This window comes from Pseudomonas sp. 14P_8.1_Bac3, from assembly GCF_025466085.1.
Classification (GTDB): Bacteria; Pseudomonadota; Gammaproteobacteria; order Pseudomonadales; family Pseudomonadaceae; genus Aquipseudomonas.
In genome coordinates this window covers 1-57,671 of sequence record NZ_JANLOD010000041.1, presented here as the reverse complement: position 1 = coordinate 57,671, position 57,671 = coordinate 1, and the positions used below count along the sequence as shown (strand labels likewise).

The 57,671-nt window shown below is 61.2% G+C and carries 48 protein-coding genes and 2 pseudogenes (1 of these 50 running past the window's edge); 30 read left to right on the top strand and 20 right to left on the bottom strand.

The window, feature by feature from the left end; translation table 11 throughout:
• The 5 genes from ntrC to glnA all read right to left on the bottom strand — a co-directional run.
• On the bottom strand, window positions 1-1,062 hold the 5' portion of the coding sequence (gene ntrC / locus NTD84_RS11640; RefSeq protein WP_262165388.1) for a nitrogen regulation protein NR(I). 375 nt of this gene lie to the left of the window's left edge; 1,062 of the gene's 1,437 nt are visible here — the first part of the coding sequence; its start codon is at window positions 1,060-1,062; the stop codon falls past the left edge of the window.
• Entirely contained in the window at window positions 1,059-2,144 is a 1,086-nt protein-coding gene (glnL, locus tag NTD84_RS11635) for a nitrogen regulation protein NR(II) (RefSeq protein ID WP_262165384.1), read from the bottom strand. Before glnL ends, ntrC begins: the two co-directional genes overlap by 4 nt.
• Window positions 2,145-2,374: 230 nt before the next feature.
• Window positions 2,375-2,995 carry a DUF4124 domain-containing protein gene (locus NTD84_RS11630; protein ID WP_262165381.1) on the bottom strand — a complete coding sequence of 207 codons (621 nt, stop codon included), beginning with the start codon at window positions 2,993-2,995 and terminating at the stop codon, window positions 2,375-2,377.
• The gene (locus tag NTD84_RS11625; RefSeq protein ID WP_262165379.1) at window positions 2,992-3,501 is read right to left on the bottom strand and encodes a DUF4124 domain-containing protein; all 510 of its coding nucleotides are present in this window, start codon (window positions 3,499-3,501) and stop codon (window positions 2,992-2,994) included. The genes NTD84_RS11630 and NTD84_RS11625 overlap by 4 nt, the downstream gene beginning before the upstream one ends.
• 296 nt (window positions 3,502-3,797) lie before the next feature.
• Window positions 3,798-5,204: a glutamate--ammonia ligase gene (gene glnA / locus NTD84_RS11620; RefSeq protein ID WP_262165376.1), complete on the bottom strand. Its 1,407-nt coding sequence runs from the start codon at window positions 5,202-5,204 to the stop codon at window positions 3,798-3,800.
• Window positions 5,205-5,534: 330 nt separating this feature from the next.
• On the opposite strand from glnA, the gene thiI reads away from it, so the two are divergent.
• Together thiI and typA are read left to right on the top strand one after the other, a co-directional pair.
• Window positions 5,535-6,989, top strand: coding sequence for a tRNA uracil 4-sulfurtransferase ThiI (thiI, locus tag NTD84_RS11615; protein WP_262165374.1), 1,455 nt, complete (start codon window positions 5,535-5,537; stop codon window positions 6,987-6,989).
• Window positions 6,990-7,128: 139 nt separating this feature from the next.
• Complete coding sequence (gene typA / locus NTD84_RS11610; RefSeq protein ID WP_262165371.1) at window positions 7,129-8,949, top strand: translational GTPase TypA; 1,821 nt, start codon at window positions 7,129-7,131, stop codon at window positions 8,947-8,949.
• 201 nt (window positions 8,950-9,150) lie between these two features.
• Here typA and NTD84_RS11605 read toward each other — a convergent pair whose 3' ends face one another.
• Window positions 9,151-9,594 carry a YkgJ family cysteine cluster protein gene (locus NTD84_RS11605; protein WP_262165369.1) on the bottom strand — a complete coding sequence of 148 codons (444 nt, stop codon included), beginning with the start codon at window positions 9,592-9,594 and terminating at the stop codon, window positions 9,151-9,153.
• Window positions 9,595-9,850: 256 nt separating this feature from the next.
• Here NTD84_RS11605 and NTD84_RS11600 point away from each other — a divergent pair, with 256 nt between their 5' ends.
• From NTD84_RS11600 to NTD84_RS11580, 5 genes are all read left to right on the top strand, one after another.
• A complete protein-coding gene (locus tag NTD84_RS11600) occupies window positions 9,851-12,301 on the top strand; it encodes a glycogen/starch/alpha-glucan phosphorylase (protein WP_262165366.1) in 2,451 nt (816 codons plus the stop codon).
• Between the two features lie 210 nt (window positions 12,302-12,511).
• A complete protein-coding gene (locus NTD84_RS11595) occupies window positions 12,512-16,120 on the top strand; it encodes a DUF2339 domain-containing protein (RefSeq protein ID WP_262165363.1) in 3,609 nt (1,202 codons plus the stop codon).
• On the top strand, window positions 16,117-17,490 hold the full coding sequence (locus tag NTD84_RS11590) for a DUF3999 domain-containing protein (protein ID WP_262165362.1): 1,374 nt from the start codon (window positions 16,117-16,119) through the stop codon (window positions 17,488-17,490). Before NTD84_RS11595 ends, NTD84_RS11590 begins: the two co-directional genes overlap by 4 nt.
• 299 nt (window positions 17,491-17,789) lie before the next feature.
• A complete protein-coding gene (locus NTD84_RS11585; RefSeq protein WP_262165361.1) occupies window positions 17,790-18,800 on the top strand; it encodes a class 1 fructose-bisphosphatase in 1,011 nt (336 codons plus the stop codon).
• Between the two features lie 2 nt (window positions 18,801-18,802).
• Entirely contained in the window at window positions 18,803-19,405 is a 603-nt protein-coding gene (locus tag NTD84_RS11580; protein ID WP_262165360.1) for a DUF924 family protein, read from the top strand.
• Window positions 19,406-19,538: 133 nt separating this feature from the next.
• On the opposite strand, the gene NTD84_RS30045 is transcribed toward NTD84_RS11580, so the two are convergent.
• Both NTD84_RS30045 and NTD84_RS30040 read right to left on the bottom strand, forming a co-directional pair.
• Window positions 19,539-20,303 (bottom strand): methyl-accepting chemotaxis protein, encoded by a 765-nt coding sequence (locus tag NTD84_RS30045; RefSeq protein ID WP_410017345.1) that lies wholly within the window; start codon window positions 20,301-20,303, stop codon window positions 19,539-19,541.
• Between the two features lie 93 nt (window positions 20,304-20,396).
• A pseudogene (locus NTD84_RS30040) lies at window positions 20,397-21,419 on the bottom strand (cache domain-containing protein); the annotation flags it as partial.
• Window positions 21,420-21,712: 293 nt separating this feature from the next.
• Here NTD84_RS30040 and NTD84_RS11570 point away from each other — a divergent pair.
• Both NTD84_RS11570 and NTD84_RS11565 read left to right on the top strand, forming a co-directional pair.
• Entirely contained in the window at window positions 21,713-21,967 is a 255-nt protein-coding gene (locus tag NTD84_RS11570; protein ID WP_150713610.1) for an outer membrane protein assembly factor BamE, read from the top strand.
• Window positions 21,968-21,998: 31 nt separating this feature from the next.
• A complete protein-coding gene (locus NTD84_RS11565; RefSeq protein WP_262165354.1) occupies window positions 21,999-22,568 on the top strand; it encodes a lipocalin family protein in 570 nt (189 codons plus the stop codon).
• Between the two features lie 120 nt (window positions 22,569-22,688).
• On the opposite strand, the gene NTD84_RS11560 is transcribed toward NTD84_RS11565, so the two are convergent.
• Window positions 22,689-24,053, bottom strand: a complete 1,365-nt coding sequence (locus NTD84_RS11560; protein WP_262165352.1) for a formimidoylglutamate deiminase — start codon at window positions 24,051-24,053, stop codon at window positions 22,689-22,691.
• A 146-nt stretch (window positions 24,054-24,199) separates the two neighbouring features.
• Here NTD84_RS11560 and hutC point away from each other — a divergent pair, with 146 nt between their 5' ends.
• The 20 genes from hutC (at window position 24,200) to NTD84_RS11460 (ending at window position 48,879) form a co-directional block, all read left to right on the top strand.
• The gene (hutC, locus tag NTD84_RS11555; protein WP_174602685.1) at window positions 24,200-24,910 is read left to right on the top strand and encodes a histidine utilization repressor; all 711 of its coding nucleotides are present in this window, start codon (window positions 24,200-24,202) and stop codon (window positions 24,908-24,910) included.
• Window positions 24,911-24,920: 10 nt separating this feature from the next.
• Complete coding sequence (locus NTD84_RS11550) at window positions 24,921-25,490, top strand: HutD family protein (RefSeq protein ID WP_262165350.1); 570 nt, start codon at window positions 24,921-24,923, stop codon at window positions 25,488-25,490.
• A gap of 495 nt (window positions 25,491-25,985) precedes the next feature.
• Window positions 25,986-27,668 carry a urocanate hydratase gene (hutU, locus tag NTD84_RS11545; protein WP_262165348.1) on the top strand — a complete coding sequence of 561 codons (1,683 nt, stop codon included), beginning with the start codon at window positions 25,986-25,988 and terminating at the stop codon, window positions 27,666-27,668.
• Between the two features lie 153 nt (window positions 27,669-27,821).
• Window positions 27,822-29,294 (top strand): purine-cytosine permease family protein, encoded by a 1,473-nt coding sequence (locus tag NTD84_RS11540; RefSeq protein ID WP_262165346.1) that lies wholly within the window; start codon window positions 27,822-27,824, stop codon window positions 29,292-29,294.
• Window positions 29,295-29,363: 69 nt separating this feature from the next.
• Window positions 29,364-30,332, top strand: a complete 969-nt coding sequence (locus NTD84_RS11535) for an ABC transporter substrate-binding protein (RefSeq protein ID WP_262165344.1) — start codon at window positions 29,364-29,366, stop codon at window positions 30,330-30,332.
• 70 nt (window positions 30,333-30,402) lie between these two features.
• Complete coding sequence (locus tag NTD84_RS11530) at window positions 30,403-31,254, top strand: ABC transporter permease (RefSeq protein WP_010464518.1); 852 nt, start codon at window positions 30,403-30,405, stop codon at window positions 31,252-31,254.
• On the top strand, window positions 31,251-32,081 hold the full coding sequence (locus tag NTD84_RS11525) for a glycine betaine/L-proline ABC transporter ATP-binding protein (protein ID WP_262165340.1): 831 nt from the start codon (window positions 31,251-31,253) through the stop codon (window positions 32,079-32,081). Before NTD84_RS11530 ends, NTD84_RS11525 begins: the two co-directional genes overlap by 4 nt.
• Before the next feature lie 169 nt (window positions 32,082-32,250).
• On the top strand, window positions 32,251-33,774 hold the full coding sequence (gene hutH, locus NTD84_RS11520) for a histidine ammonia-lyase (RefSeq protein WP_262165338.1): 1,524 nt from the start codon (window positions 32,251-32,253) through the stop codon (window positions 33,772-33,774).
• Between the two features lie 118 nt (window positions 33,775-33,892).
• Window positions 33,893-35,425: a histidine ammonia-lyase gene (gene hutH, locus NTD84_RS11515; protein ID WP_262165336.1), complete on the top strand. Its 1,533-nt coding sequence runs from the start codon at window positions 33,893-33,895 to the stop codon at window positions 35,423-35,425.
• An 89-nt stretch (window positions 35,426-35,514) separates the two neighbouring features.
• Window positions 35,515-36,720: an imidazolonepropionase gene (gene hutI, locus NTD84_RS11510; RefSeq protein ID WP_262165334.1), complete on the top strand. Its 1,206-nt coding sequence runs from the start codon at window positions 35,515-35,517 to the stop codon at window positions 36,718-36,720.
• A gap of 10 nt (window positions 36,721-36,730) precedes the next feature.
• Window positions 36,731-37,534: an N-formylglutamate deformylase gene (gene hutG, locus NTD84_RS11505; protein ID WP_262165331.1), complete on the top strand. Its 804-nt coding sequence runs from the start codon at window positions 36,731-36,733 to the stop codon at window positions 37,532-37,534.
• A gap of 256 nt (window positions 37,535-37,790) precedes the next feature.
• Window positions 37,791-38,738: a choline ABC transporter substrate-binding protein gene (locus NTD84_RS11500; RefSeq protein WP_262165581.1), complete on the top strand. Its 948-nt coding sequence runs from the start codon at window positions 37,791-37,793 to the stop codon at window positions 38,736-38,738.
• A gap of 155 nt (window positions 38,739-38,893) precedes the next feature.
• Entirely contained in the window at window positions 38,894-39,823 is a 930-nt protein-coding gene (locus NTD84_RS11495; protein WP_262165329.1) for an alpha/beta hydrolase, read from the top strand.
• Between the two features lie 104 nt (window positions 39,824-39,927).
• Window positions 39,928-40,899, top strand: a complete 972-nt coding sequence (pip, locus tag NTD84_RS11490; RefSeq protein WP_262165327.1) for a prolyl aminopeptidase — start codon at window positions 39,928-39,930, stop codon at window positions 40,897-40,899.
• Complete coding sequence (gene dtd / locus NTD84_RS11485; RefSeq protein ID WP_262165325.1) at window positions 40,896-41,333, top strand: D-aminoacyl-tRNA deacylase; 438 nt, start codon at window positions 40,896-40,898, stop codon at window positions 41,331-41,333. Before pip ends, dtd begins: the two co-directional genes overlap by 4 nt.
• A 277-nt stretch (window positions 41,334-41,610) precedes the next feature.
• Complete coding sequence (locus tag NTD84_RS11480; RefSeq protein ID WP_262165323.1) at window positions 41,611-43,425, top strand: glucan biosynthesis protein G; 1,815 nt, start codon at window positions 41,611-41,613, stop codon at window positions 43,423-43,425.
• Complete coding sequence (gene mdoH, locus NTD84_RS11475) at window positions 43,418-45,988, top strand: glucans biosynthesis glucosyltransferase MdoH (RefSeq protein WP_262165321.1); 2,571 nt, start codon at window positions 43,418-43,420, stop codon at window positions 45,986-45,988. Before NTD84_RS11480 ends, mdoH begins: the two co-directional genes overlap by 8 nt.
• A 276-nt stretch (window positions 45,989-46,264) precedes the next feature.
• Complete coding sequence (locus NTD84_RS11470) at window positions 46,265-47,062, top strand: transporter substrate-binding domain-containing protein (protein ID WP_262165319.1); 798 nt, start codon at window positions 46,265-46,267, stop codon at window positions 47,060-47,062.
• Window positions 47,063-47,192: 130 nt separating this feature from the next.
• Entirely contained in the window at window positions 47,193-48,152 is a 960-nt protein-coding gene (locus tag NTD84_RS11465; RefSeq protein WP_262165317.1) for an amino acid ABC transporter permease, read from the top strand.
• Window positions 48,145-48,879, top strand: a complete 735-nt coding sequence (locus tag NTD84_RS11460) for an amino acid ABC transporter ATP-binding protein (protein WP_262165315.1) — start codon at window positions 48,145-48,147, stop codon at window positions 48,877-48,879. The genes NTD84_RS11465 and NTD84_RS11460 overlap by 8 nt, the downstream gene beginning before the upstream one ends.
• A gap of 129 nt (window positions 48,880-49,008) precedes the next feature.
• On the opposite strand, the gene NTD84_RS30035 is transcribed toward NTD84_RS11460, so the two are convergent.
• The 11 genes and pseudogenes from NTD84_RS30035 to ubiE form a co-directional block, all read right to left on the bottom strand.
• Window positions 49,009-49,722, bottom strand: coding sequence for a methyl-accepting chemotaxis protein (locus NTD84_RS30035; protein WP_410017344.1), 714 nt, complete (start codon window positions 49,720-49,722; stop codon window positions 49,009-49,011).
• Between the two features lie 144 nt (window positions 49,723-49,866).
• A pseudogene (locus NTD84_RS30030) lies at window positions 49,867-50,925 on the bottom strand (methyl-accepting chemotaxis protein); the annotation flags it as partial.
• A 177-nt stretch (window positions 50,926-51,102) separates the two neighbouring features.
• On the bottom strand, window positions 51,103-51,810 hold the full coding sequence (locus NTD84_RS11450) for a 16S rRNA (uracil(1498)-N(3))-methyltransferase (protein ID WP_262165312.1): 708 nt from the start codon (window positions 51,808-51,810) through the stop codon (window positions 51,103-51,105).
• A complete protein-coding gene (gene tatC / locus NTD84_RS11445) occupies window positions 51,807-52,601 on the bottom strand; it encodes a twin-arginine translocase subunit TatC (RefSeq protein WP_410017343.1) in 795 nt (264 codons plus the stop codon). Before tatC ends, NTD84_RS11450 begins: the two co-directional genes overlap by 4 nt.
• Window positions 52,598-53,059: a Sec-independent protein translocase protein TatB gene (tatB, locus tag NTD84_RS11440; protein WP_262165311.1), complete on the bottom strand. Its 462-nt coding sequence runs from the start codon at window positions 53,057-53,059 to the stop codon at window positions 52,598-52,600. The genes tatC and tatB overlap by 4 nt, the downstream gene beginning before the upstream one ends.
• Window positions 53,060-53,069: 10 nt before the next feature.
• Window positions 53,070-53,348 carry a twin-arginine translocase TatA/TatE family subunit gene (locus tag NTD84_RS11435; protein ID WP_262165309.1) on the bottom strand — a complete coding sequence of 93 codons (279 nt, stop codon included), beginning with the start codon at window positions 53,346-53,348 and terminating at the stop codon, window positions 53,070-53,072.
• A gap of 56 nt (window positions 53,349-53,404) precedes the next feature.
• Entirely contained in the window at window positions 53,405-53,737 is a 333-nt protein-coding gene (locus tag NTD84_RS11430; RefSeq protein ID WP_262165307.1) for a phosphoribosyl-ATP diphosphatase, read from the bottom strand.
• Entirely contained in the window at window positions 53,730-54,131 is a 402-nt protein-coding gene (gene hisI, locus NTD84_RS11425; protein WP_262165305.1) for a phosphoribosyl-AMP cyclohydrolase, read from the bottom strand. Before hisI ends, NTD84_RS11430 begins: the two co-directional genes overlap by 8 nt.
• An 80-nt stretch (window positions 54,132-54,211) precedes the next feature.
• On the bottom strand, window positions 54,212-55,816 hold the full coding sequence (gene ubiB / locus NTD84_RS11420) for a ubiquinone biosynthesis regulatory protein kinase UbiB (RefSeq protein ID WP_262165303.1): 1,605 nt from the start codon (window positions 55,814-55,816) through the stop codon (window positions 54,212-54,214).
• Complete coding sequence (locus tag NTD84_RS11415; protein WP_262165301.1) at window positions 55,813-56,436, bottom strand: SCP2 domain-containing protein; 624 nt, start codon at window positions 56,434-56,436, stop codon at window positions 55,813-55,815. Before NTD84_RS11415 ends, ubiB begins: the two co-directional genes overlap by 4 nt.
• Window positions 56,436-57,206, bottom strand: coding sequence for a bifunctional demethylmenaquinone methyltransferase/2-methoxy-6-polyprenyl-1,4-benzoquinol methylase UbiE (ubiE, locus tag NTD84_RS11410; protein WP_007989286.1), 771 nt, complete (start codon window positions 57,204-57,206; stop codon window positions 56,436-56,438). The genes NTD84_RS11415 and ubiE overlap by 1 nt, the downstream gene beginning before the upstream one ends.
• A gap of 155 nt (window positions 57,207-57,361) precedes the next feature.
• Between ubiE and NTD84_RS11405 the strand changes: the two genes are divergently transcribed.
• Window positions 57,362-57,637: a polyhydroxyalkanoic acid system family protein gene (locus NTD84_RS11405; RefSeq protein WP_262165300.1), complete on the top strand. Its 276-nt coding sequence runs from the start codon at window positions 57,362-57,364 to the stop codon at window positions 57,635-57,637.
• The last annotated feature ends 34 nt before the right edge of the window (window positions 57,638-57,671 follow it).

Genomic DNA, 57,671 nt, shown 5'->3' with positions numbered 1-57,671 from the left:
CCACGGCAGGTTCTTCAGGTATTCCTCGGTTTCGCTTTTCAGCAGCTTCGGCTCGACCGCCAGTTCTTGCGCGGCGCGGCTGAGGAAATGCTTGGCCAGTGTCGGAATGTCTTCGCGACGGTCCGACAACCGTGGAATATGAATGCGGATCACGTTGAGGCGGTGGAACAGGTCTTCGCGGAATTTCCCGGCGTGCACCAGGGTTTCCAGGTTCTGGTGGGTCGCGGCGATGATGCGTACATCCACCTTCACCGGCACGTGCCCGCCGACACGGTAGAACTCGCCGTCGGCCAGTACGCGCAGCAAACGGGTTTGTGTGTCCGCCGGCATGTCGCCGATTTCATCGAGGAACAGCGTGCCGCCGTCCGCCTGTTCGAAACGCCCGCGACGCAGGTTGGCCGCGCCGGTGAAGGCGCCTTTTTCATGGCCGAACAGCTCGGATTCCATCAGGTCTTTCGGGATTGCCGCCATGTTCAACGCAATGAACGGCGACGCCGCCCGCGGGCTGTGGCGATGCAAGGCGTGGGCGACGAGTTCTTTACCGGTGCCGGATTCACCGTTGATCAGCACGGTAATGTTGGAGTGGCTCAAGCGGCCGATGGCGCGAAACACTTCCTGCATCGCCGGCGCTTCGCCGATGATTTCCGGCGTGCGGGTCAGCGCGACCGGGACTTCCATGCCTTGTTGTTCTTGCGCATGCTGATTGGCGCGCTTGACCAGGGAAACGGCTTCGTCGACATCGAACGGTTTCGGCAGGTACTCGAACGCGCCACCTTGATAGGAGGCGACCGCGCTGTCCAGGTCGGAGTGCGCGGTCATGATGATCACCGGCAACCGTGGGTGTTGTTCGCGAATCCGCGCCAGCAGGTCCAGGCCGCTCGCACCCGGCATGCGGATGTCGGAGATGATCACGTCGGGCTGTTGGCGCGCCAGTCGGCTCATCACGCCATCGGCGCTGTCGAAGCTTTGCGTGGTCATGCCTTCCTGCTGCAAGGCTTTTTCCAGGACCCAACGGATAGAACGGTCGTCATCGACGATCCACACGGTTTCACTACGGCTCATGTCGATGTGGCTCCTTGTTCCAGTGGCAGAAAGATCGAGAAGGTGGTGTGGCCTGGGTGGCTGTCACACTCGATCAGGCCCTGGTGCTGGCTGATGATGTTCTGGGTAATGGCCAGGCCGAGTCCGGTACCGTCCGGGCGTCCGCTGACCATGGGAAAGAAGATGGTTTCCTGAAGTTCCGCAGGGATCCCGGGACCGTTGTCGATGATCTCGATCTTGGTCACCAGGCGATGGCGCACGTGGCCGATGGTGAACTGACGCATGGCGCGGGTGCGCAGGCTGATGCGGCCCAGGCGCAGTTCGTTCTGGCTGCTGATGGCCTGCATCGCGTTGCGCACGATGTTCAGGACGGCCTGGATCATTTGTTCGCGATCAATCAGCACGTCGGGGATGCTCGGATCGTAGTCGCGCACCAAGGTGATGCAGCCCTGGCTTTCCGCTTCGACCAACTGGCAGACACGTTCCAGCACTTCGTGGACATTGCACATGGCCAGCGACGGCAGCTTGTTGGAGCCCAGCATGCGGTCGACCAGATTTCGCAGGCGATCGGCTTCTTCGATGATGACGTTGGTGTAATCGCGCAGGCTTTCTTCCGGCAGTTCCCGGGCCAGCAACTGCGCGGCACCGCGAATCCCGCCGAGGGGGTTCTTGATTTCATGGGCGAGGCCGCGCACCAGCATCTTGCTGGTTTCCTGCTTCGACAGCTGCGCCTCTTCCTTGGTGATCCGCAGCAAGCGATCACGCGGGTGAACTTCCAGCAACAACATAGTCGCGCCGTTGGCGAGGATCGGCGTCACCGCGTAATCGACGGTCAGCGTCTGGCCGGTGAGGGCGGTGAGCATCGCTTCGCGCTTGGTAAACGGATGCGCCTGCTCGACCGCCTGGCGCAGGGAGTTCAGGGCTTCAACGGATTCGGTGAACAACTCACTGATGAACTGCCCGTGGCTGCGCTGGCCGCTGATGGCCAACAGCATTTCCGCCGCCGGGTTCATGTACTCGAGGCGCAGTTCGGCGTCGAGCAGGATGGTGGCGGTGGTCAGGTTGTCGAGTAGCAATCGATGCAGTGCGTCGCTAATGGTCATCAGGACCTCTTTTGGAGCAGGGCGCGCGCATGAATAAAGCGCTGATGCGGGGAAAATGCAAAAACCAAACCAAGGCTCCGAAAAGAAGCGTTTAACGCCTGAAACGGGCGTTTGACGCTCGTTTGCGTGGCGTTCTGCTACCTTCTGCGAGTCATTTCGAACCAAAATGGGTTGCAATGTGAGTTCGGTGCAACCTATTGCACCAATATAGGGCTGAAAGCTGAACGGCGCTAAAAGAAGCGCAGGAAGGGATTTTTTTCTTCTTCGGGTTTGTCTTTGATCGGGCACTCCGGCCGCACCCCGTAGTCGGTCAGCGTGCAGGGGCGGGTCTGGCGTTTTTGCGCGAGGGAGATGCGCAGCATGTGAAACGGCTGATTGGCCGTGCGCTCAACGGTGCGGCCATGTTCATCAAGGATTTCGACAGACAGGTTATGGCTGCCACGGTCAATGTTGCTGAGGGCGAAGACCGGGCTGGGGCCAGGCTCGGCGGTGGGCTGGCCATCCAGCAACAGACGGTAGTGATGGCCCCGTTGCAAGCCAGGCTCGCTGGTGACGCTGACGATCAGTTCGCCGGCGCTGCTGCGGATCGTGGCGTCGGGGTCGGGAACCAGCACCCTGAGCATGTCGTAGTGGAACAGTGGCTTGGTGGCGGGTTTTTGCCCGGTCACCCCCGGCGCTGCGCCGGTCGGGTTGGCGGACATGCGATTGCTCGTCGCCAGGGGCACACGCTTGGCGTTGCGAGAGCCGGGCTGGTCGGTGAAGACCCGATTGCCCTGGGCATCGACGTAGGTGAACACGTCGGCCGGCACCGGCAGCGCGATCAGGCAGGCAAGCAGCAGCCATCCCCTCACGGCGTGTGCACCCGTTGCACGGTGAAGGTCACGCTCGGGCTCTGCTGAACGATGTTTTCCCCGTCGATCACCTCGACCGCCAGACTGTGGGTGCCGCGATCAACGTTGACCAGTTGCAGGATCGGCACGTTGCTCGGCTGACCGTAGGGCTGATCATCCAGCACCAGCCGGAACAAGTGCGAGCCCTGCAAACGCGGTTTGATCAACACGCTGACGGTGAAGGTGCCGTTGTTGGCACGCAGGGCTTCGGTGGTGGGCAGGTTGGTCAGTTCCAGCACCTCGTAGGCGCTCTGGGGTTGCTCACGGCTGGCGGCTTCGGCAGGTGGGGCAGGTGGTGCCTGGCGTTCGACGCTGTTGAGTGGCGGCAGCTCGACCGGCACCGCCTTCACGCCGTCGGGCGGCTGATTGCTGTAAGCGGTGTTGCCCGCGGCGTCGGTGTACTTATAGATCTGCGCGGCGGCGGGAAGCGCGATCAGCAGCAGGATGAACAGAAAACCACGACCCATAAAATCGACCAGAAGCGAAAACGTTGGGTTGCAGCATAGGTCAGTGGCGGCAGTTGGCCCAAGTTGAAAACATCTCGGCACGATTTAGCCCTCTCTCCGACCACCCTGGAGCCAGCTTGCTGGCGATGTATGTAGGGGCGCTGCGTTGATTCAGGCAGCCCGCGTCATCGTTGGCCTCCATCGCGAGCATGCTCGCTCCTACAGGGGAATTTGTCGGCTGTTAAATCGCGGGCACAAAAAAAGCCTCCCGAAGGAGGCTCCTTTTTTGTCACGCCGCTTGCGCTGGCGCTACCGGATCAGCAGCTGTAGTACAGCTCGTATTCCAGTGGGTGTACGAAGGTACGGACCTTGATTTCTTCTTCGCTTTTCAGAGCGATGTAGGCGTCGATGAAATCGTCGCTGAAAACGCCGCCTTTGGTCAGGAACGCACGACCTTTGTCCAGCTCTTCCAGGGCTTCTTTCAGGCTGCCGCACACTTGTGGGATCTCTTTCGCCTCTTCAGGCGGCAGGTCGTACAGGTTTTTGTCAGCTGCATCGCCAGGGTGGATCTTGTTCTGGATGCCGTCCAGGCCAGCCATCAGCAGTGCAGCGAAGCCCAAGTACGGGTTGGCTGCCGGATCCGGGAAGCGGGCTTCGATACGGCGAGCGCGAGGGCTGGACACGTAAGGAATACGGATCGAAGCGGAACGGTTGCGCGCCGAGTAGGCCAGCATCACTGGCGCTTCGAAACCTGGGACCAGACGCTTGTAGGAGTTGGTCGACGGGTTGGTGAAGCCGTTCAGTGCCTTACCGTGCTTGATGATGCCGCCGATGAAGTACAGAGCGGTGTCGGACAGGCCGGCATAGCCTTCGCCAGCGAAGGTGTTCTTGCCATCTTTGGCGATGGACAGGTGAACGTGCATACCCGAACCGTTGTCGCCGTACAGCGGCTTAGGCATGAAGGTCGCGGTGCGGCCGTAGGCATCAGCAACGTTGTGTACGCAGTATTTCAGGGTCTGAACTTCGTCAGCCTTGGCTACCAGGGTGTTGAACTTCACACCGATTTCGTTCTGGCCGGCAGTCGCCACTTCGTGGTGGTGAACTTCGATGACCAGGCCCATTTCTTCCATGGCGTTGCACATGGAGGTACGGATTTCGTGGTCGTGGTCGAATGGAGGAACCGGGAAGTAGCCGCCTTTGATGCCTGGACGGTGGCCACGGTTGCCGCCTTCCACGTCCTGGTCGGACATCCACGAACCTTGTTCGGAGAAAATTTTGAACATGGAGCCGGAGATGTCGGACTTGAACTTCACTTCGTCGAAGATGAAGAATTCTGGTTCCGGACCAACGAACACGGTGTCACCGATACCGGTCGACTTCAGGTATTCCTCGGCGCGCTTGGCGATCGCACGTGGGTCGCGGTCGTAGCCTTGCATGGTCGAAGGCTCGATCACGTCGCAAACCAGGATCAGGGTCGGCTCTTCGGTGAACGGGTCGAGGACGGCAGTGCTGTCGTCCGGCATCAGGATCATGTCGGAGGCTTCGATACCTTTCCAGCCGGCGATGGAGGAGCCGTCGAACATTTTGCCTTCTTCGAAGAAAGCTTCATCCAGCCCGTCGCGAGCCGGCATGGTCACGTGGTGTTGAGTGCCTTTGGTGTCCGTGAAGCGCAGATCAATCCACTTGACGTCATGATCTTTGATGAGTTGAACCGACTTCGACATAGTGTCCTCCGGGTGGCTTCGGGCTTGGTAGTGGATGGCCCTTGAATGTGGGTGATGCCGGCGCGAATACTCTGCCAAGGCAACCTGCCTCACAAGGGAGCAAATTGCATGCCAGTGCCCCAGCATGGGTTTTTTGCCCCAATTTCACGCCTATAAAGGCAAAAAGCGGATTAATGTGGATTATCCCGCCCCTTTATGTGGCGTGCGAAACGTCAAATGACCTGTTTTGGTGCGTGCAAAACCTTCTGCACATTAACTGGTTAAACCTTGAGCAATTTCCGCTATAATCCGCGCCCCCCTTTTTCGGCTGGCCCAGCGCGCGCTGTTTTCATGAAACTAATCGTAAAAGTCTTCCCCGAGATCACCATCAAGAGCCGCCCGGTACGGATGCGTTTCATCCGCCAGCTGGCCAAAAACATCCGCACCGTGCTCCGTGACCTGGACCCGGCGGTGGTGGTGAACGGTGTGTGGGACAATCTCGAGCTGGAAACCCGCGTCAGCGAGCCCAAAGCCCTAAAGGAGATGACCGAGCGCCTGAGCTGCATGCCGGGCATCGCGCATTTCCTGCAGGTCGACGAATACCCGCTGGGCGACTTCGACGACATGGTTGCCAAGTGCAAGCTGCACTTCGGGGATTCGCTGGCGGGGAAAATCTTTTCGGTGCGTTGCAAGCGCGCGGGCAAGCATGAATTCAGCTCGATGGACGTCGAGAAATACGTCGGCAGCCAGCTGCGTCGTCAGTGCGGCGCCGCCGGTATTTCTCTGAAAGAGCCGGAAATCGAAGTCCGCATCGAAATTCGCGACAAACGGTTGTTCGTGATCCACAGCCAGCACAACAGCATCGGCGGTTATCCGCTGGGTGCCCTGGAACAGACGCTTGTGCTGATGTCCGGTGGCTTCGATTCCACCGTTGCCGCGTACCAGATCATGCGCCGCGGCCTTATGAGCCATTTCTGCTTCTTCAATCTGGGCGGACGGGCCCATGAACTGGGCGTCATGGAAGTCGCGCACTTCATCTGGAAGAAGTACGGCAGCTCCCAACGCGTGTTATTTGTCAGTGTGCCGTTCGAGGAAGTACTGGGAGAAATTCTCGGGAAAGTCGATAACAGTCATATGGGTGTAGTTTTGAAGCGTATGATGTTGCGCGCTGCTTCCCGTATTGCCGATCGGCTGGAGATCGAAGCGCTGGTGACCGGCGAGGCGATTTCCCAGGTGTCGAGCCAGACGCTGCCGAACCTGTCCGTGATCGACTGCGTGACCGACAAGCTGGTCTTGCGTCCGCTGATCGCCAGTCACAAGCAGGACATCATCGACCTGGCCAACGAAATCGGCACTGCCGACTTCGCCAAGCACATGCCGGAGTATTGCGGGGTCATCTCGGTGAACCCCAAGACCCACGCCAAGCGTCCGCGCGTGGAGCATGAAGAGAAAGAATTCGACATGGCGGTGCTCGAGCGTGCGCTCGAGAACGCCAAGCTGGTGCCGATCGATCGCGTGATCGACGAATTGGGCCAGGACTTGCAAATCGAAGAAGTCAGCGAAGCACTGGCCGGTCAGATCATCATCGACATTCGTCACCCGGATGCCGCTGAAGACGATCCGATGGAGCTTGCTGGCATTGAGGTACAGACGATGCCGTTTTATGCATTGAACGCTCGTTTCAAGGAACTGGACCCTACTCGCCAGTACCTGTTGTATTGCGACAAAGGCGTGATGAGTCGCCTGCATGCCCACCATTTGCTCAGTGAGGGGCATGCCAATGTGCGCGTTTATCGACCGAGCTAAGTGCCCGGGGCTGTTTGCCTGTGGCCTGCGTCACCGGCCCCCCGACGCCGCCGTCAAGCTGTAACGGCTTTGCCGGACTCTACTGTTAATCGCTGCCAAGACTTGTCAGCACACCGAATCCTCTGATCGAGATACACAAGTGATCGAAAATCTACGCAACATCGCCATCATTGCTCACGTTGACCACGGTAAAACCACCCTGGTAGACAAACTCTTGCGTCAATCCGGCACCCTGGAGCGCAACGAGCTCAACGACGAGCGCGTGATGGACTCCAACGACCAGGAGAAAGAGCGCGGTATTACCATTCTGGCGAAAAACACCGCCATCAACTGGAACGGCTTCCACATCAACATCGTGGACACCCCGGGCCACGCCGACTTCGGCGGTGAAGTTGAACGCGTAATGTCGATGGTTGACTCCGTTCTGCTGCTGGTTGACGCTCAAGACGGCCCTATGCCGCAAACCCGTTTCGTGACCAAGAAGGCGTTCGAAGCCGGCCTGCGTCCGATCGTGTGCATCAACAAGGTTGACCGTCCAGGCGCGCGTCCGGACTGGGTTCTGGACCAGATCTTCGACCTGTTCGACAACCTGGGTGCCACCGAAGAACAGCTGGACTTCCAAGTCGTCTACGCCTCGGCCCTGAACGGTATTGCCGGTCTGGACCACAACGAGATGGCTGAAGACATGACACCGCTGTACCAGGCGATTGTTGACCACGTTCCAGCTCCAAAAGTTGACCGTGACGGTCCGTTCCAGATGCAAATCTCCGCACTGGACTACAACAGCTTCCTGGGTGTTATCGGTGTTGGCCGTATCGCTCGTGGTCGCGTCAAGCCGAACACTCCGGTTGTCGCCATCGGCGCTGACGGCAAGAAGCGTAACGGTCGTATCCTGAAGCTGATGGGTCACCACGGTCTGCACCGTGTAGACGTTGAAGAAGCTGCAGCAGGCGACATCGTGTGCATCAGCGGTATGGACTCGCTGTTCATCTCTGACACGCTGTGCCACCCGGACACCGTTGAAGCGATGAAGCCGTTGACCGTCGACGAGCCAACCGTTTCCATGACCTTCCAGGTGAACGACTCGCCATTCTGCGGTAAAGAAGGCAAGTTCGTGACTTCCCGTAACATCAAGGAACGTCTGGACAAAGAGCTGCTGTACAACGTTGCACTGCGCGTTGAAGAAGGCGACTCGGCTGACAAGTTCAAGGTTTCCGGCCGTGGCGAACTGCACCTCTCGGTACTGATCGAAACCATGCGTCGCGAAGGCTTCGAAATGGCTGTAGGCCGTCCGGAAGTGATCATCCGTCTGGTTGACGGCGTGAAGCACGAACCGTTCGAAAACGTCACCATCGACCTGCCGGAAGAATCCCAGGGCAAGGTGATGGAAGAGATGGGCCTGCGTAAGGGCGACCTGACCAACATGGTCCCGGATGGCAAGGGCCGTGTACGCCTGGAATACAACATCCCTGCTCGCGGTCTGATCGGTTTCCGTAACCAGTTCCTGACCCTGACCAACGGCGCTGGCATTCTGACCTCGATCTTCGACCGTTACGACGTGATGAAGTCGGGCGACATGTCCGGTCGTCAGAACGGCGTTCTGGTTTCGGTTGAAACCGGCAAGGCACTGACCTACTCCCTGGAAACCCTCCAGGCACGTGGCAAGCTGTTCGTCGAACACGGTCAGGAAATCTACAACGGTCAGATCGTTGGTCTGAACAGCCGTGACAACGACCTGGGCGTTAACCCTACCAAGGGCAAGAAGCTCGACAACATGCGTGCTTCGGGTAAAGACGAAACCATCGCTCTGGTCCCACCTGTTCGCTTCACCCTGGAACAGGCCCTGGAATTCATCCAGGACGACGAGCTGTGTGAAGTCACGCCTAAGTCCATCCGTCTTCGCAAGAAGATCCTGGACGAAAGCGAGCGTACCCGCGCTGCCAAGAAAGCCAAGGCATAAGATTTAGCCCGGCTTAACGAAAACGCCCCCGGTCGAAAGGCCGGGGGCGTTTTTGTTTGTCTGCGGTTTATGCGGTGTTTGTGCCGGCCCAATCGCTAGCAGGCTAGCTCCCACACTGGAGCTGTGGTCGACATCAATCCCCTGTGGGAGCTAGCCTGCTAGCGATGGCGGTCTGTCAGTCGCCGTTTATCCTGGCGATTGTTAAAACTTCTCGAGCGTACGACGGCTGCTGCTGGTCTCGCGCTCCACTTCCTTCGGCTTGTAAGCGCAATACCCCGGCCGCGGTCCGATTTTCGGGTGGTTGCGGCAGGTATCCGGGCGCTTTTCATAAATAGTGCACAGACGGCTCTTACGATCCAGGTACAGGCAATCGTTGTTGCTCATGCGCTGAAGGGTGAAGATCTCGGTCTTCTGGCTGTAGCGTTCGACGATCCCTTCCTTCTGCAAGCGCTTGGCGATGTTCTTGGCCGGTTCGCCGCGCTCGAATTCATCGACGATGCCGATGCGGATCAGGTCCTTGATCTTGACCTCGACCGGCAAGGTGCAGCAGCTGGATATGCACGAGCCGCACATCGGCGCAGAATATTTGGCCCAGGTATCGAGGCGATCGATCTCCGCGGCGGCGATCAGGTTGGACTTCATCATCGGTTGTTACCAGCGTGTGCATCAGGGCGCGCGATCATACCGGGACTGGTGGATTTTTGAACAACCTTTCGCCAGATTTTTTCCTGGACGCGGAATAAACACGGTTAATCCGGCACGGCCCCTGCATTCATTCAGGCACGTGACAATGTAATGCCGGACTATCTCGCACTATCAGGAAAAACTGCCGAACCAGAGCCCCCGGCGTCTGTCAGACCGTCTAGGCTCAACAACTCCACGCTCGCTCGAGGTCCTATCGATGACTCAAGAACCACTTGTTCGCGAAGCAGAGGTGGCCGCATTTCGCGACGCCGTCTTGACCAAACTCACCTACGCGGTGGGCAAAGACCCGGATCACGCCTTCGACCACGACTGGTTCGAAGCCATTGCGCTGGCAGCGCGCGATCACATGGTCGAGCACTGGATGGACCACACCCGGCAGATCTACCGCAAAGGTCAGAAGCGGGTTTACTACCTCTCCCTGGAATTTCTCATCGGCCGGCTGCTCTACGACAGCCTGAGCAACCTCGGCCTGCTGGACGTCGCCCGTGAAGCCCTGACCGAACTTGGCGTCGACCTGGAACGCATCCGCCTGCTGGAGCCCGACGCGGCGCTCGGCAATGGTGGCCTCGGTCGTCTGGCGGCGTGCTTCATGGAAAGCATGTCGACCCTCGGCATCGCCGGCCACGGTTACGGCATTCGTTATGAGCACGGCTTGTTCCGCCAGGCCATTGTCGATGGCTGGCAGCAGGAGCAGACCGAACACTGGCTGGATTTCGGCAACCCTTGGGAATTCGAGCGGCCGGAAGTGGTTTACCCGATCGGCTTCGGTGGCAGCGTCGAAACCGTCACCGACGAAAACGGTAAGTCCAAGCAAGTCTGGTCTCCCGCGGAAACCGTGCGGGCCATTGCCTATGACACGCCGGTGGTCGGCTGGCGCGGGGCGAGCGTCAACACGCTGCGCCTGTGGCGCGCCCGGGCCATGGAAGATTTGCACCTGGAGCGCTTCAACGCCGGCGACCACCTGGGCGCTGTCGCCGAAGTGGCCCGGGCGGAAAGTATCTCCCGCGTGCTCTACCCCGCGGACAGCACCGAAGCCGGCCAGGAACTGCGCCTGCGCCAGGAATATTTCTTCGTCGCGGCGTCCCTGCAGGATTTGCTGCGGCGCCATCGCAACATGCACACCTCGGTGCTGACCCTGGGCGATCACGCGGCGATCCAGCTCAATGACACGCACCCGTCGATTGCCGTGGCCGAGTTGATGCGTCAGCTGGTCGACGTCTACGACGTGGCGTGGGATGCCGCGTGGCAGGTCACGGTCGACACACTCTCGTACACCAACCACACGCTGTTGCCCGAAGCGCTGGAAACCTGGCCGGTCGGTTTGATGGAGCGCATGCTGCCGCGGCACATGCAGATCATCTACTTGATCAACGCCCAGCACATCGACTCGCTGCGCGCCAAAGGCATTCACGACTTCGACGTGTTGCGCGCGGTGTCGCTGATCGAGGAAGACAACGGCCGCCGCGTGCGCATGGGCAACCTGGCGTTCCTCGGTTCCCACAGCGTCAACGGCGTGTCGGGGCTGCACACGCAGTTGATGCGCAAGACCGTGTTCTCCGAATTGCACAAGCTCTACCCGGAGCGGATCAACAACAAGACCAACGGCATCACCTTTCGCCGCTGGTTGTATCAGGCCAACTCGGAATTGACCTCGATGCTGGTCGACGCCCTCGGCCCGGACCTGCTGGACAACCCCGAAGAGAAATTGCTGGAGCTGGAACCGTTCGCCGAAAAAGCCGCGTTCCGCAAGGCTTTCGCCGAGCAGCGCCTGCACAGTAAAAAAGCCCTCGCCTACATCATTCACGAGCGGCTCGGGGTTGCGGTCAACCCGGCGGCGATGTTCGACGTGCAGGTCAAGCGGATCCACGAATACAAGCGGCAACTGCTCAACCTGCTGCACACCGTTGCGCTTTATCAGGCGATTCGTGCCGAGCCGGAAATCGACTGGGTGCCGCGGGTGAAGATCTTCGCCGGCAAGGCAGCGGCCAGTTATCACCAGGCCAAGCTGATCATCAAACTGACCAACGACATCGCCCGGGTGGTGAACAACGACCCGACCGTGCGCGGTTTGCTAAAAGTCGTGTTCCTGCCCAACTACAACGTCAGCCTGGCGGAAAGCATCATTCCGGCGGCGGATTTGTCGGAGCAGATTTCCACCGCGGGCTTCGAAGCGTCGGGCACCAGCAACATGAAGTTCGGCCTCAACGGCGCGCTCACCATTGGCACTCTGGACGGCGCCAACGTCGAAATGTGCGAACGCATCGGTGCCGAGCACATGTTCATCTTCGGCCTCAGCGCGCAGCAGGTCGAGGCTCGTAAACAGAACCACGAGTTCAATGCGACGCCGGACATCGCTGCGTCCCATCGGCTCAACGACGTGCTGCAAGCGATTCGTGGCGGGGTGTTCTCTCCGGATGATCCATCCCGTTACACCGGTTTGATCGATTCGCTGATCGACTACGACCGCTTCCTGGTCTGCGCCGATTTCGATTCCTATTGGGATGCGCAGATGCGCGTTGAAGCCCATTGGCACGATGCGAACCAGTGGTGGCGCTCGGCGGTGTTGAACACGTCGCGCATGGGCTGGTTCTCCTCGGACCGAACGATCCGGGAGTACGCCACGGATATCTGGAAAGCGCTGGAGTAACTTTTAGCAATAATTGCGAGCAAGGCCCAACGATGGTTGGGCCTGATCGATATACTAAGCGCCACTTATCCCCTGTGGGAGCGGGCTTGCTCGCGAATGCGGTGTGTCAGATGACCTTGATTTGGACTGACCTACCGCATTCGCGAGCAAGCCCGCTCCCACAGGGGGTTTGTGAACTCGCTCGTTATTGGGCCGCTTAGGGATATCGACATGCAATGGATTTTCATGCTGATTGGGCTGGTGCTCGGCTGGGTGCTCGACGAGTCGTTCAGCGACGCGCTGTTGGGCGCGCTGCTCGGGTTGGGTATCGGCCAGGCCATTCGCCTCGGCCGTTTGGGTTCGCAGGCCACCGAGCAGCGGTTGCTGCTGGAACAGGCGCAAGTGGCGCTAAATGCGCTCCAGCAACGCCTGGCCTTGCTGGAGGTGTCCGGCATCAAGACGGCTGAAAGCAGCGAGTCGGCTCCCGATCAACCGCTTGCCGAGGCACCGCTCGCCAGCGAACCGGTGCCCCCTCCCGTATTCACTCTCGAAGAAATCCCCGTCTCGACCCCCGAGATGGTCTGGGACCTGCCACCCGAACTCGAACCTCTTCCCTCGACGGCGACGCAAACCAGCCGGCCACTGCCCGACGATGTCTGGAGATCCGAGCCTGTCACCCGCGAGCCCGCCGTCCCCCGTGGTCCGAATGTCATCGAGCGCGCCATCGGCGGTGTACGCAACTGGCTGTTCGGCGGCAACACCGTGCTGCGGGTCGGCGTGGTGCTGTTGTTCCTCGGTCTGGCTTTTTTGCTGCGCTATGCCACCGAAGGCGTGGTGGTGCCGATCGAACTGCGTTATGCCGGCGTCGCCGCGGCGGCCTTGGGTTTGCTTGGCCTGGGTTGGTGGCTGCGTCACCGCAACAACAGCTATGCGTTGATGCTGCAAGGCACCGGGATTGCCGTGTTGTACCTGACGGTGTTTGCGGCAATGCGTTTGCATCCGCTGCTCGACCCCACTGCAGCGCTCGGCCTGTTGGTGGCGGTGACGGTGTTTTCGGCGATTCTGGCGATCACCCAGGACTCCCTGGCGTTGGCCTGCGCCGCGGCGCTGGGCGGTTTCGCGGCACCGATTCTCACGTCCACCGGCGCCGGCAACCACGTCGCGCTGTTCAGCTACTTCGCCCTGCTCAACGCCGGCATCCTCGCCATTGCCTGGTTCAAGGCCTGGCGCCTGCTCAACCTGATTGGCTTCGTCGGCACCTTTGGCATCGGTTTCGCCTGGGGCCTGCGTTCTTACACACCGGAGCTGTTGTGGAGCACCGAGCCCTTCCTGATCCTGTTTTTCCTGATGTACCTGGCCATCGGGCTGCTGTTCGCCCGGCGCAAATTGCTGGAAATGAGCGATGCGCCCGAGGACGACAGCCGCGAGGCGTTGCTGCGCTGGTCGGCGCGCAAGGGTGATTACGTCGATGGCACGATGCTGTTCGGTCCGCCGCTGGTGGGCTTTGGTTTGCAGTTCGCGCTGGTCCAGCACCTGGAATTCGCCGCGGCGTTCAGCGCCCTCGCGCTGGGCATGATCTACATGGGGCTGGCGCGGCTGTTGATGGGCGGTCGCGCGTTGTTGCTGGCGGAAACCTGCCTGGCACTGGGCGTGATCTTCGCCAGCCTGGCGATTCCGCTGGGGCTGGATGCGCGTTGGACTGGCGCCGCCTGGGCCGTGGAAGGCGCAGGGATTTTCTGGCTGGGCCTGCGTCAGCAACGACCGCTGGCCCGTGCGTTCGCCTTGCTGCTGCAACTGGGTTCGGCGCTGGCGTTCCTCGGCACGCTGCGGATTGGCGAAAGCAGCCTGCTCGACGGCACGCCGCTGGGGGCGTTGATGCTCGGCGTGGCGTTGCTGTTCAGCTTCTACCAATTGCGCAATGCCTTGCCCGAACACGCCGCTGAGTGGGAGCGCAAAGGTTTGCCGGTGCTGGCGTGCCTCGGCCTGACTTTCCTCTATCTGCTGGCGCCGCTGTTCCTCTTCACCCACGGCACTGCCATCGCGTGGGCATTGGCCGGTTTGGTGACGCTGTTTGTTGGCTTGCGCCTGCAATCGCGGACCTTCCTGTTCGCCGCGTTTGCCGTGCAGTTGCTCGGCGGTGCGTTGTTCCTGCTGCGCCTGCAAGGCGCGGGCGGCGAATCCGGCGCGGTGTTCAGCGCGGGCTGGAACGGCTTGCTCAGCGCATCCCTGATCGGCCTGACCTTGATCGCCGGCATGCTCCTGGCCGCGCGCGATGACATGGTGCGCAACGACGTTCGGCTGTTGCGCGGTTTGTCGGTGGTGTTGCTGGCGGGCCTGGTGCTGATCAACCTGGCGGTGCTGTTCGTGCTGCCGTGGCAAACCGCGAGTGCGGTGTGGGCCGCCAGCGGTTTGTTCATCATCTGGCTGAGCCTGTACCTAAAGCAGCGGGTGAGTTTCGTCTTCGGCCTGCTGCTGCAGGTGATTGGCGGTGCGGCGTTCCTGTTCGCCGGGCCGGACTTGTTGGGGCCGCTGGCCAGCGAAGGCCTGAAGCCGCTGGCGCACAGTGGCTTCTGGACGCCGTGGGTGCTGGGCCTGGCCGCGTTGCTCGGCGCGTGGCGCTTGCAACTCGGCAATCATGGATCGGCATTCGATGCGTTGAGCTTGCGGCGCTTATCCGAGGCGCTGCTGGTATGGGGTGCGGGCTGGTGGGCGCTGGCGTGGATCAGTGAGGTGCTGCGCTTTGCGCCGGTGAACGTTCAGGCCACCTTGCTGCTGGCGGTCGCGGCAGTCAGTGTCGCGTTGTGGGCGTGGTTGGCGTTGCGCCTGAGATGGGCTTCGCTGGGCCTGCTCTGCACCTTGCTGATGCCGGCGGCCGGCGCGGTGTTGTTCGCCGCGTGGCACTCGCGTTATCACCCGGCGGCCGGTCTCGGATGGCTGGCCTGGGCAGCGGTGTTCGTCGTGCATTTCATCTCGCTGCGACGTCTGGCTCCGGTGCTGCCGGCGCGGGCCTTGAGCGGCGCGCATGTGCTCGGCTGCTGGCTGTTGATCGGGGTGTTGGCGCTCGAGTTGCGCTACGGCTTGTTGCTGCTTTCCGAGCAATACAACGCCTGGCGCTGGTTGGGCTGGGCCATCCTGCCAAGTCTGTACCTGGTGCTGATGGCGGCGCCGCGCAAGTGGCCTTGGCCGGTGTCGGCCTACGCGCGCGAGTACCGGTTGTACGCGGCGGCGCCGCTGGCGTTGCTGATGCTCGGCTGGTTCTGGCTGGCGAACATGGTCAGCGACGGCACTGCCGAACCGTTGCCTTATGTGCCGCTGATCAATCCGCTGGAATTGGGCCTGCTGTTTGCGCTGTTCGGCGTTTACGTCTGGGCGCGCAGTGCGGTGACGCAACTGGCGCTGCGCCAGGATTATTTTGATCACGCCACACAACTGATCGCCGGTGTCTCGTTGTTCGCGTTCTTCACCGCGCTGGTGAACCGCACGGCGCACCATTGGGGCGGTGTACCGTTCGAGCTGGATCTGCTGCTCGCGTCGATGCAGGTACAGGCCGGTCTGTCGATCGTCTGGACCTTGATGGCCCTGGGTCTGATGATCGGCGGGCACCTGCGGCATCGTCGCGAAGTCTGGCTGATCGGCGCGGCGTTGATCGGCGTGGTGGTCGCGAAACTGTTCTTTGTCGAATTGAGTAACCGCGGCGGGCTGGCGCGGATCGTCTCGTTTATCGGCGTGGGTGTGTTGCTGCTGGTGGTGGGCTATTTCGCTCCACTGCCGCCCAAGCGCGCCGACGCCGCGCCGGATGCGCCGAAACCGGCCCCGCAAACCGAAGGAGTGTCGTCTTGAGTCAGAAGCTGAATCGGGTCTGGTTGGGCGCTATTGCCATGGGCTTGGCGTTGTCGGCCCACGCGCAAGAGAAACCGACGGATTTCGCCACGCAAGTGCCGCTGAGCGTGAGCGGCGAGGGGCCGTGGTATCGCCTCGTATTGCCTTTGGCGGTGCAGTTGAATGCGCGGCAGACCGACCTGAGCGACGTGCGGGTGTTCAGCGCGGCGGGCGAGGCTCAGGCCTATGCCCTGGCGCGGGAAGTCGCGCAGACCAGCGAAAACCGCACCCTGACCGACGTGAAGTGGTTTCCGCTGTACACCTCCGCTGACGCCACCGAACGCGCGCCGAGCGTGCGGGTGCAATCGAGCGCCAACGGCACGCTGGTCGAAGTGCAGCCATCAAGCCAACTGGAGGCGGGCGAAGAAGTGCTGCGTGGCTGGCTGCTCGACGCCAGCGCCATCAAGGCGCCGTTGCAGCAGTTGGTCCTCGACTGGACCAGCGAGCGCGACGGCTTCCAGCGTTTCAGCATTGAAGCCAGTGACGATTTGCAGAACTGGCAGGCGTGGGGTGACGGACAGGTGGCGCGGCTGACGTTCGCTGACGAGCGGGTCGAGCAGCATGAAGTGGGCTTGCCGGGCCAATCGGCGCGCTATCTGCGCTTGCTGTGGACCACGCCGCATTCGGCACCGATCCTGACGTCGGCGCAACTGCAAAGCGCCAGCACCCGCAGCCTGCCGCTGCCCTTGGTCTGGTCGCAGCCGTTGGCCGGTATAAGCGCGAAGGCCGGGGAATACACCTGGCAGTTGCCGATGGGGCTGAATGTCGAGCGCTTGCAGGTCGAACTGGCGCAGCCGAACAGCCTGGCCCCGGTGACGTTGTCCGGTCGGCGTGACAGCAGTTTGCCGTGGCAGCCGCTGAGCAGCGGTTTGCTGTATCGCCTGACCCAGAATGGCCAGGACGTGGTACAGAATGAACTGCAACTGCCTGGGCAAACCGTGCAGCAATTGAAGTTGACGGTGGATGAGCGTGGCGGCGGTTTGGGTGCGCAGGCGCCGACCGTGAAGTTTGCCGTACGATCCACGCAATTGGTGTTCCTCGCCCGTGGCGCCGGGCCCTACACCCTGGCATTGGGCAGCGCGACGGTGAAGGCGGCGAACCTGCCGTTGTCGACGCTCATCCCGGATTACAGCGCCGCGAAGTGGTCGACTTTGGGTAAGGCGAAGGTGGATGGCGGGGTGGTAGAGACGCCAGTTTCAACGGCGGTTGGCGCGGCGACGACGGACACCGACTGGAAGAAGTTCGGCTTGTGGGCGGTGTTGTTACTGAGCGTTTTGTTTTTGGCGGCGATGGCGTTCAGTCTATTGCGTAAACCGCCGGCCAAAACCTGAGAATGGCTGGCGCTGCGCGCCATTCGCGAGCAGGCTCGCTCCCACAGGTTTCGCGCCGTTCGCAATTGCGAGTGCGACACGAAACCTGTGGGAGCGTGGCTTGCCCGCGAAGACGGACTGTCAGCCAACGAAAATTCGAAACCATGCCCTTTCATCAGGTCCACATCCGGTCCGTTTCGAACTACGCTAAACCCGGCACATGAACTCTATTGGGCGTATCACGTCTGATAGGAGGAAATGCGCCCCGACTCGCGTTAAACTGCGCGGGTTTTCAGCCCCCCATTCCACCGGAGCCTTCCATGTCCCGCGTTACCCTGAGTCGCTATCTGATTGAGCAGACCCGTAGCAACAACACCCCTGCCGATCTGCGTTTCCTGATCGAAGTGGTGGCGCGCGCTTGTAAAGAAATCAGCCACGCCGTGTCCAAAGGCGCCCTGGGTGGTGTTCTGGGCAGCATGGGCACCGAAAACGTCCAAGGTGAAGTGCAGAAGAAACTCGATGTGATCTCCAACGAGATCCTGCTCGAAGCCAACGAATGGGGCGGTCACCTGGCCGGCATGGCGTCCGAAGAAATGGACAATGCCTACCAGATCCCGGGCAAGTACCCGAAAGGCGCCTATCTGCTGGTATTCGACCCACTGGACGGTTCGTCGAACATCGACATCAACGCCCCGGTCGGCACGATCTTCTCGGTGCTGCGTTGCCCGAGCGAGTACCTGAGCCAGAACGAAGCGCTGAACGAAAAAGCCTTCCTGCAACCCGGCACCCAACAGGTTGCCGCCGGTTATGCCATCTACGGCCCGCAGACCATGCTGGTGCTGACCTTGGGCGACGGCGTGAAAGGTTTCACCCTCGACCGCGAAATGGGCAGCTTCGTGTTGACCCACGAAGACATCACGATCCCGGCGTCCACTCAGGAATTCGCGATCAACGCCTCCAACCAGCGTCACTGGGAAGCACCGGTGCAGCGCTACGTTGACGAATTGCTGGCCGGCGATGAAGGCCCGCTGAAAAAGAACTACAACATGCGTTGGGTGGCCGCGATGGTTGCCGACGTACACCGCATCCTGACCCGTGGTGGCTTGTTCATGTACCCACGCGACAGCCGCGAGCCATCGAAGCCGGGCAAGCTGCGCCTGATGTACGAAGCTAACCCGATGTCGTTCCTGGTCGAGCAGGCCGGCGGCGCTTCCACCGATGGCCATCAGCGTATCCTCGATATCAAGCCTGACGGCCTGCACCAGCGAGTCGCGGTGTTCCTCGGCTCGAAAGAAGAAGTCGAGCGCGTCACGGCTTACCACAAGGAATAAACATGACTGCGCCCTGGCAGCCGTTGCTCGAATGGTGGTTCGGAACGCTCGAATCGCCGAACGACATAGCGGCTGACAAGGGCAAGTTATGGTTCGGCAAGCGCGACAGCCAGGACCTCGAAGCGCAGACGCGGTTCGGGGAATGGGTCGAGCAGGCACTGGCCGGCGGATTGACCGAATGGGCGCAACGCCCCGATGGTTGGCTGGCCCTGGTGCTGCTACTGGATCAACTCCCGCGAATGATCTTTCGCGAATCCCCCAAATCCTTCGCAGGCGATCTCCGGGCCCAGGCCCTGGTGGCGCAAGGCATTGCCGCGGATTTCGATCGGCAGTTGCGGCCGATTCAGCGGGTGTTCATTTATCTGGTGTTTGAGCATTGCGAGAATCTGGCGGTGCAGAACGAAGCGGTTTCGCGCTATATCGATCTGATTGCGCAACAGCCGGAGGGCGATCGGAAGCTGTTTGCCGATTTCCTGAACTATGCCGAAAAGCATCAGCGGGTGATTGCGCGGTTTGGACGATTTCCGCATCGCAATGCGGTGCTGGGGCGGGAGTCTACGGCTGAGGAAGTGGAGTTTCTTTCGGAGCCGGGGTCTCGGTTTTAGGTCTTGATTGTTGCAGATGCCATCTTCGCGAGCAGGCTCGCTCCCACATTGGATTTTTCAGTGAACACAGTTTCTGTGCACGGCCAAGATCCATGTGGGAGCGAGCCTGCTCGCGAAAGGGCTGGTTCAGGCACTAAATCCTGAAGCTACCGACCAACTGCTTAAGCCGCGCCGCCTGCTGCTCAAGGTCCGCGCACGCCCGCAACGTCGCCTGCAGGTTTTCCACCCCTTCCTGGTTCAGCGTGTTGATCTCGGTAATGTCGACATTGATCGACTCCACCACCGCCGTCTGCTCTTCCGTCGCCGTGGCCACCGACTGGTTCATGCCGTCAATTTCGCCGATGCGCTGGGTCACGCTGCCCAGGCGTTCGCCAGCCTGGTTGGCGATGCCGACACTGCTTTCACTCTGGCGCTGGCTGTCGGTCATGGTGCTCACCGCTTCGCGGGCGCCGACTTGCAGTTCTTCGATCATCTTCTGCACTTGCTGCGCCGAGTCCTGCGTGCGGTGCGCGAGGTTGCGCACTTCGTCGGCCACCACGGCAAAACCGCGTCCGGCTTCACCGGCGCGCGCCGCTTCGATGGCGGCGTTCAACGCCAACAGGTTGGTCTGCTGGGAGATGCTGGTGATCACTTCCAGAATCTGCCCGATGTTCACCGTGTTGCTGTTCAGGGTTTCGATGTTGCCGCAGGAATCGCTGATCTTCGCCGACAGCTGATGCATCGCCGCGATGGTTTTATCCACCACCTGCTGACCGTCTTCGGCCAGTGCACGGGCGTCGCTTGAATGCTGTGAGGCGAGGGCGGCGTTCTGGGCGATTTCCTGGGCGGCGGCCCCCAGTTCGTTGATGGCCGCAGCGACGCTGCTGGTGCGCGAGGCTTGCTGGTCGGAGTTGTACATCGACGAGTTTGACGCGGCGACCACGCGCAGGGCGACTTCGTTGACCTGGCCGGTGGCCGAAGACACTTCGCGGATCGACGTGTGGATGCGTTCCACGAAGCGGTTGAACGAGGTGCCCAACGCCCCGAATTCGTCGTGACCATGAATGGTCAGGCGCTTGGTCAGGTCACCTTCGCCTTCGGCAATGTCATGCATGGCGCGGCCCATGGTCAGCAGCGGCTGCATCAGGAAACTGATCAACATGCCCAGCAAGGCGATGATGATCACCACCGCAATCACCATGGCGACGATCGCCGAGGTGCGGAATTCGCTGAGCATTGCGAACGCCGTGTCCTGGTCCAGCACCAGCGCCACGTACCAGTCGGCTGACGGCACGCCGTTGACGTGGGTGAAGGAGATGAACTGGCGTTGGCCGTCGATCTCGACCTCTTTCATGCCCGGACTGATTTGTGGCGCGCTGTCGGGATAGGCCTCGCTCAGGTTCTTCAGGATCAGTTTGCTGTCCGGGTGAATCAGGATCTTGCCGTCGGCGCTGACGATGAACGCGTGGCCGTGGCCGCCGAAGTTCAGCGAGTTGATGATGGCGCTGACGCTGGACAGGTCAATATCGGCGCCAGCGACACCGATCATCTGGTTCTGATGCTGCACCGGGGTGGCGACGGTGATCACCAGCTTGCCGGAGGAGGCTGCGATGTACGGCTCGGTGACGATGGTCTTTTGTGCGCCATTGGCCGCCTTGTACCAGCCGCGGGCCCGCGGGTCGTAGTCGGATGCGCGATTGCCGGCCGGAATCGAAAACATCACGCCGTCGGTGCCGCCGAAGTAGCTCAACTGAAAGTTGCCGGTGTAGGCGGGCAGGTCGATGGCGCGTTGGAGGCTGGCCGGGGCGCTGCCGTCCACCGCGATCTGTTGCGACAGCGATTGCAGCAACTGGATGCGGCTTTCCAGCCAGGTCTGGATATTACTGGTGGTCAGGCTGCCGAGTTCCTGCATGGACGATTCGGTGCTGCTGCGCAGGGTCTGGCGTTGTCGGTAGTCGTTGAAGAGGATGAAGCAGGCAAAGGCAACAGCCACCACGAGGGCGGCAGCCAACAAAATCTTGTGGCTGAACTTCATGTTTCTGGTCATTAAATGAACTACCGCGGAGAGGCTGGTCGACAGGGGCGCCAATTTGCCATAGGAACGGGCTTTGCGCTGCTTTTATGTCGACTGCCCGGCGCCAAAGATTAGGCGGATCTGGCCAAAACCGACGAAATGCTCAACAGCAAAAGAAAGTGGCTGATTTTTCGGCAAAAGGCAGACGAGCGGCCCAAGAAATAGGCGGTTTGTCAGGGAACCAGATAGGGGTTTTCTCTTCTAAGCTTCTGCTTGGCACCCTGCCAATCCCCATTCGCACCAGGAGTTCCACCATGTCGCTGCGCTCCATCGCTCTGCTTTCGTTCTGCGTGTTGCTGGCCGCGTGCGGCAAGGTCAATCAGGAAAACTACTCCAAACTGTCGGCGGGCATGGCCAAGGCCGAGGTTGAAACCTTGCTCGGCAAACCCACTGACTGTTCGGGCGCGCTCGGCATGTCGAGTTGCACTTGGGGCGACAAGAACAGCTTTATCAGCGTGCAGTATGCCGGTGACAAAGTGTTGATGTTTTCGGGTCAAGGCCTGAAGTAATCCGGGGCGATGCGCCCGCGGGAGAAAAACAATGAAGCGGTTATTGATCCTCCTTTTTGCCGGCCTGGTACTGGCTGGCTGCGCCACTTCTGGCGAAGATCCGTTGGCGCCGAAAACCGTCAACAACGTCAATCTGAAAAAGTACCAAGGGACCTGGTACGAGTTGGCGCGTTTGCCGATGTATTTCCAGCGCAACTGCGCGCAATCTGAAGCCCACTACACCCTCAAGCCAGACGGCAATGTGATCGTGCTGAACCGCTGCCTGACCGCGGACTGGCAATGGGAAGAGGCCAAGGGCACCGCTTATCCCCAGGTGCCAGGCAAGACCGACAAGCTCTGGGTCGAGTTCGACACCTGGTTTTCACGGCTGATACCGGGCGTGGCGAAGGGCGAGTATTGGGTGTTGTACGTCAGCGATGACTACAAGACCGCCATCGTCGGTGATCCGAGCCGTCGCTATCTGTGGTTGCTGTCGCGGACCCCGACGGTCAATGGGGTGGTGCGCGAAGAGCTGCTAAGCAAGGCGCGCCAGCAGGGCTACGACACCACGCGACTGATCTGGCGGGCGACGGATACGCAGATGGCCAAGACCTCGAACTGACGAACGCAACAAAACAACTGTGGGAGCCAGCCTGCTGGCGATAGCTTGTATCAGTCACCCACTCTGTCGACTGATATGCCGCTATCGCCAGCAGGCTGGCTCCCACATTTTTGTTTTGTGTCAGCCCAGGAGCTCGCGCAGGACCTGAGTGAACGCGCGGTTGCTCTCTTCTTCGCCGGCATGCCGCCCATCGCGCACCACCCATCGGCCATTGACCAGCACATCGCGCACCTGACGATCGCCACCGGCAAATAACCAGCGGTTCAAAATCCCGTCACCTCTGGCAGTCGCCAGGTAGGGATCGTTGCCGTCCAGCACCAGCCAATCCGCCCGCTTTCCAACTTCCAGCGCACCAATCGGTTGGCCCAGCGCCTGCGCGCCACCCTCCAGCGCGGCGTCGTACAGTGTGCGGCCGACCATTGGCTGATCCGCGCCATACAAACGATTACGCCGCTGATCACGCAGACGCTGGCCGTATTCCAGCCAGCGCAACTCTTCCACCACGCTCAGCGACACATGGCTGTCGGAACCGATGCCCATGCGCCCGCCCTGCGCGAGGAAATCCACCGCCGGGAAAATCCCGTCGCCGAGGTTGGCCTCGGTGGTCAGGCACAGGCCGGCAATGGCGCGACTCTTGGCCATCAGCGTGACTTCTTCCGGGTTGGCGTGAGTCGCGTGGACCAGGCACCAGCGCTGATCGACTTCAGTGTTTTCGTACAGCCATTGCAGCGGACGGCGGCCACTCCAGCTCAGGCAGTCGTCGACTTCCTTCTGCTGCTCGGCAATGTGAATGTGCACCGGGCACTGCTGATCACTGGCGGCCAGCACCTCGCTGATCTGCTGTGGTGTGACCGCGCGCAACGAGTGGAAACACAGGCCCAATGATTGCGCCGATTGCTGCGCCAGGAGCGGCTGCAAGCGCGACTGCAGATTCAGGTAATTGTCCGTGCTGTTGATAAAGCGACGCTGGCCGTCGTTCGGCGTCTGGCCGCCAAAACCGGAATGGCTGTAGAGCACTGGCAGCAGGGTCAAACCGATGCCGGCGGAGCTGGCGGCCTGGCTGATGCGCAACGCCAGTTCGGCGGGATCGGCGTACGGTTGGCCGCTGGTGTCGTGGTGCACGTAGTGAAATTCCGCGACCGAGGTGTAACCGGCCTTGAGCATTTCGATGTACAGCTGACGGGCAATGACGCCGAGCTGGTCCGGGCTGATTTTCCCGACGAGGCGATACATTAGGTCGCGCCAGGTCCAGAAACTGTCGTTCGGATTGCCGGCCACTTCCGCTAATCCTGCCATCGCGCGCTGGAACGCGTGGGAGTGCAGATTCGGCATTCCCGGCAACAACGGACCGTTTAGCCGTTCGGCGCCTTCTGCGTGGGAATCGGCCTGGATTTGGGTCAACACGCCATCGGCGCTGACCTCTAGACGTACATTGTTGGCCCATCCACTAGGCAGCAGCGCGCGTTCGGCAAAGAAGGCGGACATGGTTCAGCACCCCATCGTGTGTTATTTGTATATACATATACAGACGTTTGCCTGCTCGGTAAACTCCGGCAAGCTAGCAACTTCTACCCAATGACCAAGGATTAACCGTGCCGACTCCGCCTGCAGTGTCACCGTTGGCCGCGAACATGGGCGACAGTCCGGCGCCCTTGTACGCCCGCGTCAAACAGATGATCACCCAGCAAATCGACAGTGGAAACTGGCCGCCGCACTACCGCGTTCCGTCGGAAAGCGAGCTGGTCAGCCAGCTCGGTTTCAGCCGCATGACCATCAACCGCGCGCTACGCGAGATGACTGCCGACGGTCTGCTGGTTCGCATGCAGGGGGTCGGCACGTTCGTCGCCGAGCCGAAAAGCCAGTCCGCGCTGTTTGAAGTGCACAACATCGCCGACGAAATCGCCTCCCGCGGCCACCGCCACACCTGCCAGGTCATCACCCTCGAGGAAGAGGCCGCCGGTTCCGAGCGCGCCCTGGCGCTGGACATGCGTGAAGGGCAAAAGGTTTTTCATTCGCTGATCGTGCATTTCGAAAACGACATCCCGGTGCAGATCGAAGACCGTTTCGTGAACGCGCTGGTGGCCCCCGATTACCTCAAGCAGGACTTCACCCTGCAAACGCCTTACGCCTACCTGAACCAGGTCGCGCCGCTGACCGAAGGCGAGCACGTGGTTGAGGCGATTCTGGCCGAGGCGTCCGAGTGCAAATTGCTGCAGATTGAAAAGGGCGAGCCGTGCCTGCTGATTCGCCGTCGCACCTGGTCCGGCCGTCAGCCGGTGACCGCTGCACGTTTGATTCACCCCGGCTCCCGTCATCGTCTGGAAGGTCGGTTCCATAAATAGAGCGCTATCAATGAAAGAAACCAAAGTTCTACGGGCCAGGGATTACCCGCGCATGCCATGGAAAAACGGCGGCGGCAGCACTGAAGAAATTACCCGCGATGCGGGAACTGGCCTTGATGGCTTCGGCTGGCGCCTGTCGATTGCCGACATCGGTGAGTCGGGCGGGTTTTCCACCTTCGCGGGTTACGAGCGGATTATCACGGTGTTGCAGGGCGATGGCATGACCCTGTCAGTTGACGGCCAGGCAACGCGGCCGTTGTTGCCGATCGACCCGTTTGCCTTCAGTGGTGAGAGCCAGGTGTCCTGCACCTTGCTGGGTGGGCCGATCCGCGATTTCAACCTGATCTATGCGCCAAAGCGTTACAGCGCGCGGTTGCAGTGGCTGCAGGGCGAGCAGCGGTTTTTCAGCGAAGCGGGGACGGTACTGGTGTTCAGTGTCAGTGATACGCTTGAGGTGATGATCAATGGCAGTGCCCAGCAACTGGGTCGCCATGACTGCCTGCAACTGGAGAAAAATGCCGGTCTCGTGGAAGTCTCCATTGACAGCGCCTGCTGCGTTATCGAACTGACTGCACGCTGATCCCTGATCCCTTGCACTATCCCCTGTAGGAGCGAGCACGCTCGCGAGAAACCCAAGAGCGCCGCGGGGTATATGGTTCCCCCCCGTCAGCGTTCACGACCATCGTCGGAACGCCGCCCGGAGCCTGCTCGCTCCTACAGTAGAAAATCGTTTCCCTCATCGCACCAACTTGTTACCGAACGCCCCAGCGTGGCGCAAAACCGTGCTCAAGTAACAGCCGTTAGCCCTTCCGCAAAATCCCTTCGAAAAATTTCATCTCCCTCAGAACCCTTATCCTACAGGCCTTAGCGCTTTTTCCGACTTTTTCTTGAATGCCCATCCAACAAGTTGGCCGCTTGATTGCATATGCTTGTATGTACAAGTAAAGACGTATGCGTATGAGTCGATCGAGACTCCTCGCAACGTCCACTGATTCGCTTGCGGCGCAACGATGCGCGCAGGCTGACTTGCCCACTGCCAGGGTTGGTTTGGATTGATCGCTGAGGAGTCTTTTTCGTGACTGACATTAAACCTACTAAGTTTCGTGACGTTGAAATCCGCGCTGCCCGCGGTAACACGCTGACCGCCAAGAGCTGGCTGACCGAAGCGCCGCTGCGCATGCTGATGAACAACCTTGATCCGGAAGTGGCCGAGAACCCTAAGGAACTGGTGGTTTACGGCGGCATCGGTCGTGCGGCACGTAACTGGGAGTGCTACGACAAGATCGTCGAAAGCCTGACCAACCTGAACGACGACGAGACCCTGCTGGTGCAATCCGGCAAGCCGGTCGGCGTGTTCAAGACCCACACCAATGCCCCGCGCGTACTGATCGCCAACTCCAACCTGGTACCGCACTGGGCGAGCTGGGAACACTTCAACGAACTCGACGCCAAAGGCCTGGCCATGTACGGCCAGATGACCGCCGGCAGCTGGATCTACATTGGCAGCCAGGGCATCGTCCAGGGCACCTACGAAACCTTCGTCGAAGCCGGTCGCCAGCACTACAACGATGACCTGAAAGGTCGTTGGGTCCTGACCGCAGGCCTCGGCGGCATGGGCGGCGCTCAACCACTGGCCGCCACCCTGGCGGGTGCGTGCTCGCTGAACATCGAATGCCAGCAGGTCAGCATCGATTTCCGTTTGAAAAGCCGTTACGTCGATGAGCAAGCCAAGGACCTCGACGACGCGCTGGCCCGCATCGAGAAGTACACCAAAGAAGGCAAGGCGATCTCCATCGCCCTGCTGGGCAACGCGGCGGAAATCCTCCCGGAACTGGTCCGGCGCGGCGTACGCCCGGACATGGTCACCGACCAGACCAGCGCCCACGACCCGCTCAACGGCTACCTGCCGGCCGGCTGGACCTGGGACGAATACCGCGCTCGTGCCAAGACCGAGCCGGCCGCCGTGATCAAGGCAGCCAAGCAGTCGATGGCCGTGCACGTCAAAGCCATGCTGGAATTCCAGAAGCAAGGCATCCCGACCTTCGACTACGGCAACAACATCCGTCAGATGGCTCAGGAAGTGGGCGTGGAAAACGCCTTCGACTTCCCGGGCTTCGTGCCGGCGTACATCCGTCCGCTGTTCTGCCGTGGCATCGGCCCGTTCCGCTGGGCGGCACTGTCTGGCGATCCGCAAGACATCTACAAGACCGACGCCAAAGTCAAAGAGCTGATCCCGGACGACGCGCACCTGCACAACTGGCTGGACATGGCCCGCGAGCGCATCAGCTTCCAGGGTCTGCCGGCACGTATCTGCTGGGTTGGCCTGGGCCTGCGCGCCAAGCTCGGCCTGGCGTTCAACGAAATGGTGCGCAGCGGCGAGCTGTCGGCGCCAATCGTGATCGGTCGCGACCACCTGGACTCCGGTTCGGTGTCGAGCCCTAACCGCGAAACCGAGTCGATGCAGGACGGTTCCGACGCCGTGTCCGACTGGCCACTGCTCAACGCCCTGCTCAACACCGCGAGCGGCGCGACCTGGGTGTCGCTGCACCACGGCGGCGGCGTCGGCATGGGCTTCTCCCAGCACTCGGGCATGGTGATCGTCTGCGACGGTACGGACGAAGCGGCCGAGCGTATCGCTCGCGTGTTGCACAACGACCCGGCGACGGGTGTGATGCGTCACGCCGATGCGGGTTACCAGATCGCGATCGACTGCGCCAAGGAACAAGGGCTGAACCTGCCAATGATTACTGGCAAGTGACAGGCAACTGAAGATTGCCCTTTGTGGGAGCGAGCCTGCTCGCGATGACGGCGGCACATTCAGCTCAGTTGTTCACTGAGAGGCCGCTATCGCGAGCAGGCTCGCTCCCACAGAAGCCGAACCCTATCCAGAACAATCCACAGAGGTTGAACCATGGCTGTTAACAACGATCGTGCAGGCAATAAACCGTTGATCGAAAGGCGTTCGATCGACTACATCCCGGAAGCGGAAAGACACGGTCGTCTGTTGAGCCAGTTCACCCTGTGGATGGGTGCCAACCTGCAAATCACCGCGATTGTCACCGGGGCCCTGGCCGTGGTGCTGGGCGGTGATGTGTTCTGGTCACTGATCGGTTTGCTGATCGGCCAACTGATCGGCGGCGGCGTCATGGCGCTGCATGCCGCGCAGGGGCCCAAGCTGGGTCTGCCGCAGATGATCTCCAGCCGCGTGCAGTTCGGCGTCTATGGTGCGGCCATCCCGATCGTGCTGGTCTGCCTGATGTACCTGGGCTTCACCGCCACCGGAACCGTACTGTCCGGCCAGGCGCTGGGCCAGTTGTTCGGTGTCAGCGACAGTGTCGGTATCCTCACTTTCGCCAGTGTCATCGTGCTGGTCACGGTGCTTGGTTATCGGGTGATCCATTGGATTGGCCGTATTGCCAGCGTCATTGGCGTGATTGCGTTTGTGTACCTGTTCACGCGTCTGATGAGCCAGACGGACGTTGGCGCACTCCTGCAAATCCGCCACTTCAGCTGGAGCAGCTTCCTGCTCGCCGTGTCGCTCGCGGCGTCCTGGCAGATCGCGTTCGGCCCGTATGTGGCTGACTATTCACGCTACCTGCCAAGCAACACTTCCTCGGTGAAAACCTTTTTCGCCGCAGGCGCGGGTTCGGTCATTGGCGCACAAGTGGCGATGATCCTCGGCGTGTTCGCTGCCGCTTCGTCCAACGGGCAATTTGCCGGTCACGAAGTGGCTTACATCGTCGGTCTGGGCGGTACCGGTGCCACCGCGGCGCTGCTGTACTTCAGCATCGCGTTCGGCAAGGTCACCATTTCCACGTTGAACTCGTACGGCAGCTTCATGTGCATCGCGACCATCATCAGCGGTTTCCGTGGCGAGCTGAAGGTCACGCGCTTGCAGCGTCTGGTCTTCGTGCTGGTCATCGTCGGTGCCGCGACCCTGATGGCGTTGCTCGGTCAGCACTCGTTCCTCGGTGCGTTCAAGTCCTTCATCCTGTTCCTGCTGGCGTTCTTCACACCGTGGAGCGCGATCAACCTGGTGGACTACTACTGCATCACCCGCGAGCGCTATGACGTCCCGGCGCTGGCTGATCCGCAAGGTCGTTACGGCCGCTGGAACCCCCTCGGTATCAGCGTCTATGTCTTCGGTGTACTGGTGCAGTTGCCGTTCATCTCCACCAAGTTCTACACCGGTCCGCTGGTGGCGGCCCTGGGTGACGTGGACATTTCCTGGATTATCGGTCTGGTGCTTCCCGCAGCCCTGTATTACGTATGCGCAAAAAAATGGCACGGTTCAGTGCCCGATCAACTGATTCTGCCAGTCGAGCAGAACAGCGTTGTACAACCTAAAACAAGCGGGGCCGGTCGCGCTGCGGCGCAGGCCTGATTGGACGTGGACAGGGCTGGATGCCTCTTGACTGCCGTAAGCCAATTCATGATTAGGAGCGTCACAACAATGAAATCGAACAAGACTCTGCTGACTACCGTGCTTTCCATGGGCCTGCTGGCCAGTGCCGGCGCCACTCAGGCGGCCGGTTGGTGCGAATCGGGCAAACCGGTGAAATTCGCCGGTCTGAACTGGGAAAGCGCCATGTTACTGACCGACGTGCTGCAGACCGTGTTGGAAAAAGGTTACGACTGCAAGACCGACAGCTTGCCAGGCAACTCCATCACCATGGAAAACGCCCTGAGCAGCAACGACATTCAAGTGTTTGCCGAAGAGTGGGTCGGCCGCAGCGAAGTCTGGAACAAGGCCGAGAAGGCCGGCAAGGTCGTCGGTGTCGGCGCTCCGGTGGTTGGTGCGGTGGAAGGCTGGTACGTGCCTCGCTACGTGATCGAAGGCGATGCCAAGCGCAAGCTGGAAGCCAAGGCGCCAGACCTGAAAAACATTGCTGACCTGGCCAAGTATTCCTCGGTGTTCAAGGATGCCGAAGAACCTGGCAAGGGCCGTTTCTACAACTGCCCGGCCGGCTGGACCTGTGAACTCGACAACAGCGAAATGCTGAAAAGCTACGGCCTGGAAAGCAGCTACACCAACTTCCGCCCCGGCACCGGCCCGGCGCTGGATGCCGCGGTGCTGTCGAGCTACAAGCGTGGCGAGCCGATCCTGTTCTACTACTGGTCGCCAACCCCGCTGATGGGCCAGGTCGACCTGGTCAAGCTCGAAGAGAAGCCAGGCGTGGACAAGCGTGTAACCATCAAGGTCGGCCTGTCCAAGACCTTCCACGACGAGGCCCCGGAACTGGTGGCCGTGCTGGAAAAGGTCAATATGCCGATCGACCTGCTGAACCAGAACCTCGGGCGCATGGCCAAAGAGCGAATCGAATCGCCAAAACTGGCGAAAACCTTCCTCAAGGAACATCCTGAAGTCTGGCACGCATGGGTGAGCGAAGACGCAGCCAAGAAGATCGACGCGGCCTTGTAGGTTGAGCCTCTCCGACTGCCGGTCACGGCAGTCGGACGCTGAATCGCAACCCCTTGATTGAGAGTCTCTTATGTTTCCCGAAAGCTTTACCTTTTCCATCGCCGACTGGGTCAACGGTTGGGTCGATTCGCTGGTCACCAACTACGGCGACGTGTTTCGGCACATCTCCGATACCCTGTTGTGGGCCATCGTCAATCTTGAAGGACTGCTGCGTGCGGCGCCTTGGTGGCTGATGCTGGCGATCGTCGCAGGCGTGGCCTGGCACGCGACCCGCAAAGTCGTGACCACGGCCGTGATCGTCGGCCTGCTGTTCCTCGTGGGTGCGGTCGGCCTCTGGGACAAACTGATGCAGACCCTCGCGCTGATGATGGTGGCGACGGTCATTTCGGTGCTGATCGGCATTCCGCTGGGGATTCTTTCGGCGCGCAGCAATCGCCTGCGTTCGGTGCTGATGCCGTTGCTGGACATCATGCAGACCATGCCGAGTTTCGTGTACCTGATCCCGGTGCTGATGCTGTTCGGCCTGGGCAAGGTGCCGGCGATTTTCGCGACGGTGATTTACGCCGCGCCGCCGCTGATCCGCCTGACCGATCTGGGCATCCGCCAGGTCGACGGTGAAGTGATGGAAGCGATCAACGCCTTCGGTGCCAATCGTTGGCAGCAACTGTTCGGCGTGCAACTGCCGCTGGCCCTGCCGAGCATCATGGCCGGGATCAACCAGACCACCATGATGGCTCTGTCGATGGTGGTGATTGCCTCGATGATCGGTGCCCGTGGCCTCGGCGAAGATGTGTTGGTGGGGATTCAGACCCTCAACGTCGGACGCGGCCTTGAAGCCGGCCTGGCGATCGTGATTCTGGCAGTGGTCATCGACCGCATTACTCAGGCGTATGGTCGGCCACGGCATGAGGTGAGCAAATGAGCAACGAAGCCATCAGCAAGATCGAAGTCAAAAACGTCTTCAAGATTTTCGGCAACCGTTCCAGGGAAGCGCTGGGCATGATCAGCCAGGGCAAGACCAAGGATCAGGTACTGGCCGAAACCGGCTGTGTGGTCGGCGTGAACGACTTGTCGTTGAGCATCGGCACCGGCGAGATCTTCGTGATCATGGGCCTGTCGGGTTCCGGCAAGTCGACCCTGGTGCGCCACTTCAATCGCCTGATCGACCCGACCAGCGGCGCGATCCTGGTGGACGGCGTGGACATCCTGCAATACGACATGGAAGCCCTGCGCGAATTTCGCCGGCACAAGATCAGCATGGTGTTCCAGAGCTTCGGCCTGCTGCCACACAAGACCGTGGTCGAGAACGTCGCCTACGGCCTGAAAGTCCGCGGCGAGAGCAAGCAGATGTGCTCCGAGCGCGCGCTGCACTGGATCAACACCGTGGGCCTCAAAGGGTACGAAAACAAATACCCGCATCAGCTTTCTGGCGGCATGCGGCAGCGTGTGGGCCTGGCCCGTGCATTGGCGGCGGACACCGACATCATCCTGATGGACGAAGCCTTCAGCGCCCTCGACCCGCTGATCCGCGCGGAGATGCAGGACCAGTTGCTGGAACTGCAAAAGACCCTGCACAAGACCATCGTCTTCATCACCCACGACCTCGACGAGGCCGTGCGCATCGGCAACCGCATCGCGATCCTCAAGGATGGCCGCCTGATCCAGGTCGGCACGCCGCGAGAGATTCTGCATTCGCCGGCGGATGAATATGTCGACCGCTTCGTTCAGCGGCGGGCGGCGGTGGTTTAAGCAGATTTGCAGCGTTCAGGCCGGCCTCTTCGCGGGCAAGCCCGCTCCCACGGGGACTGGTTGTGTTGCACAAATGTTGTTCACACCCAAGAGCACTGTGGGAGCGGGCTTGCCCGCGAAGGCGTCGGCAAAGCTGCATCAATATTCAGATTGTACGGTTGAGGTTGAAATGTCCCAGGCTGAAAAAATCGTAATCGCCGACGCCAAATTGCGTTGGCAAGATGTGGTCGCGGTAGCTCGTCACGGCGCACAGCTGGAGCTGTCCGCCCAGGCCTGGGCACGGATCGAGAATGCCCAGGCGATCGTCCAGCGCATCGTCGCCAGCGGCGAACGCGCCTACGGCGTCAACACCGGCCTGGGCGCGCTGTGCAACGTCTCGCTGAAAGACGAACAACTCAGCCAGCTGTCGCGCAACACCTTGCTCAGTCACGCCTGTGGCGTTGGCCCTGTGCTGGCCAACGAGCAGACGCGCGCGATCATGTGCGCCGCCATCACCAACTTCAGCCAAGGCAAATCCGGCGTTCATCGCCAGGTGGTCGAAGCGCTGCTGGCGCTGCTCAATCGCGGCATCACCCCGCAAGTGCCGTCCCAGGGCTCGGTGGGCTACCTGACTCACATGGCGCACATCGGCATCTCGCTGCTCGGCGTCGGCAATGTCAGCTATCGCGGGCAGATCGTTTGCGCGCAGCAAGCCTTGGCCGAAGAAGGTCTGCAAACGGTTCAGCTCGGCGCCAAGGACGGTTTGTGCCTGGTCAACGGCACGCCGTGCATGACCGGCCTCAGTTGCCTGGCCATCGCCGATGCCACGCGCCTGTTGCAATGGGCCGATGTGATCGGCGCCATGAGCTTCGAGGCCCAGCGCGGCCAGATCGCGGCGTTCGATGCCGAGATCATCGCGCTCAAGCCACACCCGGGCATGCAGCAGGTTGGCAACAATCTGCGGGCGTTGCTCGATGACAGCGAAGTGATTGCGTCAAGCAAAGGCATTCGGACCCAGGACGCGCTGAGCCTCCGATCGATTCCGCAGGTCCACGGCGCGGCACGGGATCAACTGACCCACGCGATTCAACAGATCGAAACTGAACTCAACGGCTGCACCGATAACCCCTTGCTGCTGGGCACCCCAGACAATTTCCGCATCATGTCCCAGGCCAACCCGCACGGTCAGTCCGTGGCCCTGGCCGCGGATTTGCTGGCCATCGCCATGGCGGAAATCGGCTCCATCGCCGAGCGTCGTCTCGACCGCCTGATCAACCCGCACGTCAGCGGTTTGCCGGCGTTCCTGGTGGCCAATCCGGGGGTGAACTCCGGGATGATGATCGTGCAATACGTCGCCGCGTCGCTGTGTGCGGAAAACCGTCAACTGGCGCAACCGGCGGTACTCGACAACTATGTCACCTCCGGCCTGCAGGAAGATCACCTGAGCATGGGCACCAACGCCGCCCTGAAGCTGCACCGCGCGTTGGAAAACTGTACGCAGATTCTCGCAATCGAGTATCTGCTGGCGGCCCAGGCCTTCGAATTCCTCAAGGCCCAGCGCTTTGGCGCGGGCACCGATACGGCGTGGCGTCTGCTGCGCGAGCGAGTACCGGCCTATGATCAGGATCGCTGGCTGGCGCCGGACATCGCCGCGGCTGCCGCGGTGTTGAAGGACCCGAATGTGCTGCACAAGGCGTTACCGAACCTGAACTGATTTCCACATCAAACCAGCGTGCCAAGGCGCCAGCCCCCCAAAAGGCGGGAAGCGACGGACAACGGACATCTCCGGAGCGTCTGGTTAGTTAATAAATGCTCTCAAAAGGAGAATAAAAGTGACTGCGCTAAATTTGATTCCCGGCCAACTGACCCTGGCCCAACTGCGTGATATCTACCAGCAACCGGTCCGGATCACCCTCGACAACAGCGCTTCGGCGCAGATTGAGGCCAGCGTCGCCTGCGTGGAGCAGATCCTCGCCGAGAACCGCACCGCTTACGGCATCAACACCGGTTTCGGTCTGCTGGCCTCGACCCGCATCGCCAGCGAAGACCTGGAAAACCTGCAGCGCTCGCTGGTGCTGTCCCACGCCGCCGGCGTTGGCCAACCGATCAGTGACGCGCTGGTGCGTCTGGTCATGGTGCTCAAGGTCAACAGCTTGAGCCGGGGTTTCTCCGGTATCCGCCGCGTGGTCATCGACGCCTTGATCGCCCTGATCAACGCCGAGGTGTACCCGCACATTCCGTTGAAAGGGTCGGTCGGTGCCTCCGGTGACCTGGCGCCGTTGGCGCACATGTCGCTGGTGCTGCTCGGCGAAGGCAAGGCGCGCTACAAGGGCGAATGGCTTGAAGCCACTGATGCGCTGAAAGTTGCCGGCCTGACCCCGCTGACCCTGGCGGCGAAAGAAGGTCTGGCGCTGCTCAACGGTACGCAGGTGTCCACCGCTTACGCGTTGCGCGGCCTGTTCGAAGGCGAAGACCTGTTTGCCGGCGCCCTGGCCCTGGGCGCGTTGACGGTTGAAGCGGTCCTGGGTTCGCGCTCGCCGTTCGACCCACGCATCCATGCCGCACGCGGTCAGAAAGGCCAGATCGACGCCGCAACCGCCTACCGCGATTTGCTCGGTGAGCGCAGTGAAGTGTCCGACTCGCACCAGAACTGCGAAAAGGTTCAGGACCCGTACTCCCTGCGCTGCCAGCCGCAAGTCATGGGCGCCTGCCTGACACAGTTCCGTCAAGCCGCTGAAGTGCTTGCCGTCGAAGCCAACGCCGTGTCGGATAACCCGCTGGTGTTCGCCGCTGAAGGCGACGTGATTTCCGGGGGCAACTTCCACGCCGAACCAGTGGCGATGGCGGCCGACAACATGGCCCTGGCCATCGCGGAAATCGGCTCGCTGAGCGAACGCCGCATCTCGCTGATGATGGACAAGCACATGTCGCAACTGCCGCCGTTCCTGGTGGCCAATGGCGGCGTCAACTCCGGTTTCATGATTGCCCAAGTGACCGCTGCGGCCCTGGCCAGCGAAAACAAGGCGCTGTCCCATCCGCATTCGGTGGACAGCCTGCCGACCTCGGCGAACCAGGAAGACCACGTGTCCATGGCCCCGGCGGCCGGCAAGCGTCTGTGGGAAATGGCCGAGAACACCCGCGGGATTCTGGCGGTGGAATGGCTGGCGGCGGCCCAGGGTCTGGACTTGCGCGATGGTCTGAAGACCTCGCCGAAACTGGAAAAGGCGCGCGCCATCCTGCGTAACGAAGTGCCGTTCTACGAGAAGGACCGTTTCTTCGCGCCGGACATCAATGCCGCGAGCGAATTGCTGGCGACGCGGTGCCTGAATGATTTGGTCACTGCGAAGATTTTGCCGAGCCTGTGATGTACTCATCACCAGCAGGCTGGCTCCCACAAACCCTGTGGGAGCCAGCCCGCTGGCGATTCGATTTTGAATACTGTGGAGACTAAGGGATGAAAACCCTCTGGCAACACTGCCACGTCGCAACCATGGCGCAAGGCGTCTACTCGATCATCGAGGATGCAGCCATCGTGACGTCCGGTGCGCACATTGAGTGGGTCGGCCCCCGCGCTGAACTGCCGTCCGGCGAATACCCGGCGGTCAACGATTTGAACGGGGCCTGGGTGACACCGGGCCTGATCGACTGCCACACCCACAGCGTGTTCGGCGGTAACCGCAGCGGCGAGTTCGAGCAGCGCCTGCAAGGCGTCAGCTACGCGGACATCGCCGCGGCCGGTGGTGGTATCGCCAGCACCGTGCGTGCGACCCGCGCGGCGAGCGAAGACGAACTATTCGCCAGCGCTGCCAGGCGCCTGAAAAGCCTGATGCGCGATGGCGTCACCAGCATCGAAATCAAGTCCGGTTACGGCCTCGATCTGGCCAACGAACGCAAAATGCTCCGCGTGGCCCGTCGTCTCGGCGCCGAACTGCCCATCAGCGTGCGCAGTACCTGCCTCGCGGCCCACGCCCTGCCGCCGGAATACAAGGACCGCGCCGACGCCTACATCGATCACATCTGCGCGGACATGCTGCCAGCCCTGGCCGCCGAAGGGCTGGTGGACGCGGTGGATGCGTTTTGTGAGTACCTGGCGTTTTCGCCGGCGCAGGTCGAGCGTGTATTCGTCACTGCGCAACGACTCGGGCTGCCGGTGAAGCTGCATGCCGAGCAACTGTCGTCGTTGCACGGGTCGAGCCTGGCCGCGCGTTACCAGGCTCTGTCCGCCGATCACCTGGAATTCATGACCGAAGACGACGCCATCGCCATGGCCGCCTCCGGCACCGTCGCCGTGTTGCTGCCCGGCGCGTTCTACTTCCTGCGTGAAACCCAGTTGCCGCCGATGGACGCGCTGCGCAAGCACGGGGTGAAAATCGCCATCGCCAGCGACCTCAATCCCGGCACCTCGCCCGCGCTGTCGCTGCGCCTGATGCTGAACATGGCCTGCACCTGTTTCCGCATGACCCCGGAAGAGGCCTTGGCCGGCGCGACGATTCACGCCGCCACCGCGTTGGGCATGGCCGAGACCCATGGCTCGCTGGAAGTCGGCAAGGCCGCTGATTTCGTCGCCTGGCAAATCGATCGTCCCGCCGACCTGTCGTACTGGCTGGGCGGCGACCTGGAAAAACGCGTCGTGCGTCACGGCGTCGAAACGAGCGTGTAGGAGAGCAGTTGTGGATAAGGTTCTGAACTTCAAACAAGGCCGCGTGCCGCTGCTGATCAGCATGCCCCACGCCGGCGTGCGCCTGACCCCGGCGGTCGAATCCGGGTTGATCCCCGACGCGAAAAGCCTGCCGGACACCGACTGGCATATTCCAACGCTTTACCAATTCGCCAGCGAATTGGGCGCCAGCACCTTGGCCGCCGAGTATTCGCGGTTTGTCATCGACCTGAACCGGCCGTCCGACGACAAGCCGTTGTATGCCGGTGCAACGACGGGTCTATACCCGGCAACGCTGTTCGACGGCATTCCGTTGTTCCGTGAGGGTCTTGAGCCGTCCAAAGCAGAGCGCGCGACCTATCTGGAGCAGATCTGGACGCCGTACCACAGCACTCTGCAGCAGGAACTGGCCCGCCTGAAAGCCGAGTTCGGCTATGCATTGCTGTTCGACGCCCACTCGATTCGCTCGATCATTCCGCACCTGTTCGACGGCAAGCTGCCTGACTTCAACCTCGGCACCTTCAACGGCGCCAGCTGCGATCCGCAGTTGGCCTCGCAACTGGAAGCGATCTGCGCCCGCCACGGCGATTACAGCCATGTGCTGAACGGTCGCTTCAAGGGCGGCCACATCACCCGCCACTACGGCAACCCGGCGGAAAACATCCACGCCGTGCAGCTCGAGTTGGGCCAGTGCACCTACATGGAAGAATTCGAGCCATTCCGCTATCGGCCGGATCTGGCAGCGCCGACGCAGGTGGTGCTCAAGGAGTTGCTGCAAGGGCTGCTGGCCTGGGGCAAAAAACACTACAACGCATAATCCCTTGTGGGAGCGAGCCTGCTCGCGATAGCGATCTGTCTGCTACAGCTATTTGGACTGATCCACCGCCATCGCGAGCAGGCTCGCTCCCACAGTTAAACCTCATCGCCACATTGAACAGTCGCCACCGTGCAAATCCCGGTCGCCACAGTTCGCTTTTACCGCTCGTCTGCTGCGTAATGTTCTGCCCACGGTGCACAAAGACACCGGGCCCATAACAATCCGCTGCCGCACGAGAACGCTCTCTATGACAAGCATCAAAAGTTTGTTCACCCGCTGTCTCTCCATCCTCTGCGGCACCGCCCTTCTCAGCACCAGTGTGCTGGCCAGTGACGATGCTTCCTGCAAAGCCGTGCGCATGGGCGTGGTCAACTGGACCGATGTTATCGCCACCAGCGGCATGGCCGATGTGCTGCTAAACGGTCTGGGCTACGAAAGCAAACAAACCAGCGCCGTGCAGCAAATCATCTTTGCCGGCATTCGTGACAAGCGTCTCGACATCTTCCTCGGTTACTGGAAGCCGGCGATGGACAACAATATCGCCCCGTTCGTGGCGGCCAATCAGTTGAAGGTCATGGCCAAGCCGAGCCTGGCCGATGCTCAGGCCACCCTCGCGGTGCCTCAGTACGTCGCCGATGCCGGGCTGAAAACTTTCGCTGACATCGCCAAATTCAAAGACAAACTGGGCGGCAAGATCTACGGCATCGAGCCCGGTAGCGGGGCCAACACCACGATCAAGACCATGATCGAAACCAACCACTTCGGCCTCAAGGATTTCAAACTGATCGAATCCGGTGAGGCCGGCATGCTCGCTGCCGTTCAACGGGCGGTGAATCGCAAGGAGTTCGTGGTGTTCGTCGGTTGGACCCCGCACCCGATGAACATCAACATGAAGATCACCTACCTGACCGGCAGCGACGATGTCTACGGGCCGAACGAAGGGGCGGCCACGGTCTCGACCGTGACGTCGCCGGACTACGCTGAACGTTGCCCGAACGTGAACCGCTTGTTGGAGAACCTGACCTTCACCGCCGCTCAGGAAAGCCAGCTGATGGTGCCGATCATGGAGCGCAAGACGCCGCAGGACGTGGCCCGGCAATGGCTGCGTGATCACCCGGAAGATCTTCAGCGCTGGCTGGCCGGTGTCAGCAGTCTTGATGGCAGGGATGGTGTCACTGCCGTTCAGGCCAGCCTGAAGAACTAGCCGTATCACCGACCCTTGTGGGAGCGGGCTTGCTCGCGAAAGCGTTGTGTCAGGCACCATTGAAGTTGGCTGACATACCGCCTTCGCGAGCAAGCCCGCTTCCACAGGTTCAGGCGGCACATTCACAAATCCTTGAACGGACTGACAGCAGGCATATGGCTCCTTATCCGCTATCCGCGCAGATGACGGCTTTCGTCGAGAAAACCATCAGCTTCAACAGCACCGAAAGCAGCCTCGCCGGTATGCGCCAGGCTTACAGCACGATGTGCCTGGCGTTCACCCCGCCACGTCCCGCTGGGCTGTACGTGGTTGATTTTGAATTGGCCGGCGTGCCGCTGCGGTCTTATCAGCCCACGTCGACAGCATCGGCAGAAGGAGATCCGTGCGTGGTGTACCTGCATGGCGGCGGCTGGGTGGTGGGGGATCTGGATTCCCACGACTTCATCTGCGCTGAACTGGCGTCGACGCTCGGCGTGCTGGTGATTGCGGTCGATTACCGACTGGCGCCGGAGCATCCGTTTCCGGCCGGGTTTGACGATTGCCTGGCGGTCTGGCGCGCGTTGCGCACCGGTCCCTTCCAGCTCGATCCCGAGCGAACCGTGGTGGCTGGCGACAGCGCCGGTGGCAATCTCGCCGCCGCCATGTGCCTGGCCTTGCGCGATGCCGGCGAGCCGCTGCCGGCGGCGCAGGTCCTGATCTACCCGGGGCTCGGCGGCGATCATCGCCTGCCGTCGCGCAGCGAGTGCGTCGACGCACCGTTGCTCAGCAGCAGCGATGTCGACTGCTATCACGCCTTGTACCTGCGCGGCACGTCCCAGCCGGGCGCCTATGCGATGCCGTTGCTCGCCGGGGATTTCAGCGGCCTGCCACCGGCGCTGATCGCCGTGGCGCAGTTCGACCCGCTGCGTGACGACGGTGTGTGCTACGCCGAGCAACTGAAGGCTGCAGGCGTCGCCGTGACACTTTATGGCGGCGAGGGACTGGTCCACGGCTGTTTGCGCGGGCGGGGCCAGGTGGCCGAGGTCGACGCGCTGTATGAAACGCTGCTTGGCTATCTGGCAAAAAAAATGGCGGCAAAACTCTGACTCAGCCAGGGCATGCTCATTGACGTAATTCGGGTTTATGATGCCGGACGGCAGAATTTCAGAAGTCCCCCCAGGGATGACCTCGACCCCTTACGGAGCGCGCAATGCAGACTTTGTACCCGCAGATCAAACCCTACGCCCGGCACGATCTGGCTGTCGATGAAACCCACACCCTGTATGTCGACGAAAGCGGTTCACCGGAAGGGTTGCCGGTGGTGTTCATCCACGGCGGTCCCGGCGCCGGGTGTGATGCACAAAGTCGTTGTTTCTTTGATCCGAACCTCTATCGCATCGTCACCTTCGACCAGCGCGGTTGCGGTCGCTCCACTCCCCACGCCAGCCTGGAAAACAACACCACTTGGGACCTGGTCGCCGACCTCGAGCGGATTCGTCAGCACCTGGGCATCGACAAATGGGTGTTGTTCGGCGGTTCGTGGGGCTCGACCCTGGCGCTGGCGTATGCACAGACCCACCCCGAGCGTGTGCACGGCCTGATCGTGCGCGGGATTTTTCTCTGCCGCCCGCAGGAAATCGAGTGGTTCTACCAGGCCGGTGCCAGCCGTCTGTTCCCCGATTACTGGCAGGACTACATCGCGCCGATCCCGCTGGACGAGCGCGACGACTTGCTCAGCGCTTTCCACAAACGTCTGACCGGCAACGATCAGATCGCCCAGATGCACGCGGCCAAGGCCTGGTCTACCTGGGAAGGCCGGACCGCGACCCTGCGGCCGAATCCGCTGGTGGTCGATCGCTTTTCCGAGCCGCAGCGCGCGTTGTCCATTGCCCGCATCGAATGCCATTACTTCACCAACAACGCGTTTCTCGAACCGAACCAGTTGATCCGCGACATGGGCAAGATCGCTCATCTGCCCGGCGTGATCGTCCACGGTCGCTACGACGTGATCTGCCCGCTGGACAACGCCTGGGAATTGCACCAGAACTGGCCGAACAGCGAACTGCAGGTGATCCGCGATGCGGGGCATGCCGCTTCCGAACCGGGTATCACCGATGCATTGGTGCGCGCCGCCGATCAGATGGCCCGGCGCTTGCTCGACCTGGCGCCAGAAGAAGCATGAAGGGCCTGTTGCAACGGGTGCGTGGCGCTCGTGTCGAGGTCGCCGGGGAAGTGGTGGGCGCCGTTGATCAGGGTTTGCTGGTGCTGGTCGCGGTAGAGCCGGAGGATACTCGGGCGAGTGCCGACAAACTTCTGCATAAGCTGCTTAACTATCGTGTGTTCAGTGATGCCGAGGGCAAGATGAATCTGTCCCTGGCCGATGTCGGTGGCGGGTTGCTGCTGGTCTCTCAGTTCACCCTGGCCGCCGACACCCGAAGCGGGTTGCGCCCGGGGTTTTCGACGGCCGCAACTCCGGCGCTGGGCGAGGAGCTTTTCGACTATCTATTAGAGAAAGCGAAACAGGTGCATGGCACTGTGGCATCAGGTAGATTCGGCGCGGATATGCAGGTGCACCTGGTCAATGATGGCCCGGTCACCTTCCTGTTACAGACATGAAAGCGCTTGAAACAACTTTTTAAGGGCTTTTCGACTGAAAACAGGCGTTTTCCGCGAGAAATACTTTGTTGCGCCTGATGCGTTGTAACGCGGCCTGCTAGATAATCGCGCGCTACGGGGATCAGCGTTCGTTGGTCCATTTTTGACTTAGGTAGAGACTTGTCCTGGACCTGTTGGGGAATCATTTAGCCCCATGGGAGTCGGAACAATGCTCGCCAACCTGGCATATAGATAGCTGGCCGTTGGTTTTTTGATCTGTTTTCGGCGAGGGTTGCTCGTGATTGTTAGTCCCTGTATTGCACCAAAATTGTCTGCCAAACGGTTACGAAGCGCTCTGGTAGCGGGCTCGGCTCTGCTTTGCCTGCTCAGCGCCGGCCAGCTTTGGGCATTCAGTCTGGATGATGTGTCAGCCAAGGCAAAAGAGCTGGCCGGGCAGAAATACGAAGCCCCGCGCAGTAACCTGCCGAACGAATTCCGCGAGATGAAGTTCGCGGACTATCAGAAAATTCGTTTCCGCACCGAAAAAGCCGAGTGGGCCGATCAGAAAACCCCATTCAAGCTGTCGTTCTATCACCAGGGCATGCACTTCGATACGCCGGTGAAAATCAACGAAATCACAGCCAACACCGTCGAAGAGATCAAATACGACCCAAGTCGTTTCGATTTCGGCGATGTCAAGTTCGATCCTAAAGCCACTGAGCAGCTGGGTTATGCCGGCTTCCGTGTGCTGTACCCGATCAACAAGGCCGACAAGCAAGATGAGATCATGACCATGCTCGGCGCGAGTTACTTCCGCGTTGTCGGCAAGGGTCACACCTATGGCTTGTCCGCTCGTGGCATGGCCATCGACACCGCGTTGCCGTCCGGCGAAGAATTCCCGCGGTTCACCGAGTTCTGGATTGAACAGCCGAAACCGGGTGACAAGCACCTGGTGATCTTCGCCCTGCTGGATTCGCCACGCGCCACCGGTGCCTATCGCCTGACCCTGCGTCCGGGCAGCGACACCGTGGTCGACGTCAAGGCCCAGATGTACCTGCGTGACAAAGTCACCAAGCTTGGCGTTGCGCCGCTGACCAGCATGTTCCTGTTCGGCGCGAACCAGCCGTCGAAAGTGCTGAATTACCGTCGCGAACTGCATGACTCTAGCGGTCTGTCGATCCATGCCGGCAACGGCGAGTGGATCTGGCGTCCGCTGAACAACCCGAAACACCTGGCGGTGAGCAACTTCTCCATCGAAAACCCGCGCGGCTTCGGCTTGCTGCAACGTGGCCGCGACTTCAGCCACTACGAAGACCTCGACGACCGCTATGACAAGCGTCCAAGTGCCTGGATCGAGCCTAAAGGCGATTGGGGCAAGGGTTCCGTCGACCTGGTCGAGATTCCGACCGCCGACGAAACCAACGACAACATTGTTGCGTTCTGGAGCCCGGAGAAACTGCCGGAGCCTGGCCAGCCGCTGGACGTCAATTACCGCATGCACTGGACCATCGACGAAGCCGCGATCCATGCGCCTGACAGCGCTTGGGTCAAGCAGACCCTGCGCTCCACTGGTGACGTGAAGCAGTCCAACCTGATCCGTCAGCCGGACGGCAGCGTGGCTTACCTGGTGGACTTCGAAGGTCCGTCCCTGGCCGCGTTGGCGCCGGACACCGATGTGCGCAGCCAGGTCAGCGTCGGCGACAACGCCGAGCTGGTCGAGAACAGCGTGCGCTACAACCCGGAAACCAAAGGCTGGCGCCTGACCTTGCGGATGAAGATCAAGGATCCGGGCAAGTCCACCGAGATGCGTGCTGCCCTGGTACAGAACATCGTGCCGGCCGACCTCGCCAAGACTTCGATTCCAGCGTCCAACTCCTCCGTCGCCAAGGCCGACAAGGTTGCCGCCAAGCAACAGGAGAAAGAGGATAAGGAAGCGAAACAAGCGGACGCCAAGCAGGCTGACGCCAAGCCTGCGACGGATGCCAAGGACAAGGACAACAAAGACGCCAAGCAGCCCGCCGCTGCGAACGCGGCCCCAGCCACACCGGAACCGGCCTCGACTGAAGAAGTCCTGACCGAGACCTGGAGCTATCAGTTGCCTGCCGATGAGTAATTCTTCAGTACAGCCAGAGACCCTTGCCGAGTATCTGGCGCATTTACCGATGACCGACGAGCAGCGCGCGGAACTCGCGGGCTGCCAGTCCTTCAGCGAACTGCACCAGCGTCTGTCGTCTTCGACGTTCGACGCACCGACCGAGGCCGCCCAGGCCTCGGTGGGCCGGCGTTTGACCCTGAACACCGCCGAAGAGCTGGAAGAAGCGGAAATGCTGGCGCTCGACGCCAGCGGTCGGGTCTGCCTCAAGGCCACCCCGCCGATCCGTCGGACCAAAGTGGTTCCGGAGCCGTGGCGCACCAACATCCTGGTGCGCGGCTGGCGCCGCCTGACCGGCCGTACCAATCCGCCGGCCCCGCCGAAAGATGAGCGCGTGCTTCCGGCTGCCCGCTGGCGCACCGTCGGTTCGATCCGTCGCTACATTCTGCTGGTGCTGATGCTCGGCCAGACCATCGTCGCCGGCTGGTACATGAAAGGCATCATGCCGTACCAGGGCTGGTCGTTCGTCGACCTCAACGAAGTCCTGCATCAACCGCTGATGCAGACCGCCACGCAGGTGCTGCCGTATGCGCTGCAAACCAGCATCCTGATTCTGTTCGGGATTCTGTTCTGCTGGGTGTCTGCGGGTTTCTGGACCGCGTTGATGGGCTTTCTCGAATTGCTCACCGGCCACGACAAATACCGCATTTCCGGTAAAAGTGCCGGCAACGAGCCGATCGCCAAGGATGCGCGTACCGCACTGGTGATGCCGATCTGCAACGAAGACGTACCTCGGGTGTTTGCCGGTTTGCGTGCGACCTTCGAGTCAGTGGCGGCCACGGGCGACCTCGATCGCTTCGACTTTTTCGTTCTCAGCGACAGTAACGAGGCCGACATCTGCGTCGCCGAACAACAGGCCTGGCTGGACGTCTGCCGCGAAGCCAAGGGCTTCGGCAAGATCTTCTATCGCCGCCGTCGCCGTCGGGTCAAACGCAAGAGCGGCAACCTCGACGACTTCTGCCGTCGTTGGGGCGGTGACTACAAATACATGGTCGTGCTCGACGCCGACTCCGTGATGAGCGGTGAGTGCCTGACCAGTCTGGTGCGACTCATGGAAGCCACGCCGGACGCCGGGATTATCCAGACCGCGCCGCGCGCTTCCGGCATGGACACGCTGTACGCGCGCATGCAGCAGTTCGCGACCCGTGTGTATGGCCCGCTGTTCACCGCCGGCCTGCACTTCTGGCAGTTGGGCGAATCCCACTACTGGGGCCACAACGCGATCATCCGCATGAAGCCGTTCATCGAGCATTGCGCCCTGGCGCCGTTGCCGGGAAAGGGCGCGTTCGCCGGTGCGATCCTGTCCCACGACTTCGTCGAAGCGGCGCTGATGCGGCGTGCTGGCTGGGGCGTGTGGATTGCCTACGACTTGCCGGGCAGCTACGAAGAACTGCCGCCGAACCTGCTGGACGAACTCAAGCGTGACCGTCGCTGGTGCCACGGTAACCTGATGAACTTCCGCCTGTTCCTGGTCAAGGGCATGCACCCGGTGCACCGTGCGGTGTTCCTGACCGGCGTGATGTCTTACCTGTCGGCGCCACTGTGGTTTTTCTTCCTGGTGCTGTCGACGGCGCTGCTGGCGGTCAACACGCTGATGGAGCCGCAGTATTTCCTTGAACCGCGCCAGCTCTATCCGCTGTGGCCGCAATGGCACCCGGACAAGGCCATCGCGCTGTTCTCGACCACCATCGTGCTGCTGTTCCTGCCGAAGTTGTTGAGCATCATCCTGATCTGGGCCAAGGGCGCGAAAGAGTTCGGCGGCAAGTTCAAGGTGACCCTGTCGATGCTGCTGGAGATGCTGTTCTCCATGCTGCTGGCGCCGGTGCGGATGATTTTCCACACCCGTTTCGTCCTCGCCGCGTTCCTCGGCTGGGCGGCGACCTGGAACTCCCCGCAACGTGACGACGACTCCACGCCATGGAGCGAAGCGGTCAAGCGTCACGGTCCGCAAACCTTGCTGGGCTTCCTCTGGGCGTTGTTGGTGATCTGGCTGAACCCGAGCTTTCTCTGGTGGCTGGTGCCGATCGTCGGCTCGTTGATGCTGTCGATTCCGGTGTCGGTGATCTCGAGCCGTGTGGGCCTGGGCCTCAAGTCCCGTGACGAAAGCCTGTTCCTCATCCCAGAGGAATACAATCCGCCCCAGGCGTTGCAGGACACCGACAAGTACACCCATGAAAACCGTTATCACGCGCTGAAAGACGGCTTCGTTCGCTCCGTGGTTGATCCCCAGCAGAACGCCCTGGCGTGTTCGCTGGCGACTTCGCGTCACCGCGAAGCCGAGCCAATCGAATGGCTGCGGATCGAACGGGTTCGCCACGCGTTGAAGGTCGGGCCGGATGGTCTTACAAACAACGAGCGTGTGCAGCTGCTGAGCGACCCGGTGGCACTGGCGCGCCTGCACGAGCAGGTGTGGAGCGAAGGTCACCCCGAGTGGCTGGCCGCTTGGCGCAAATCGGTGAACGCCGATCCCCATGCACCGCTGCTGCCGCTCAAGCCGTTGAGCGCACAGCCGCAGTTGGCCTGATAGAAACCCTGTAGGCGCGAGCTCGCTCGCGATGGACTCAAGAGCGCCGTGTTTACTCAGAAAACACGCGTAATTGTTAAAGACCATCGCGAGCCAGCTCGCTCCCACAATAGGCTGAAGCAATAAATCCCGCCTGAACCCTTGTGCAAACGAGCGAGTGCGTTAGGATCCGTCCCCGAATGAGTGCGCCCGGACCGTTTGAGTCCGTATCTATCGGTTTTCATTGGAAAATCGTCGATTTCGCGCCGCAAATGCAATGGGTTTGGGGACATGAAGATGAAAAAGTATCTCTCGATGCTGCTGGTCGGCGTCACGGCATGGGCGGCAGTCAGCACGGCGCAGGCCGGTGCCATCGATGACGCGGTCAAGCGCGGCACGCTGAAAGTCGGCATGGACCCGACCTACATGCCGTTCGAGATGACCAACAAGCGCGGCGAGATCATCGGCTTTGAAGTCGATATCCTCAAAGCCATGGCCAAGGCCATGGGCGTCAAGCTGGAGCTGGTGTCCACCGGCTACGACGGCATCATCCCGGCCCTGCTCACCGACAAGTTCGACATGATCGGCAGTGGCATGACCCTGACTCAGGAACGCAACCTGCGCCTGAACTTCAGCGAACCGTTCATCGTGGTCGGTCAGACGTTGCTGATCCGCAAGGACCTCGAGGGCACCATCAAGTCCTACAAAGACTTGAACACCGCCGACTACCGCATCACCTCCAAACTCGGCACCACCGGTGAGATGGTCGCCAAGAAGCTGATCGCCAAAGCCAAGTACCACGGCTACGACAACGAGCAGGAAGCCGTGCTCGACGTGGTCAACGGCAAGGCCGACGCCTTCATCTACGACGCGCCTTACAACGTCGTGGCGGTGAACAAGGTCGGCAACGGCAAACTGGTGTTTCTCGACAAGCCGTTCACCTACGAGCCACTGGCCTTTGGTCTGAAGAAGGGTGACTACGACAGCCTCAACTTCATCAACAATTTCCTGCACCAGATCCACAAAGACGGCACTTACGATCGGATTCATGACAAGTGGTTCAAGGACACTGCCTGGCTGAAGGACATGGAGTAAGGCCCGGTCGATAGACCGCGTCGCGCCCAATTCGCCAGCGGGCTGGCTCCCACAAAGAAATGCATTCCCTGTGGGAGCCAGCCTGCTGGCGATGAGGGCCTCCAAGGCAACTCGAATTCCGGAACACTCAATGAAACAGAAAAAAGCCCAATGGCCCTGGCACGTGCTCACCGTGCTGGTGCTGATCGGCCTGGCCGGCGCGTTGTATTACGCCACCTCGCTGATGTCCTACGAATGGCGCTGGAACCGTGTGCCGCAGTATTTTGCTTATCACGCCGAAGAGTCCCAGCGCGCTGCTGACATCTCCACCGTCAGCGAACTGGTACGCAAAGGCGACAAGGCAGAAGTCACCCTGCGCAACGATGCCGGTGACGAGCAGCACCTGACCGTCGACGACAACAGCCTGCAAGTAGCCCAGGGCGATGACGTGGCCGAAGGCGACGTGATCGGCGTGACCCGCCATTGGGCGGCCGGACCGCTGATGTGGGGCCTGTGGACCACCTTGTGGCTGTCCGTGGTGTCGGGCGTGCTCGGGCTGTTGATCGGCCTGGCCACCGGCCTGTGCCGCTTGTCCGGCAACCCGACCCTGCGTGACCTGTCGGCGATCTACGTCGAACTGGTGCGCGGTACTCCGCTGCTGGTGCAGATTTTTATTTTCTACTTCTTCATCGGCACCGTGATGAACCTGTCCCGGGAGTTCGCCGGGATCGCCGCGCTGTCGCTGTTCACCGGCGCCTATGTCGCGGAAATCATTCGCTCCGGCGTGCAATCGATCGCCCGTGGCCAGAACGAAGCCGCGCGCTCCCTGGGTTTGAGCGCGGGCCAGTCGATGCGCCACGTGGTGCTGCCGCAAGCGCTGAAGCGTGTCCTGCCGCCGCTCGCCGGGCAATTCATCAGTCTGGTCAAGGACACCTCGCTGGTGTCGGTGATCGCCATTACCGAACTGCTGAAAAGTGGTCGCGAGGTCATCACGACCTCGTTCTCGCCCTTCGAAATCCTGTTCTGCGTGGCCGGTCTGTATTTGTTGATCAACCTGCCGCTGTCGAAAATCGCCAGCCGGCTTGAGCGGAGGCTCGCGCAAAGTGATTGAAGTCCGCGATCTGGTAAAAGTCTTCGACACCCGCGGCCAGGTGGTTCGCGCCGTGGACAACGTATCGACCCGCGTGGCCAAAGGCGAAGTGCTGGTCGTGATCGGCCCGTCCGGTTCCGGCAAGTCGACCTTTCTGCGTTGCCTCAATGGCCTGGAAGCATTCGACTCGGGCTCGGTGAGCATCGACGGCCTGCAACTGGCTGACCCGAAGACCGACGTGAATGCCTACCGCCGCGAAGTCGGCATGGTGTTCCAGCATTTCAACCTGTTCCCGCACATGACCGTGCTGGAAAACCTGTGCCTCGCCCAGAAAGTCGTGCGCAAGCGGGGCAAGCAGGAGCGTGAAGCCAAGGCGCTGGCGCTGCTGGAAAAGGTCGGCATCGCGCAGAAGGCCAACGAGTTCCCGTCACGCCTGTCTGGCGGTCAGCAGCAGCGGGTGGCGATTGCCCGTGCATTGGCGATGGAACCTAAGGTGATGCTGTTCGATGAGCCGACCTCGGCGCTGGACCCGGAAATGGTCGGCGAAGTGCTGGACGTCATGAAAGCCCTGGCCGTGGAGGGCATGACCATGGTCTGCGTCACCCACGAGATGGGCTTTGCCCGGGAAGTGGCGGATCGGGTGCTGTTCTTCGATCACGGCAAGTTGTTGGAAGACGCCTCGCCGGCCGAGTTTTTCGATGCACCGAAGGATCCAAGGGCCCAGGCCTTCTTGCGTCAGGTCCTATAGCTTTTTCGACTGTAGGACCGTCTTCGCGGGCAAGCCCGCTCCCACAGGCGTACACGGTCAACTGTGGGAGCGGGCTTGCTCGCGAAGAAATCACCCCGGTCTCAAATGAGCCGGGTTCTGTGCATCACCTCAAACCTTGAACCTGCCCACCAGCATCTGCAAATGCGTCCCCAGCCGCGCCAGCTCAACGCTGGACGCCGCGGTCTCTTCGCTGGCAGCCGAAGTCTGCTCCGATACATCGCGCACGTTGAGTACGCTACGGTTGATCTCCTCGGCCACCGCACTTTGCTGTTCGGCCGCGGCGGCGATCTGCTGGTTCATCGACTGGATTGCCGACACCGTACGGGTGATGCTCTCCAGCGAACCACCGGCGCGGCGAGTCAGTTCGACGCTGCTGTCGGTGAGGCTGCGGCTGTTGTCCATGATGGTCGCGACTTGTTGGGTGCCGCTTTGCAGGCCAACGATCAGCTCCTCGATTTCTTCCGTGGATTTCTGCGTACGCTGGGCCAGGCTGCGCACTTCGTCGGCGACCACCGCGAAGCCACGTCCGGCTTCCCCGGCACGGGCGGCTTCAATCGCGGCGTTGAGCGCCAGCAGGTTGGTTTGCTGGGCGACGGATTTGATCACGTCGAGCACGCTGCCGATCTTGTCGCTTTCGCGCTTGAGATGACCCATCGCTTCGGTGGAGCTGCCGACTTCCAGCGCCAGGCGCTCGATCTGGGCGATGGCTTCACTGACCACCTTGTCGCCTTCACGGGCCTGCTGATCGGCGGCAACCGCGGCTTCAGAAGCTTCTTCGGCGTTGCGCGCAACTTCCTGCACGGTGGCGGTCATTTCGTTCATCGCGGTCGCGACCTGGTCGGTCTCGACTTTCTGGCTGTTGACCCCGGCACTGGTCTGCTCGGTGACGGCGGACAGTTCTTCGGCGGCGCTGGCAATTTGCGTGACGCCGTCGCTGATGCCGCCGATCAACTCGCGCAGGCCCAGGGTCATGCTCTGCATGGCGCGCTGCAGCTGACCGAGTTCGTCCTGGCGCTCGGAAACCAGATTGTGGGTCAGGTCACCGGCGGCAATGCGCTCGGCCACTTTCAGCGTCTGGCTCAGCGGAATGACGATCTGCCGGGTGATGGCCCACGCGGCGAAGAGGCCAAAGACCAGGGCGAGGGCGGTGGCCAGCAGCAGCATGTTCTTGGCGTGCGCTGCGTCTGTATCACGCACCACGGTTTGCGAAACGGTGAGCTTTTTGCTGACGTCGAGCAGGATCTCGCCTTGAGTAGCCATGCGTGTCAGCGCCGCAGCGGTGGCCACCTGTGAGTCGCGGAACTGGCTGACCGCCGCCCGATAGGCTTTGAGGGCTTCGCTGGCCTGTTGCAGATTGGCCGTGTATTGCGCCGGCAGTTTCGACGGCAGGCTGTCGAGGCTGCTCAAGGCATTGGCAATGGCGTCCAGCGCCGGTTGTTCGGCGTCGGCCTTGCCGCTGTAGGTGTAGCCGCGCACTTGATAGCGGGCTTGTTGCAGCAGTTTGCTGACTTCAACGACGCTGTTGAAATCGGCGACGCTGTCACCTTGCAGCAGGGCTTTTTCGACTTCCGCCACCCGCGCGACGGCGTTATCGGCGTTGGCGCCGAGCTTGCTGCGAGCGTCTTCGCGGGTGACCCCGGCCTGGGCCATCGCGGCGAAGGCTTGCTTGTATTCGCTGACGGCGGCCAGTTGCTGGTCGACCATGGCCGCATCGGCAGGCTGCTCGATCAACGTGCGCGCGGTTTTCAACCCGGTATCGAGTTGGCCGAGCAGATCATTGACCGCGCCCGGGCCTTGTTCGCCACGGCGCATTTCGTAATCCAGGCGGGCCAGGCGCAAGTCCTTGGTCAAATCATTGAGGCTGGCAATGAACCCGAGCTTGTCGCCGCGACTCATCACGTCACCCAGGCCGTTCCAGGCGGTGACGGTGATCAACAACGTCAACAACAGCACCAGACCGAAACCGACCCCCAGTTTGCGATTGACGCTGACGTTCCCCAGTTTCTCGGCTAGCCATCGGTACATGCTGCAACTCCCACGGACCACAAGTTGGTTTTATGGGAGCTGTATCGGCCGGGGCGGTGGAACCTGTAGGAGCGAGCTTGCTCGCGATGGACGTTAACGATGACCGGTGTTGCCTGGGTGAACGCGGTGCTCTTGCGTTGTTCGCGAGCAAGCTCGTTCCTGCAGGTCGCCCGCGCGTTAGAACAGGCGCGCGAGGAGTGCGGTAACGGCAGTCTCGACGCGCAGGATGCGCTCGCCCAACTGCACCGGTTGCAGGCCCGATTTGGCCAGCAAGTCGACTTCGTAAGGAATCCAGCCGCCTTCCGGGCCGATGGCCAGCGTGACCGGTTCATCGAGGCCGCGGGGGCAGGGCGGGTAATGGCCGGGGTGGCCGACCAGGCCGAGGGTGCCTTCGCTGATCGCGGGCAAACGATCTTCGACGAACGGCTTGAAGCGCTTTTCGATCACTACTTCCGGCAACACGCTATCCCGCGCCTGCTCAAGCCCGAGGATCAATTGCTCGCGAATGGCCTCGGGTTCGAGGAAGGGTGTCTGCCAGAAGCTCTTCTCGACGCGATAGCTGTTCACCAGCACGATGCGCGGCACACCCATGGCCGCCACGGTCTGAAACACCCTGCGCAGCATTTTGGGGCGTGGCAGGGCCACTATCAGGGTCAGCGGCAGCTTGGCTGGCGGCGACTGGTCGAGGGTGACGCGCAGTTCGGCTTCAGCGGCATCCAGGCGCAGCACTTCGGCCGAACCCATCAGCCCACCGATGCGCCCCACGCGCATGTTGTCACCCACTTCACAGCGGTGGACTTCCTGCATGTGCGTCAACCGGCGATCGCGCAGGATCACCCGATCGGCCGCAATGAAGTCGGCCTCTTCGAGGAGCAGCAGGTTCACACTTGGGTCGCTGGCGGCTGGTCGTTGTGGTCATCGACCGGCTGATCGTCCGGGTGATCGCCGCGCTTGCTGATCAAGCCGCCGAACAACACGCCGATTTCGAACAGCAGCCACATCGGCACAGCCAGCAGCGTCTGCGAGAAGATGTCCGGTGGCGTCAGGATCATGCCGACCACGAAGCACCCGATGACCACGTACGGGCGGATTTTCTTCAGGTATTTGACGTCGACCACGCCGATCCATACCAGCAGCACCACGGCCACCGGAATTTCGAATGCCACGCCAAAGGCGAAGAACAGTGTCATGACGAAATCGAGGTAACTGGTGATGTCAGTCATCATTTCCACGCCGGCGGGGGTGGCCGCGGCGAAGAATTTGAAGATCAGCGGGAACACCAGGTAATAGGCGAACGCCATGCCGGTGTAGAACAGCAGGATGCTGGACATCAGCAACGGCACCGCGATGCGCTTCTCATGCTTGTACAGGCCCGGCGCGATGAAGCCCCAGATCTGGTGCAGGATCACCGGGATCGCGAGGAACAGCGAGACCATCATGGTCAGCTTCAACGGCGTCAGGAATGGCGACGACACGTCGGTGGCGATCATCGTCGCGCCGGCGGGCAAGTAAGCGCGCAGCGGCGTGGAGACGAAGGTGTAGATCTGCTGGGTGAAGGCGAACAACCCGGCGAAGATGATGAAGATCGCCGCTACACAGCGCAGCAGGCGGGTGCGCAACTCGGTGAGGTGCGAAACCAGCGGCATGTGCTGGTCGTTTTCTGGGAGATCGCTCATGGGGCTCGCGGCGGCAATGGAGTGTCGTGAGGAGCCGGCGTGGTCGGCGCGGCGGCAGGAGCAGCGGGTTCGGCGCTGGTTTCGAGCGGGGCCGCTTCGACAGCTTTCACTGGCTCTGTCGGCGCAGCGGCGGGCGTGACTTCTGCCGTCGGCGCATGAATCGTCTGCTCCGCCACCGGCTCGACGGGCTGAACCGGCGTGGCTTCCTGCTGAGTCGGCGTGAAGATTTTCCGCGCCTCCTGTTCCAGCGACAGAATGTGCTCGTTGTGCAGTTGCCGACGGATCTCGTCAGCACCGATTTCACGCTCAACTTCCTGTTTGATTGCGTTGAAGCTGCGCTTCAGGCGTCCGACCCACAGGCCAGCGGTGCGCGCAGCACCCGGCAGACGCTCGGGGCCCAGCACCAGCAGGGCCACGAGGCCAACGAGCAACAGTTCAGAGAAGCTGATACCAAACATTAGTCAGTGCTCACACGTCTTTGCGGATCGGCTCTTCGACTTTTTGCGCCTGCACGTCGATGGTGTGCGGCGGGTTCACGTTCTGTGTGGTCTGCGGCTGAACCGGCGGCACCGGTTGGGCCGGGGTCACTGTCGGATCGGCCGGCTTCTCGTCATCGTTCATGGCTTTGCGGAAGCCCTTGATCGATTCGCCGACGTCAGTGCCGAGGTTTTTCAGTTTCTTGGTGCCGAACACCAGAACGACAACAACCAGGATGACGATCCAGTGTTTCCAGTCAAAAATGCCCATGTTGCTGGTCCTCTCTAGTAATTGTTCAGGAGTAATTGTTCTGGCCTGATAGTTGTTCAGGCGGACGGGCGCGAGGCTTTCTCGGCGTGTCCGGACAGACCGAAACGACGGTCCAGTTCATCGAGTACAGCCTGTGGATGCTGTCCCAGTTGGGCGAGCATGACCAGGCTGTGGAACCACAGGTCGGCGGTCTCGTAGATCACATCGCTGCAGTCGCCGCTGATGGCGGCGTCCTTGGCGGCAATGATGGTTTCGACCGACTCTTCGCCGACTTTCTCCAGAATCTTGTTCAGGCCCTTGTGGTACAGGCTGGCGACATACGAGCTGTCGGCCGCGGCGCCTTTGCGCTCTTCGAGCACCTCGGCCAGACGGGTCAGGGTGTCACTCATGAGTATGTCCTGCAGAATAGATGGCGTGCGGGTCTTTGAGAACCGGGTCGACGGTTGTCCAGTCGCCGTTCTTGTAGACACGGTAGAAGCAGCTCTGGCGACCGGTATGGCAGGCGATATCGCCGACCTGCTCGACCATCAGGATGATCACGTCGGCGTCGCAGTCCAGGCGCATCTCATGCAGCGTCTGCACGTGGCCGGACTCTTCGCCTTTACGCCACAGCTTGCCACGGGAACGCGACCAGTAAATGGCGCGGTTCTCGGCGGCGGTCAGCTCCAGCGCTTCACGGTTCATCCAGGCCATCATCAGGACGCGCCCGGTCTTGTGATCCTGGGCAATCGCCGGCACCAGGCCGTCAGCGTCCCACTTGATCTCGTCCAGCCAGTTTTTCATCTTCGACTCCGACAACGGGTTCCACACTTCATGAGTAGAACCCAGCGTTGAAACAGTGTGCCAGTGCGCGACAGAACTGGCTATCGGCGAACGACCAGATACAAGCCGACGGCCATCATGATTCCGGCCGGCCAGTAGGCCAGCTCATTCAGCGGCCCGCCCATGGCCAGGACTGCGCCGCCGGCCAGGTGAGCGGTGCCAAGCAGGCGCAGAAACCAGTCGTCCCGGCGCCGATGCCACGGTGGCGGCGGGTCGTAAGCGTGGGGCTGGGACATGCGTTCGAGCAGATCGCGGGCCATGTTGGCCAGGTGCGGCAGTTGTTCGAACTGGCTCTGCACGTTGCCGAGCAAGGCTTTGGGGCTGACACGCTCGCGCATCCAGCGCTCGAGGAACGGCTGCGCGGTGTTCCACAAGTCGAGGTCGGGGTACAACTGCCGACCCAGGCCTTCGATGTTCAACAGGGTTTTTTGCAGCAGGACCAGTTGCGGCTGCACTTCCATGTTGAAGCGTCGCGCGGTCTGGAACAGGCGCATCAGCACCTGGCCAAATGAAATATCTTTTAACGGTTTTTCGAAGATCGGCTCGCACACGGTACGAATCGCTGCTTCGAATTCATTGAGTTTGGTTTCTGCCGGCACCCAGCCCGAATCGATGTGCAACTGCGCCACGCGCCGGTAATCGCGCTTGAAGAAGGCGAACAGGTTGCGCGCCAGATAGTCCTGGTCTTCCGGGGTCAGGCTGCCGACGATGCCGCAGTCGATCGCGATGTATTGCGGACTCCACGGGTTAACGGTGCTGACGAAGATGTTGCCGGGGTGCATGTCGGCGTGGAAAAAACTGTCGCGGAACACCTGGGTGAAGAAGATTTCCACCCCGCGCTCGGCGAGCATTTTCATGTCGGTACGCTGATCGGCGAGGGTCGCCAGGTCGGTGACCTGAATCCCGTAGATACGCTCCATCACCAGCACTTTCGGTCGACACCAGTCCCAGTAGACTTGCGGCACGTACAGCAGCGGCGAGCCTTCGAAGTTGCGTCGCAACTGGCTGGCGTTGGCCGCCTCGCGCAACAGGTCGAGCTCGTCGTAGATGGTTTTTTCGTAATCGCTGACCACGTCTACCGGGTGCAGCAGGCGAGCGTCGGCGGAAAGTTTTTCCGCCGCGCGGGCGAGGATGAACAACCACGCCAGGTCCTGCGCAATGATCGGCTTCAGGCCCGGGCGGATGACTTTGACGACGACTTCTTCACCGGTTTTCAACTGCGCCGCGTGCACCTGCGCGACCGAGGCCGAGGCCAGCGGTTCGACGTCGAAGCGGCTGAACACTTCACTGATTTTCTTGCCGAGCTGTTCTTCGATCAGCTTGACCGATACTTGCGAATCGAACGGCGGCACGCGGTCCTGCAACTTCATCAGCTCGTCGGCGATGTCTTCGGGCAGCAGGTCGCGACGGGTGGACAGGATCTGTCCGAACTTGATGAAGATCGGCCCCAGGTCCTGCAACGCCAGGCGCAATCGGGCGCCACGGCTGAGGTCCAGGGTCTTGCGCGGGAACCAGCGCCACGGCAACGCATAGCGCAGCGCCAGCAGAAACCAGGGCAATGGCAGGGCGAACAGCAGGTCATCGAGGCGGTAGCGAATCACAACGCGCTGGATGCGCAACAAACGGCGGACGGCAAGCAGCTTCATGCGTTATCGCTTGGGTCGAGGGATCGGGAAAGGCGCTCGAAACGCGCCTCGAGACGTTCCAGATCGAGTTTGATCTGGTCCAGTTCACTGAAACGGGCTTCGGCTTCGCGCTGACCGACAAGGGTGCGCGATTCTTCTGCCAGGTACTCGCCGAGGTTCTGTCCGAGGCTGGCGAACCCTTGCTGATACCAGCGTGCGCGGCTGCGCAGGTGACCGCCGACCAGTTGCGTGGCGACCGGGCCTAACCAGCGTGAGAGTTCGTACTCCCAGTCCAGCTCAAGGTCCTGAAGGATCGCCGCCAGCTCCAGCAGCACGCCGCTGTCACCGTCGAGTTCGACTTCGGGGCCGTGCAGGACCGCGGTCTTGTCCTTGCTCAGCGCCAGTTTCAACAGGCTTGAGGCCGGCGCGCGCAACGTGCAGTCGGCGCCGGTTTCCCACTGGGACGCGAGCATCAGGCCTTCGTCGCTGGGCAGAATGAACAGTTGCAGGGCCGGGCTGCGGCAGTCGACGGCAATCACCCTGCCGCTCAAATGCGCCAGCCGCGGCAGTGCCGTGCTGTCGAGACGCAGCACCCGGTTCAGTCCGAGTTCAACGCTGGCGAGCAGCCCGGTCAGCAACATCAGGGCTTGATGCCGCGGTGCAGGGCGACGATGCCCGCGGTCATGTTGTGATAGGTCACGCGGTCGAAACCGGCCTCGACCATCATCGACTTCAGGGTTTCCTGATTCGGGTGCATGCGGATCGACTCGGCCAGGTAGCGATAGCTTTCCGAGTCGTTGGTGATCAGCTTGCCCATCAGCGGCATGAAGGCGAACGAATACGCGTCGTAGGCCTTCGACATCAGCGCGTTGGTTGGCTTGGAGAATTCCAGCACCAGCAAACGGCCGCCGGGCTTGAGTACGCGCAGCATGGAACGCAGGGCGTCTTCTTTATGCGTGACATTGCGCAGGCCGAACGCGATGGTCACACAGTCGAAATGGTTGTCCGGGAACGGTAGCTTTTCTGCGTCGGCCTGAACGAACTCGACGTTGCCGGCCACACCCAGGTCCAGCAGGCGGTCACGACCGACCTTGAGCATCGATTCGTTGATGTCCGCCAGCACGACCTGGCCGGTAGGGCCGACGAGGTGGGAGAATTTCCTGGTCAGGTCGCCGGTGCCACCCGCGATGTCCAGCACCCGATTGCCGGTACGCACGCCCGACAGTTCGATCGCGAAACGCTTCCACAGACGGTGCATGCCGCCCGACAGGAGGTCGTTCATCAAGTCGTACTTGGCGGCTACCGAGTGGAAAACCTCAGCGACTTTTTCCGCTTTTTGGCTTTCCGGGACGTTTTTGAAACCGAAGTGAGTGGTGGGTTCGGCATCGCTGCCTTTGCGCTGATCAGTCATATCGCTGTCACCAGAAGAGAATGCGGGACATTCTAATCCCGGTGGCCTGCTTTGTCTTGGCAAGGCTGAAGGTAAGATAGGCAATCACCGGGACGTTTTGCCGCAACGGCGGTCAAGATGCTTCAGGACCGTATCCATAAAGCAGGAGTCATTCGATGGCCCGAATCAGTGTTGAACGTGCCCACAGCCTGGGCAAGGAAGCGGCCCGCGAGAAGGCGGACAAGCTGGCGCAGAAGTTGTCCGATCAATATGGACTGGAGCCGCAGTGGTCCGGCGACACCCTGAACCTCAAGCGTTCGGGTGTGAAAGGCGCCGTGCATGTCGCCGACGATTCGATCCGGGTCGAAGTGGAGTTGGGCCTGATGATGTCGGCCATGAGCGGCATGATCAAATCGGAAATCGAAAAGGCGCTCGATAAAGCGCTGGCCTGATTCAAACTTGATGTGGAATGCAATCAGTGTGGGA

Coding starts and splice junctions, on each gene's coding strand:
- glnL (WP_262165384.1), bottom strand. CDS start 2,144: ATGACCATTAGCGACGCACTGCATCGATTGCTACTCGACAACCTGACC.
- NTD84_RS11625 (WP_262165379.1), bottom strand. CDS start 3,501: ATGGGTCGTGGTTTTCTGTTCATCCTGCTGCTGATCGCGCTTCCCGCC.
- glnA (WP_262165376.1), bottom strand. CDS start 5,204: ATGTCGAAGTCGGTTCAACTCATCAAAGATCATGACGTCAAGTGGATT.
- thiI (WP_262165374.1), top strand. CDS start 5,535: ATGAAACTAATCGTAAAAGTCTTCCCCGAGATCACCATCAAGAGCCGC.
- NTD84_RS11605 (WP_262165369.1), bottom strand. CDS start 9,594: ATGATGAAGTCCAACCTGATCGCCGCCGCGGAGATCGATCGCCTCGAT.
- NTD84_RS11600 (WP_262165366.1), top strand. CDS start 9,851: ATGACTCAAGAACCACTTGTTCGCGAAGCAGAGGTGGCCGCATTTCGC.
- NTD84_RS11595 (WP_262165363.1), top strand. CDS start 12,512: ATGCAATGGATTTTCATGCTGATTGGGCTGGTGCTCGGCTGGGTGCTC.
- NTD84_RS11585 (WP_262165361.1), top strand. CDS start 17,790: ATGTCCCGCGTTACCCTGAGTCGCTATCTGATTGAGCAGACCCGTAGC.
- NTD84_RS11580 (WP_262165360.1), top strand. CDS start 18,803: ATGACTGCGCCCTGGCAGCCGTTGCTCGAATGGTGGTTCGGAACGCTC.
- NTD84_RS30045 (WP_410017345.1), bottom strand. CDS start 20,303: ATGTACAACTCCGACCAGCAAGCCTCGCGCACCAGCAGCGTCGCTGCG.
- NTD84_RS11570 (WP_150713610.1), top strand. CDS start 21,713: ATGTCGCTGCGCTCCATCGCTCTGCTTTCGTTCTGCGTGTTGCTGGCC.
- NTD84_RS11565 (WP_262165354.1), top strand. CDS start 21,999: ATGAAGCGGTTATTGATCCTCCTTTTTGCCGGCCTGGTACTGGCTGGC.
- NTD84_RS11560 (WP_262165352.1), bottom strand. CDS start 24,053: ATGTCCGCCTTCTTTGCCGAACGCGCGCTGCTGCCTAGTGGATGGGCC.
- hutC (WP_174602685.1), top strand. CDS start 24,200: ATGGGCGACAGTCCGGCGCCCTTGTACGCCCGCGTCAAACAGATGATC.
- NTD84_RS11550 (WP_262165350.1), top strand. CDS start 24,921: ATGAAAGAAACCAAAGTTCTACGGGCCAGGGATTACCCGCGCATGCCA.
- NTD84_RS11540 (WP_262165346.1), top strand. CDS start 27,822: ATGGCTGTTAACAACGATCGTGCAGGCAATAAACCGTTGATCGAAAGG.
- NTD84_RS11535 (WP_262165344.1), top strand. CDS start 29,364: ATGAAATCGAACAAGACTCTGCTGACTACCGTGCTTTCCATGGGCCTG.
- NTD84_RS11530 (WP_010464518.1), top strand. CDS start 30,403: ATGTTTCCCGAAAGCTTTACCTTTTCCATCGCCGACTGGGTCAACGGT.
- NTD84_RS11525 (WP_262165340.1), top strand. CDS start 31,251: ATGAGCAACGAAGCCATCAGCAAGATCGAAGTCAAAAACGTCTTCAAG.
- hutH (WP_262165338.1), top strand. CDS start 32,251: ATGTCCCAGGCTGAAAAAATCGTAATCGCCGACGCCAAATTGCGTTGG.
- hutI (WP_262165334.1), top strand. CDS start 35,515: ATGAAAACCCTCTGGCAACACTGCCACGTCGCAACCATGGCGCAAGGC.
- NTD84_RS11495 (WP_262165329.1), top strand. CDS start 38,894: ATGGCTCCTTATCCGCTATCCGCGCAGATGACGGCTTTCGTCGAGAAA.
- pip (WP_262165327.1), top strand. CDS start 39,928: ATGCAGACTTTGTACCCGCAGATCAAACCCTACGCCCGGCACGATCTG.
- dtd (WP_262165325.1), top strand. CDS start 40,896: ATGAAGGGCCTGTTGCAACGGGTGCGTGGCGCTCGTGTCGAGGTCGCC.
- mdoH (WP_262165321.1), top strand. CDS start 43,418: ATGAGTAATTCTTCAGTACAGCCAGAGACCCTTGCCGAGTATCTGGCG.
- NTD84_RS11470 (WP_262165319.1), top strand. CDS start 46,265: ATGAAAAAGTATCTCTCGATGCTGCTGGTCGGCGTCACGGCATGGGCG.
- NTD84_RS11465 (WP_262165317.1), top strand. CDS start 47,193: ATGAAACAGAAAAAAGCCCAATGGCCCTGGCACGTGCTCACCGTGCTG.
- NTD84_RS30035 (WP_410017344.1), bottom strand. CDS start 49,722: ATGAACGAAATGACCGCCACCGTGCAGGAAGTTGCGCGCAACGCCGAA.
- tatC (WP_410017343.1), bottom strand. CDS start 52,601: ATGAGCGATCTCCCAGAAAACGACCAGCACATGCCGCTGGTTTCGCAC.
- tatB (WP_262165311.1), bottom strand. CDS start 53,059: ATGTTTGGTATCAGCTTCTCTGAACTGTTGCTCGTTGGCCTCGTGGCC.
- NTD84_RS11435 (WP_262165309.1), bottom strand. CDS start 53,348: ATGGGCATTTTTGACTGGAAACACTGGATCGTCATCCTGGTTGTTGTC.
- NTD84_RS11430 (WP_262165307.1), bottom strand. CDS start 53,737: ATGAGTGACACCCTGACCCGTCTGGCCGAGGTGCTCGAAGAGCGCAAA.
- hisI (WP_262165305.1), bottom strand. CDS start 54,131: ATGAAAAACTGGCTGGACGAGATCAAGTGGGACGCTGACGGCCTGGTG.
- ubiB (WP_262165303.1), bottom strand. CDS start 55,816: ATGAAGCTGCTTGCCGTCCGCCGTTTGTTGCGCATCCAGCGCGTTGTG.
- NTD84_RS11415 (WP_262165301.1), bottom strand. CDS start 56,436: ATGTTGCTGACCGGGCTGCTCGCCAGCGTTGAACTCGGACTGAACCGG.
- ubiE (WP_007989286.1), bottom strand. CDS start 57,206: ATGACTGATCAGCGCAAAGGCAGCGATGCCGAACCCACCACTCACTTC.
- NTD84_RS11405 (WP_262165300.1), top strand. CDS start 57,362: ATGGCCCGAATCAGTGTTGAACGTGCCCACAGCCTGGGCAAGGAAGCG.